Here is a 56,556-nt window from a genome sequence, read left to right on the forward strand (position 1 = left end):
ACCGGCATGCCCAGGGCCGCTTCGAGGTCCTTGGTGCCGATCTTGAGCTTCGCGTCGGGGTCTTCCAGCAACTTGACCACCGCCTTGCGCACCAGCTTGCCCAGCTGTTTCTCCAACTGGCGCACGCCCGCCTCGCGGGCGTAGCCCTCGATCACCAGGCGCAGGGCGCTGTCGCTGATGCTCAGGCTGGTCTTGGCCACGCCGGCCTTTTCCAGCTGCTTGGGCCACAGGTGGCGCTTGGCGATGGCGAGTTTTTCCTCGGTGATGTAGCCCGACAGGCGGATCACTTCCATGCGGTCGAGCAACGGGCCAGGAATCGAGTCCAGGGTGTTGGCGGTGCACACGAACAGCACCTTGGACAAGTCCAGGCGCAGGTCCAGGTAATGGTCGAGGAAGTCGACGTTCTGTTCCGGGTCCAGGGTCTCCAGCAGCGCCGAGGCCGGGTCGCCCTGGTAGCTCTGGCCCATCTTGTCGATCTCGTCGAGCATGATCACCGGGTTCATCACCTCGACGTCCTTCAGCGCCTGCACCAGCTTGCCCGGCTGGGCGCCGATGTAGGTGCGGCGGTGGCCCTTGATTTCCGCCTCGTCGCGCATGCCGCCAACGCTGAAGCGGTAGAACGGCCGGCCGAGGGATTCGGCGATGGACTTGCCGATGCTGGTCTTGCCCACGCCCGGCGGGCCCACCAGCAGCACGATCGAGCCGCTGATCTCGCCCTTCCAGGCACCGACGGCGAGGAATTCGAGGATGCGCTCCTTGATGTCGTCAAGGCCGGCATGGTGCTGGTCAAGGACCTTGCGTGCATGTTTGAGGTCGAGCTTGTCGGCGCCGTACACGCCCCACGGCAGGGCGGTGGCCCAGTCCAGGTAGTTGCGGGTGACGGCGTACTCCGGCGAGCCGGTCTCGAGGATCGCCAGCTTGCCCATTTCCTCGTCGATGCGCTTTTTCGCAGCGTCCGGCAGGGTCTTGCCTTGCAGGCGTTGCTGGAACTGCTCGACGTCGGCGCTGCGGTCGTCCTTGGTCAGGCCCAGCTCCTGCTGGATGACCTTGAGTTGCTCCTTGAGGAAAAACTCGCGCTGGTGTTCGCCGATCTGCCGGTTCACCTCGGCGGAGATCTCGTTTTGCAGGCGCGCGACCTCGACCTCCTTGCGCAGCATCGGCAGCACCTTCTCCATGCGCTTGAGCATCGGCACGCAGTCGAGCACTTCCTGCAGCGCGTTGCCGGTGGCCGAGGTCAGCGCGGCGGCGAAGTCGGTGAGTGGCGACGGGTCGTTGGGGCTGAAGCGGTTGAGGTAGTTCTTCAGCTCTTCGCTGTACAGCGGGTTGAGCGGCAGCAGTTCCTTGATCGCATTGATCAGGGCCATGCCGTAGGCCTTGACCTCGTCGGTCGGTTCGCTGGGTTGGCGTGGGTATTCGACTTCCACCAGGTACGGCGGGCGGTGGTGCTTGAGCCAGGTGCGGATGCGCACACGGGTCAGGCCCTGGGCGACGAATTGCAGCTTGCCGCCTTCGCGACTGGCGTGGTGCACCTTCACCAGGGTGCCGTATTCGGGCAGGGCCTTGGTGTCGAAGTGGCGGTGGTCTTCGGGCGGGGTGTCCATGAAGAACAGCGCGAGGGCGTGGTGCGGGGTCTTGGCGACCAGGTCGAGGGTTTCCGCCCAGGGTTCTTCGTTGACGATCACCGGCAGTACCTGGGCCGGGAAGAACGGGCGGTTGTGGATCGGGATCACGTAGACCTTGTCCGGCAGTTGCTGGCCGGGCAGGGCGAGGGCATGGCCGGTGTCGGCCTTGCTGTCGAGGTGTTCGACTTCGCGGTGTGCGTCGGGGTGTTCCGGGAAATCCTGCTGGTCGCTCATGGGGCACCTGCGTGAATGACTATGGTGCTTAGATGGGGCGGTGGGGGATGGGTTTCAATGGTAGTCGAAGTGGGTGGGGGGGGCTGTGAAGACGTCATCGCGGGGCAAGCCCGCTTTTACAGGTGCCCCGCCGTTCATGAAATCGGTGGGGGCCTGTAGAAGCGGGGCTTGACCCGCGATGGGGGCCATGAGCCCCTTAAGCTGGCGCTACTCGGCCAGTTTGTAAGCGATGATGTAGTCACCCATCTTGGTGCCCAGCGAGCCATGCCCGCCTGCGGTCACCAGTACGTACTGCTTGCCGTCCTTGCCGGTGTAGGTCATCGGCGTGGCCTGGCCGCCGGCCGGCAGGCGCGACTTCCACAGCTCCTTGCCGTTGTGCACGTCGTAGGCGCGCAGGTACTGGTCCAGGGTGCCGCTGAGGAAGCCCACGCCACCGGCGGTGACGATCGAGCCGCCCATGCTCGGCACGCCCACCGGCAGGCCGATCGGCACCGGGGTGCTGTCACGGGTGGTGCCGTTCTTGTGCTTCCACACCACCTTGTTGGTGAACAGGTCGATGGCCGCCACGTAGCCCCAGGCCGGCGCTTGGCATGGCACGCCCAGCGGCGACATGAACGGGTGCATGATCACCGCGTAGGGGGCCCCGGTGTTCGGCTGCACGCCGCTGGTCTCGCTCTCGCGCTTGCTGCCGGCGGCGACCTGCTCGCGCGGCACCATCTTGGAGACGAACGCCATGTAGTTCGGCGAGGTGAACAGCAGTTGGCGCACCGGGTCGACCGACACGCTGCCCCAGTTGAACACGCCGACGTTGCCTGGGTAGATCAGCGAACCCTGCTCGGACGGCGGGGTGTACTGGCCGTCGTAGCGCAGCTCGCGGAACTGGATGCGGCACAGCATCTGGTCGAAGGGCGTGGCCCCCCACATGGCTTGCTCGGTGAGGTCCGGGCCTAGCAGGTTCAGGTCGGAGCGGGCCTGGGTCGGCGCGGTGCGGTCGCCCTTGACCGCGCCCTGCGGCGCGGGGATCTCGCGGATCGGCACGATCGGCGTGCCGTCGCGGCGGTCGAGCACATACAGGCTGCCCTGCTTGGTCGGGGCGATCAGTGCAGGCTTGATGCCGTCATCGGTCTTCAGGTGCACCAGGGTCGGCTGGCTGCCGACGTCCATGTCCCACAGGTCGTGGTGGGTGAACTGGTAGTTCCAGCGTGCCTTGCCGGTGGCCAGGTCCAGGGCGACGATGCCGGCGCTGTACTTCTCGGCGCCGGGTGTGCGGTCGGCGCCCCACTGGTCGGGGGTCTGGTTGCCCAGGGGCAGGTAGATCATGCCCAATTCTTCATCGACGCTGGCGATCGACCACATGTTCGCCGAGTTGCGGCTGTAGGTCTTGCCGGCAGCCAGCGGCTGGGTGTCGTCGGGGGCGTTGCTGTCCCAGTTCCACACCAGGCGGCCGTCGTGCACGTCGTAGGCGCGGATCACGCCGGACGGCTCGTTGGTCGACTCGTTGTCGGTGACATGGCCGCCGATGATCACCAGGTCACGGGTGACCGCTGCCGGTGAGGTGGAGTAGTAGCCACCGGCGGTGAACGGGCCAATGCCGCGGGTCAGGTCGATCACACCCTGGTTGGCGAAGCCTTCGCAGACCTTGCCGTTGTCGGCGTTGATGGCGATCAGGCGGGCATCGGCGGTGGGCAGGTAAAGGCGTCGTGGGCAGGCCTGGGCCACGGCCTGGCCGGCGTCGGAGATCTTCGGCGCGGGGCTGCCGTCGCGGCTGACGTAGCGGTTTTCGTCGTAGTACGAGACGCCGCGGCAGGTCATGTGGGCGAAGCCCTTGAAGGTGCCGACCGGGCTCTTGACCTGCGGGTCGTAGCGCCAGATCTCGGCACCGGTGTCCGGGTCCAGGGCCAGCAGGCGGCTATGCGCGGTGCAGGCGTAGAGCATGCCGTTGACCTTCAGCGGGGTGTTCTGGTTGGTCAGCTCCACCGGGTCGTTGTCGGTCGGCAGGTCGCCGGTGCGGATACGCCAGGCCTCTTCCAGGCGGTAGGCGTTCTGCGGGGTGATCTGGCGCAGTGGCGAGTAACGGTCGCCGTGTTCGGTGCGGCCGTATGCCTGCCACTCGCCGTCCGGCATGGACGGCGCGGCGCTGGCCATTTCGCTGCTGTCGCGGCCCAGTTCGCCGAACACTTCGCCTGGGTGGGTGAACTGGCTGCCGACGGCGGTGGTGCCAGAGGCGACCACGGCCACGGCCAGCAGCGCGCCGTTGACCTTGCTCGACGGGCCGACCAGCGGCCGGCGCGCCCAGGGCAGCAGCAGGACCACGCCCAGGGCGAACCAGATGGCCAGGCGCGGCACCAGTTGCCACCAGTCCAGGCCGACTTCCCACAGCGCCCAGGCGGTGCTGCCCAGCAGCACCACGCCATACAGGCCCAGGCCGATGCGGCGCAGGGCCAGCAGCAGGATGCCGGACACGGCGAAGCCGATACCGGCGATCAGGTAGTACAGGGATCCACCCAGCTGGCTCAGCTTGATGCCGCCGGCCAACAGGGCCAGGCCCATCAGCAACAGCAGCACGCCTACGAGGCGCGGTAGCCAGCGGGTTCCAGTGTTGGCACCGTCAGTGCTCATCGCATGTTCTCCGTTAGGTTCAGAAATAGGGTTCAGAAACTGCTTTGGATCTTCACGCCGCCGACCAGCGCGTCATCGACCCGCGACACACCGCCCGGGTGGCGGATGTATTGCAGGTTCGGGCGCAGGGTGAGCCAGTCGGCGAGGTGGATGCCGTAGTTGAGTTCGGCGCTGTATTCGGTGTCCTGCACGGGCAGGAAGGCCGGGTCGTGATCGTCGTCCAGGCCCCGGGCCAGGTTGGCCAGGCGAGCGTTCTTGCGGTAGGCGGGGTTGACGTGCACGCGGGCGAGGGCGAAACCGATGTCGTCCTTGGCCCGGGCCTGGAAAGGCCCCTTGTACACCACACCCGCCTGAACGTAGTTGTCGATGGCATTGGTCTTCTTGTCGTGCAACGTGGCGTTGGCGAACAGGCTCAGGCCGCGCGAGGCGTCCGAGGCGAGCGAGGTGACCTGCTGCTGTGCGCCGAGCCAGAAACCCTGCTTGCTGGCGCTGCTTCGGTAGGCCTGGCCGCTGAGGGCCGCCGGTTGCCCGTTGCCATCCTTGTAAACGTCTTGTGCCTTGGCATTACTGTAGTAGTAGCCGGCGCGATATTCCCCTTCCAGGCCATTGACCCGCGGGCTCCACACCAGTTCGACTGGCATCAGCGCGCCTTGCGTGCCGCTGCCGCTCAGCTTGAAACCGTTGCCGCGTTCGAGGTTGGAGGGGTTCTGCTCGAACACGCCGACCTGGGCATAGAGGTCGTCGTGCAGGCGGTATCTGACACGCAGCGCCCATTGGCTGACCGGCCAGTTGTACCAGATGCCCCCGACCCAGTTGCCGACTTGCGAGCCGCAGAACGCCAGGTTCTGGAAGTCGCAGGGGAAGCTGTTGAAGTCCTCGCCTTCGCCGAAGCGGCCGAACTTCACGTCCAGGGCGTCGTCGAGGTACTTCTGCCTGACCCACAACTGGGTCAGCCGCCAGGTCTGGCCCCGGCCCCAGACTTCCTGGGCCGAGGTGAAGCCGCCGACCCTTGGGTCGTTGATGCGGTCGTTGCTGATGTTCTGGCCATGGCGCTCGGTAACCGTGAGCTGGAACTCGGCGGCGTGCCAGCCGAGGAGCTTTTCCAGGTCGAGGTGGCTGCCCACGGTGAACTGGTCGCTGTAGCGCGCGGTGCGGTCGTGGTCGAAGCCGCCGTGCAGGTTGCTGCCCATTTCGCCGACGTAGCCGAGGGTGAAGTCGTAGCCTTGTTCCTTCAGCGCGCTGCGTGTGCCGTTCCAGTCGCCAAGCATCCAGGGGGTGTCGTTGGCCAAGGGTTCGCTGGCGCTGGCGCTGGGCGAGACACTGCCGAGCAGGGTGGCGAGGGCCATAGCGGGGTAACGATGGGTGGGCAGTTGGAACATGAGATAGCGCTGTCTTTTGATTTTTAAGAAATGCCGAAAACATCGGTCAATCGGATTGATCGATGGAGATGAAGACAAGATTTATTAAGTGAAGCGTTTCAGCTTGTGGCAGGCAGGATATAGGGGAAGTTGTAAGAAAAAAAGACAAAATGTCGCAGGGGATTGTTGCGGGTGGGGTAACAGTTTGCAGAGGGGCGCCGCTATCGAGGGCACGCCCGCTCCCACAGGTACCCCGCCGTGCTGAAGGATGGCGGTGTAGGAGCGGGCTTGCCCCGCGACTGGGCCGCAAAGCGGCCCCTTTCAAGGTCAGAAGCGAGTGCGCAACCCGACCTCGACACTGCGCCCCGGTGCCGGTGCGATATCCCGCAGGATCGAACTGGCATAGCGCACCGTCTGGTCCGTCAGGTTCTCCCCGCGCACGAATGCCAGCCACTGGCTCTGGCCGATGTCGAAGCGGTAGCCCACGCTGGCGCCCAGGGTGGTGTAGCCGTCGGTGCGGGTCTCGTTCTCCGGCTTGCGGCGCTGCGAGGCGGCGTGTTGCACATCGAGACGTGCCTGCCAGCGGTCCAATTCCCATACCAGCCCGCTGTTCAGGCGCAGCGGCGCGATGCGCGGCAGTGGCTCGCCGCTGTCGAGGTTCTTGGCCCGGGTGTAGTCGCCGGATAGCTCGAGGGCGAAGCTGCCGTAGCGGTTCTCCACCAGTTGCCAGCGGTCCTGGGCCTCGATGCCGTAGAAGCGCGCGCGCACTCCCTGGTAAAGGTACTCGGGGAGGCCGTCATGATCGTGGTCGTGATCGTCCTCGTCGCCATGGTCGTGGTCATGTCCTTCGCGCAGGTTGCCGCTGCCGATCAGGCCGATGTAGTTGCGGAAGTGGCTGTAGAACACCCCGACGCTGCCCTTGTGGGTGCCGTTGTCGAAGCGCAGGGCCAGGTCGCCGGAAATCGCCTTTTCCTTGTTCAGGTTCGGGTCGCCTACCTCGTAGGCGCCGGTGGCCACGTGGGCACCGTTGGCGTACAGCTCGTAGAAGGTCGGCGCACGCTCTGTGTAGCCCAGGCTCGCGGCCAGCGCCCACACCGGGTTGAGTTGGTACACCGCACCGGAGGACAGGCTCGCGGCGTTGAAGCTGCTGGCCTTGTCGGCATCGACGAAGGTTTCGTTGCCCTTGGCGTCCGGGTCGACCCGGGTGTGCTCCAGGCGTGCGCCCAGGCTCAGGTTCAGGCGCTCGGTGGCTTGCCACTGCTCGAGCATGAACAGCGCCAGGCTGTCGGTGTCGGTGTGTGGCACGAAGGCTTCTTCGCCAAGGGCGGAGAACTCGTTGCGGCTGACCTGCGCGCCGATCACCCCCTCGACCGGGCCGAGCGGCTGGTGGCGCGCCTCGATGCGCGCCTCGTAGCCCTTGTTCTTGAAGGTGGTGTGGACCTCGCCTTCCTCGATCTCGCGGTGCTGGTAGTCGGTGTAGCCGGCATCGACTTTGACCGAGCTGAACGGGCCGTCCAGGTCGCGCAGTTCCGAGGCGAAGGCGTAGTGGTCCTGCTGCATGTCCAGGCGCACGCCGGGTTCGGCCACCGAGCCATAGTTGCTGTCGTAGCGGCTGTAGGAGAGGCCGGTGTAGCCGTGCTCCCAGTGGTAGGAACCGCCGATCGCGCCACCGTCCTGGCGGCCGTCGCTGTTCTCCAGGCGGTGCTTGCTGCCGGGCTCATCGGCGTCACGGACGTTGGCGCTACGGGCGTAACCAGGGATGCGCAGATCGTTGAACTGGCGGCTGTTGGCATCCAGGTGCAGGGCGAAGGCGCCATTGCCGGCTTCCAGCTTGCCGGCGCTGCTGCGGGTGGTGTCGGCGCCGCCGTAGCGCAGTTCGCCGGCGCCGTGAATGCCGTCGATGGGCGCGTCGGGGATGCGATTGTCGAAGGTGTTGACCACCCCGCCGATGGCATTGCCGCCGTAGAGCAACGCGGCGGGGCCGCGCACGATCTCGATGCGTTCGACGTTCACCGGGTCCAGCGGCACGGCGTGGTCGTAGGACAGCGACGAGGCGTCCAGGGCGCCGACGCCGTTGCGCAGGATGCGGATGCGGTCGCCGTCCAGGCCACGGATCACCGGGCGACTGGCGCCGGGGCCGAACCAGGTGGAGGCGACGCCGGGTTGCTTGTTCAGGGTTTCACCAAGGCTGCCGTGCTGCTGTTGCAGCAGGCCGTCGCCTTCGAGGACGGTGCTGGGGGCGGCCAGTTGGCGGTTGCCGAGGGGGTTGGCGGTGATGACCTGGGGTTCCAGTTCGACGGCCTGGCTGGGCGTGGCGGCCAGCCAGAGGGCGGCGGCGAGGGGGGAGAGGCGCAGGGGGAGCATGGGGGTGACGTTCCGTGGCAGAGGATTGGTTGTTGTTACTATATAACATATCTATTTCAGCATGGGCGGGAGGTCTCTGGCCAGGGGTTTTGTGATGGGAGGCCGGCCCTATCGCGGGGCAAGCCCGCTTCCACAGGTTCACCACTGACTGTGTGGACAGTTGTACCTGTGGGATTGGGCTTGCCCTGCGACAGGGCCGGCATGGCCAATGCAGCGGCGTGGCCCACTACACTCGTGTAAGGTGCGCATCTTTCAACGCGGGAGCACTGGCATGAGCACGGCCCAACACAACGCGCTGCACGGCAAGACGCTGGAGCAGATCCTCACCGAGCTGGTGGCCCACTACCAATGGCAGGGCCTGGCCGAGCGCATCGATATCCGCTGCTTTCGCAGCGACCCGAGCATCAAGTCGAGCCTGACCTTCCTGCGTAAGACCCCTTGGGCCCGGGAGAAGGTCGAGCAGTTGTACGTGAAGTTGCAGCGCAAGGCCTGACGGGTGCCGCGCCCCTGGCTGACCCTGGCCGCCTGCCTGGGCTGGAGCGCGCTGGCCATCCAGCTGTACCTGGTGCTGATCGCCCGTTGGCAGGAGCAGGCCAGCCTGATCGGCGGGCTGATCAACCTGTTCGGCTACTTCACCGTGCTGACCAATACCTTGGTGGCGACGGTGCTGAGCCAGGCGGCGTTTGGCCGAGAAACGCCGGCCAGGCGGTTCTTCCTCTCACCGCAGGTGAGCTCCGGGGTAGCGGTGAGCATCGTGCTGGTGGCGCTGGCCTACAGCTTGCTGCTGCGACACCTGTGGCAGCCGCAGGGCTGGCAGTGGTTGGCCGATGAACTGTTGCACGATGTGATGCCGCTGGTGTTCGTCCTGTACTGGTGGCTCGAGGTGCCCAAGGGGCAACTGCGGGCCAGGCACTTGGGGGCTTGGACCCTGTATCCGCTGGTGTATTTCTTGTTCGCGCTGTGGCGCGGGCATGAAATCGGGGTGTACCCGTACCCGTTCCTCGACGTGGCCAGCCTGGGGTATGGGCGGGTGCTGCTGAATGCGCTGGGGGTGCTGACGGGGTTCTGGGTGATTGGGTGGGTGGTGATCGGTGTGGATCGGTGGCGGCGGTGAGTCTGTGCCGGCCCTATCGCGGGGCAAGTCGGGTCGCCCCGCGATAGGGCCGGCATTGTCTCAATCCTCGTCGGCGGCGCCGTCCAGGCGCCAATAGGCGGCGGCCTTCAGCGCATCTTCCTGCGCGCCTTTCTCCAGCAACAGCGCTTTGGCCTGTCGGGTCAGGCCTTTTTCCAGGGCCACCCAGCTGTACAGCCGGCCCTGGGGCATGGCCAGGTTACCCAGCAGGGCCAGCAGGTCTTCCCCGTGTCGGCGCACCCAGATCACCTCGACCTGTGCCTTGCTCGCCAGCGGCTGGCGCTCCTGCTCGTCTTCCACCTGGATCACCGCCAGCACCTGGCGGCCCGCTGGCAGTTCCTCCAGGCGCCGGGCGATCGCGGGAATGGCGGTTTCGTCACCGACCAGCAGGTAGCTGTCGAAGATGTCCGGCACCACCATCGAGGCGCGCGGGCCGGCGATGTCGAGGGTCTGTCCGACCGTCGCCTGGGCTGCCCAGGTGGAGGCCGGGCCGTCGCCGTGCAGGACGAAGTCGATGTCAAGCTCGTTAGCCATCAGGTCGATGCGCCGTGGCGTGTATTCGCGCATCGTCGGGCGCACGCCGCCGTCACGGCCGAGGTCGCGGGCGTCGATCGCCTGGCGTTCCTCGGGGGTACGGGCGAACAGCAGCTTGACGTGGTCATCGCTGCCGACGCTGGTAAAACCGGCCAGTTCCGGCCCGCCGAGGGTGATGCGGCGCATGCGCGGGGTCAGGTCGGTGACCCGCAGCACCTGAAGGCGGCGCTGTTTGATCGCGTGGTTGACGCGGTGGATGGTGTCGCTCATGGGGTGGTCTCCTGAACGGAAGCGGCCGGCCCGGAGGCGATGGCCTTGGCGGTTTCGTTGAGCAGGTCGCGTACCCGTTCGATTTCTTCGGGGGTCCAGCGACCGTTGTGCATGTGCAGGGCGTGGCGCAGGTTGCCCACGGCCTCGTGGATTTCTGGGGGGCGTTCATGGCCGCGCAATGCGCGTTTGCTCACCTCGATGCGCATGCGTACGCCGTCGAGCGCGACCGCTTGTTCGTCCAAGGCGCTGCGACCGCTGGCGGTGATGACGTAGAGGCGTTTGCTGCCCTGGGCCTGGCCGGTGATCAGCTCGGCTTCCTCAAGGAAGTTGAGGGTGGGGTAGATCACCCCGGGGCTGGGGGTGTAGTTGCCGTCGAACAGGTTCTCGATCTGGCGGATCAGGTCGTAGCCGTGGCCGGGTTGCTCGGCCAGCAGCGACAGCATGAGCAGCTTGAGGTCGCCGGGAGCGAACACCCGTGGGCCGCGTTCGCCACGGCCAGGGCGGCGTTCGAAGGGGTCGTGGTCACGCATTCGGAAGGCTCCGTGTGTTTCGATATATCGCAAGATATTACGCCAGATATATCGAAACACAAGCCTTTAAATGCAGATGATTATCATCAACGAAATCGATAATGACGCGATCGTTGGGAGCGGGCTTGCCCCGCGTCTGCAGGAACAACGGTGTTGTCGAAGCGGGCCTTATCGTGGGGCACGCCCGCTCCTACAGGGGGTGTGCAGTGCCTGCCAGTTGCGGCGGCTTGCACTCGGTCGCGCTGCCTGGCTCCAGGTACGGCATCAGGATCGGCGCCATGCCCTTCAACACCTGCACCGGCAACGCGGAAGTGAACTTGAACGTCTCCGCGGAGCGCCCTGGCACGAAGGCGGTCAGGGTGCCGAAGTGGTGCTCACCCAGGAAGAACACGAACGTGGCGGTGCGGTTCAGCGAGCGCGACCCGATCAGCCGGCCACCGGCGCCGTAGCTTTGCAGGCGGTTGTCGCCGGTGCCGGTCTTGCCACCCATCACCAGCAACGTGCCGTCGTGCAGCTTGAAGCTGCCGGAGATGCGCCGCGCGGTACCGGCATCGACCACCTGCGACATCGCGCCCTTGAGTGCCCTGGCCACTTCCACCGGAAGGATCCGCTGGCCACGGTCCGGGTCGCTGATCAGCTGGGTCTCGTAGGGGGTGTTGGCGGCGAAGTGCAGGGTATCGATGCGCAGGGTCGGCAGGCGCACGCCGTCGTTCTGGATGATGCCGACCAGCTCCGAGAGCGCGGCGGGGCGGTCGCCGGAACTGCCGATGGCGGTGGCCAGCGACGGCACCAGGTGGTCGAACGGGTAGCCCACGCGCTTCCAGCGCTGATGGATGTCGAGGAATGCCTCGATCTCGACCATGGTGCGGATGCGGCTGTCGCGCGCGCCCTGGTGACGGCTCTTGAACAGCCAGCTGTACACTTCCTGGCGCTCGAAGCGGCTGGCGTTGACCATGTCGGTCATCGAGGCGCCGGGGTTCTTCAACAGGTAGCCGAGCAGCCACAGGTCCAGCGGGTGCACCTTGGCGATGTAGCCCTGGTCGGGCAGGTCGTACTTGCCGGGCCCGTAGGCCACGTACATCTCAGACAGGCGCCCGTCACTGAGCTTGGCCAGGGCGATCCTGTCCTTGGCGGTGTGGGCGCGGACGAAGGCGTTGAAGGTCTCCTGGCCGGCCTCGGGGAACAGGTAGCGGTGCACCGCGGCCAGGCGCTGCGGGGTCACGCGCATGCTGTCGAGGAAGGTGTCCAGGCGTTGTTGCGAGGTCTTGCGCTGGTACTTGCGCCAGAAGCGCATCAGGTAGTTGGTGCCTTCGCGGTCGGCAAAGCGCGCCAGGTACTCCTGGCGGCGCGGGTCGGCATCGTTCTTGAGGATCGGCTCGCGGTTATAGGGTTGCTGGTAGGTGACGTAGCGCACCAGGTCGCGCATCAGGCGGATGAACGGCAGGTTGATCGACTCGCGCAGGGCGTCCTTGAGGGTTGGGTTGCGGTTGTTGTCTTCCTTGCGGAAGTTGTTGAACACGTGCATGCCGCCGCCGGTGAAGAACGCCTCACCGGTGTTGGCCGAATACTTGCGCTCCAGGGCGGCGTCGAGCATGGCGTCGAGGTTCTGGTCCTTGGCGTTCTGCATCAGCCACTCCAGCGACCACTGGGTGATGCGGTCGAGGTCGGCCACTTCGACCTTCTTCAATTCCGCCACGGGCTTGCCGGCGTACTTGCCGTGCAACTCGGCGATGATCTCCAGGTAGGTGGTCAGCACCCGCAGTTTGGCGGTGGAGCCCAGCTCCAGCTTGCTGCCTTCGTTGATGTCGAACGGCTGGTCGGTGCTGTCGGTTTGCACCCGCACCCGCGAGCCATCGGCGGTGCGTTCGAACAGGGTGAAGCTGTAGCTCACCTGGTCGGTGGTCTTGGCGGTCAGCAGGCGTTCGCCGATCAACCCCATCTGCGCGGCGAACTCGGGGTCGGCGAGGTTCTTCAGGTACTGGCTGACCTGGGTCTGCAGGTCGGCCTGCAGGGTGCTGGTGGCCGACACATCTAGGCGGTCGAGGTCGTACAGCGGGCGGTTGAGCATGGCCGCCAGGCGGTTGCGGGCCAGGCTGATGCCCTTGTTGGTGATGATCGGCACGATGGTCGGTTGGGCCACCCAGTCGCGGTAGATCGCCTTGCTGGCTAGCGCGGCGTCGGCCAGCGGGCGGTCGACGATGCCGTTGGCGGCAAGCACACGGATGTGTGAGTCCGTCAGCTCGGCCAGCTCGAGGCGGCCCTTGGACAGGTAATGCGACGGCCGGCGCTGGGCGATCATCAGCGACAGCACCTGGCGCAGGGCCAGGCCGCGTTCGGCCAGGCTTTTCTCGTCGCTGGCGGTGGCGTTCAACGCTTGGTTGACCTGGTCGAAGTCGGCGCCGTACCACACCCGCAGCCCCTCGGCCATGCCATGCACCTCACCGTGCCCAGGCACCGCCGACAGGGGCACGCTATTGAGGTAGTCGCGCACGATGCGCTGGCGCGCCTCAGTGGTGTCTGGCCCGCCCTGGTAGGCGCGCACGCTGGCGGAGAACATCTGGCGCAGCTTCTCGGTGCCGGAGACGGTCAGGCCGTCGGGCGAATGGCGGTATTTCTCCAATTGCGTGGCCAGGGTGCTGCCGCCGGCCGACTGGCCGGGCAGGGCCAGGTACTTGGCGACCTGGCTATAGGCCGCCTTGGCGAAGCGCGGCCAGTCCACTGCCGGGTTGTTCTTGGGGTCCTTGCTGTCGAGCAGGTCGCGGTTCTCGATGAACAGCAGGCTGTTGACCATCACTGGCGGGATCGAAGCGAAGTCCGGGTACAGGTGCTGGGGGTAGTGGTACTGGTAGAGGGTGTCGCCACGGCAGTCGGTGATCGACAGGCCGGCCTGGATTTTCTCCACGTAGGGCACGAACAGGCCATGGTCGACGTAGCGCATCAGCGCCGGGGAGAAGCGCACCTGTTGGCTGATCAGGTAGTCGCGCTTGAGCAGGCGTGGCAGGAACTCGCCCAGGGCGCTGTAGCCCAGGCGTTTGTCGAACGGGCCTTCGCCGGGGTAGACGATGGCGTCGCTTGGGCCGGGGTGCAGGGAATACGTCAGGGTACTGGCCAGGCGGCTGAATTCGCGCGATTGCAGGTTGGAGGACTGCATCTCGTCATAGGCGGCGTAGCCGATGGCGACGATGGCCACCAGCAGGATCAGCAGGATCAGCCGCCACCAGAGCCTACGTTGACGGGGAGTCTTTGGCTGTGGGGCCTCGGCCAGAGGGGGTTCGGGTGCTTCCGTTCTGGTTGGTTCCGATTGCCACAGTGCGCCCATAGTGTTCAGTCCGGCCAGGGAAATTCGTCTTGCTTGTCTGAAGCTTAGACGTTGGCCGCAGATGGTGAAAAATTTGTGGGGAACGGCTGTTTGCGGTGCTCGTTATGGCCTTATCGCGGGGTAAGCCCGCCCCCACAGGTACAGCACAGTCCCTGAGAACGGTGGTGTACCTGTGGGCTTGCGATGAGGCCGGTCAGGCCGCCGCCTCTGCGTGCGGTTCGAAACTGTCTGCTCGCGCCAGTTGCCACATGCGCGAGTAGAACTGCCCGTTCACCTCGCCGGTGAGCAGTTCACCGGGCTTGAGGAACACGTGCATCTGCGAGAACAACTTGATCTCGGTGGCCGAGATACGCCGCACCAGGTGCTTGGCCTCTAACTGCGACGGGTGCTCCAGCCCGGCGGCGGCGAGCATCTCGGCGAGGGCGCGCAGGGTGTTGTGGTGGAAGTTCAGCACCCGCTGGGCCTTGTCCGGCACCACCAGGGCGCGCTGGCGTAGGGCGTCCTGGGTGGCGACGCCGGTCGGGCACTTGTTGGTGTGGCAGCTCTGCGACTGGATGCAGCCGATGGCGAACATGAAACCACGCGCCGAGTTGGCCCAGTCGGCGCCGATGGCCAGCACGCTGGCGATGTCGAAGGCACTGACGATCTTGCCGCTGGCGCCGAGCTTGATCTTGTCGCGCAGGTTCAGGCCAACCAGCGTGTTGTGCACGAACAGCAGGCCCTCGCGCAGCGGCACGCCGATGTGGTCGGTGAACTCCACCGGTGCGGCGCCCGTGCCGCCTTCCTTGCCGTCGACGACGATGAAGTCTGGCAGGATGCCGGTTTCCAGCATCGCCTTGGCGATCCCCATGAACTCCCATGGGTGGCCCAGGCAGAACTTGAAGCCCACTGGCTTGCCGCCGGACAGTTCACGCAACTGGGCGATGAACCGCATCATTTCGATAGGGGTGGAGAACGCGCTGTGGCGAGACGGCGAAATGCAGTCTTCGCCCATCAGCACGCCGCGGGTCTCGGCGATTTCCTGGGTTACCTTGTGCTTGGGCAGGATGCCGCCGTGGCCGGGTTTGGCGCCTTGGCTCATCTTGATCTCGATCATCCGCACCTGCGGGTTGCGGGCCTGCTCGGCGAAGCGCTCGGGGTCGAAGCGACCATCGGCGGTGCGGCAGCCAAAATAGCCGCTGCCCAGTTCCCAGGTCAGGTCGCCGCCGTGCTCGCGGTGGTAGGGGCTGATGCTGCCCTCGCCAGTGTCATGGGCGAAATTGCCCAGCTTGGCGCCCTGGTTCAGGGCCCGGATGGCGTTGGCGCTGAGCGAGCCGAAGCTCATGGCCGAGATGTTGAAGATCGACGCCGAGTAGGGTTGGCTGCACTGCGGCCCGCCTACCACGACTCGGAAACTGGCTGGGTCGGCCAGCGGCGCCGGGCGCATGGAGTGGCCGATGAACTCGAAGCCCGATTCGTAGACGTCGATCAGGGTGCCGAAGGGTTTGTCCGAGGCTTCGTTCTTGGCCCGCGCATAGACCAGCGAACGTTGCGCACGGGAGAAGGGCAGGGCGTCGCTGTCGGCTTCGAGCAGGTACTGGCGGATTTCCGGGCGGATGGCCTCGACCAGGTAGCGGATGTTGCCGAGGATCGGGTAGTTGCGGCGTACCGCATGGCGTTGTTGCAACAGGTCGAACACCCCGATCAGGCTGAGCACGGCGGTGGTCAGGGTGAACGGCCAGAGCCATTCGTGGTGGAGCAACGGCAGGCTGGCCAGGGTGAACAGCACACAGGCGGCGAAGAAGGCGTAGCGGCTGAGAAGTGACAGGCTCATACGGAATCCTTGCGAATGAATCGGTCAGGCTCAGGGCCTGGCAAACCCAGACCTTAGCCCGGTTGCGCGGCATTAGGCCAGCGTGGGGAGGCCTGGCGAGAATGAAAATTCAGGTATCAAAAATCATTCGTATTGATTATGTTATAAAGTATCAACTCGCCAATGGAGGCAGACGCTCATGAAACCCGACATCCATCCCGCGTACCGGCCAGTGCTGTTCCACGACACGGCGGCGGACGTGTATTTCCTGATCGGCTCGACGGTGGAGACCGACCGTACCCAGCCATACAGCGATGGCAAAACCTACCCCTACGTGGCCCTGGATGTGTCCAGTGCCTCGCATCCGGTGTATACCGGGCAGCAGCGCAAGACCACGGTGGAAGGGCGTGTGGCTGGGTTCAACAAGCGCTTTGCCGGGTTTGCCGGAAAGGCCAGGTAAGGGGCCGCGGTGCGGCTCAATCGCGGGGCAAGCCCGGCCCCACAGGTACCCCGCTGTATCCAAAATCAGCAGGGTAGCTGTGCGGGTTTGCCCCGCGATTGCGTCGCCATGGACGGCGTGTGATCCTTGCCCGCCCTTTTATCCAGGCCCTGCCCATGAGCAAGACAATCCGCATCGCCGCCGCCCTGTTGGTCGACCCCGCCGGCCGCACCCTGCTGGTACGCAAACGCGGCACCCAGGCCTTCATGCAGCCCGGTGGCAAGATCGACGCCGGCGAAACCCCGCTGGCAGCCCTGGTGCGTGAGCTACATGAAGAACTCGGCCTGACTGTCGCGGTGCAGCAGGCCGTGTACCTCGGCCAATTCAGCGCCCCGGCCGCCAACGAGCCAGGCTTCGAAGTGCAGTGCGAGCTGTTCCGCGTCGACAGCGCCGAGCCCGTCGCCCCCGCCGCCGAGATCGAGGAAGTGGTGTGGCTGGCCGCCGACGAGACGCCCGCCCTGACGCTGGCGCCGCTGACCCGCGACCTGATCCTGCCGCTGTACCGCCAGGGCCTCAACGCACCGCGCTGACCCCATCGAGGGTGGCGAACGAAGTGTCCTTGGCGGTCAGCAGGAAGTCGCGCATGTAAGGCGCATCGAGCATGTCGGTGCGCACCGCCGCGTAGAGCGTGGCGAACAGGCCCTTCTCGCCCAGGCGCTTGCCTTTCACGTAGCCGCGCGCGCTGTACTCGTGCAGCGCCCAGTGCGGCATGCCGCACACGCCACGGCCGCTGGCCACCAACTGCATCATCATCACCGTCAACTCCGAGGTGCGCACGGCGGCTGGCTCGATGTCCGCCGGCTCCAGGAAGCGAGTGAAGATGTCCAGGCGGTCGCGCTCCACCGGGTAGGTGATCAAGGTCTGGTCGATCAGGTCCTGGGGCACGATGTACGGCTTGCTGGCCAGCGCGTGCTGGTTGGCCACCGCCAGCATCGCTTCGTAGGTGAACAGCGGCACATAGGTGATACCGGCCAGGTCCAGCGGGTCGGAGGTCACCACCAGGTCGAGATCGCCGCGGGCCAGGGCCGGCAGCGGGGCGAAGGCGAAGCCCGAGGCCAGGTCAAGCTCGACCTCGGGCCAGGCGTCGCGGAACTGGTCGATGGTCGGCATCAGCCACTGGAAGCAGCTGTGGCATTCGATGGCCATGTGCAGGCGCCCGGCGGTGCCGCCGGCCAGACGGGCGATGTCGCGCTCGGCGCCGCGCAGCAGCGGCAGGGTAGCGTCGGCCAGTTGCAGCAGGCGCAGGCCGGCGCTGGTGAAGCGAATCGGCTTGGTCTTGCGCACGAACAGCGGCAGGCCCAGGCGTTCTTCCAGCTCCTTGAACTGGTGCGACAGCGCCGACTGGGTCAGGTGCAGGCGCTCGGCGGCCTCCACCAGGCTGTCGGCCTCGCGCAGGGCATGAAGGGTTTTCAGGTGGCGGATTTCCAGCACGACGAACTCCGGGGGAAACACTTGGTAAACAATTGATGAGGTTGAGTTTCCCTCATGTTGCAGTGTGCTGTCGACTGCGTCCTGGCAATGACCACTGGGCAGAGTTCATCAAACTGTCACGCAACTGTGGCAGCGCGCCCGAACGATTTTCATCAGACTCGCGCTCTACTGGGGATTTGCATTCTGGTGTTTTCGTTCATGCGGGTTTTTCTGATCGTTCTTTTCTTGCTGTGCGGCGCGCCGGCCGGCTTCGCCGCTGGGCGCTGCGACGCCCACGTGCCGGTGCAACGGGCCGAGCTGGGGGAGGTGAGCCTGGTCTACCAGAGCGTCGGCGCGCCCAGCGACCCGGCGCTGCTGCTGGTGATGGGCCTGGGCGGGCAGCTCATCCATTGGCCGGATGACGTGGTCGAGGCCTTGTGCCGCCAGGGTTTTCGGGTGATTCGCTACGATAACCGCGATGTCGGCCTGTCGCGCTGGAACCTGCCGCCGGCCTCGGCCAACCTCACGGTCGAGCTGCTGCGCTACAAGCTCGGCCTGCCGGTGGCGGCGCCCTACACCCTGACTGACATGGCCAGTGACGGCCTGCGCTTGATGGACGAACTGCAGGTCGAGCAATTCCACGTGTTGGGGGTGAGCATGGGCGGGATGATCGCCCAGCACCTGGCGGCGATGGCGCCACAGCGGGTCCGCAGCCTCACGCTGGTGATGAGCAGCTCAGGCGCTGCGGGCCTGCCGGCGCCGAGCCCGGCATTGGTGCAGTTGTTGGCGCGGCGTAGCGCGCCCAGCCGCGAGGTGGCCATCGAGCAGCAGGCCGACCTGTTGTCAGCGTTGGGCAGCCCCGAGGTGCATGACGACCGCACGGTGTTGCTGCAGCAGGCGGCGCTGGCCTACGACCGGGCCTTCAACCCGGAGGGGGTCAAGCGCCAGATCATGGCGATTCTCGCCGAGCCGAGCCGGGTGGCATTGCTCAACCAACTGCGCGTGCCGACGCTGGTGGTGCACGGTACGGCAGACCCGCTGCTGCCGGTGATGCATGGCGTGCACCTGGCGGCGCATATCCAGGGTAGCCAACTGCGCCTGATTCCGGGGTTGGCGCACCGTTTCCAGGAGCCGTTCAAGGCGCCGTTGCTGGCGGTGGTGCTGCCCTATCTCAAATCACATCGACAGGACATGACGCATATTGCCCGGCTTTGAAGCGGCGGCCCCGCGGCAGGTTCAACACCCACGTCAGCGTTCTTGGACTCAGCCGAGCCCGTACTTCTTCACTTTGTCGAACAGCGTGGTCTTGGCCATGCCCAGTTCCTGGCTGGCTTGGCTGAGGTTGCCACCGGTGCGCTGCAGGGCATCGCTGAGCAGGTTGCGTTCGAACGCCTCCACCGCCTCGGCGAAGCCCAGGCCCTGGTTGGCCACGGCGCCGCTCTTCTTGAACGCCGGCAGGCCAAGGGCGTAGCGTTCGGCGACGTTGCGCAGTTCGCGCACGTTGCCCGGCCAGTCGTGGGCCATCAGCCGCGACAGGGTCTGGCCATCGAGCTCCGGCACCTCGCGGTCGAAACGCAGCGCCGACTGCTGCAGGAAGTGCTCGAACAGCTGCAGCACGTCCTCGCGCCGTTCGCGCAGCGGCGGCAGTTCCAGGGTGACCACGTTGAGGCGGTAGTACAGGTCGCTGCGGAACTGCCCGGCCTGGCCCATGGCGTCAAGGTCGGATTTGGTGGCGGCGATCACCCGGCAGTCGACCGGGATGCTCTGGTTCGAGCCCAGGCGTTCCAGGGTGCGCTCCTGCAATACGCGCAGCAGCTTGATCTGCAGGTTGATCGGCATGCTCTCGACTTCGTCGAGGAACAGCGTGCCGCCATTGGCGTGTTCGATCTTGCCGATGCGCCGCTTGCCCGCGCCGGTGAAGGCATTGGCCTCGTGGCCGAAGATCTCGCTCTCGAACAGGTTCTCCGGCAGGCCGCCGCAGTTCAGCGCCACGAATGGCTGGCCCTGGCGTCGGCTGAAATCGTGCAGGCAGCGGGCGACCAGTTCCTTGCCGGTGCCGGTCTCGCCTTCGATCAGCACGTTGGCCGAGGTGTCGGCGACGTTGGCGATCAGCTCGCGCAGGTTCTGCATCGCTGGCGAGCGGCCGATGATGCGCCCCTCCAGGGTGCTCTGGCCCGCCAGTTGGCGGCGCAGGGCGAACACCTCGCGTGACAGCCCACGCTGCTCCAGGGCGCGGCGCACCACGTCGACCAGCCGTTCGGGCGAGAAGGGCTTTTCCATGAAGTCGTAGGCGCCGTTGCGCATGGCGCCGACCGCCATGTCGATGTCGCCATGGCCGGTGATCAGCACCACCGGCAGGCTGCGGTCGCGGGCCTTGAGGCGGTTGAGCAGTTCCAGGCCATCCATGCCGGGTAGGCGGATGTCGCTGACGACGATGCCGGCGAAGTCATCGCCGATGCGCTCCAGCGCCTGCTCGGCGCTGCCCACGCCTTCGCAGGCGATGTCTTCCAGGGCCAGGGCCTGTTGGCAGCCGAGCAGCACATGGGGGTCGTCTTCGACGATCAGTACGGTCAAGGGTGCTGGGGTCATGGATGCTCTGCCGTGTCGTTGGGTGGCGTGACCAGGGGCAGGGCGAGGACGAACGCGGTGCCGCCACCGGCGGGGTGTTCGACGCTCAGGGTGCCCTTGGCGGCGGTGGCGAGGCTCGCCGACAAGGTCAGGCCCAGGCCCAGGCCATGTTCGCCCGGTTTGGTGGTGAAGAAGGGTTCGAACAGGTGCTTGCGCGCCTCGGCGTCGATGCCGTGGCCATTGTCACGCACCCGCAGACGGTACTTGTCGCCCTGCGGCTCGCCCTCGAGCCACAGTTGCGGCAGCGGTTGGGTGGCCATCGCGTCGAGGGCGTTGCCGATCAGGTTGACCAGGATCTGCTCCAGGCGGGTCTGGTCGATGGCCAGTTGCTGGTCGTCGAAGTGGCTGTGCAGTTGCAAGTGACAGCCGGCGATGCGGTTGCCGAGCACCTGCAAGGTAGCCTCCACCGCCTTGGCCAGCGAGGCCTGACCGCTGTCGTCGCCGCGCCGGGCGAACGAGCGCAGGCTGGCGGTGATGCGGCCCATGCGGTCGATCAATTCGTTCATGGTGCGCAGGTTGGTGCTGGCGATTTCCAGCGCGCCGCGCTCGAGGAAGCGCACGGTGTTGCCCGACAGCGTGCGCAGGGCCGCCAGGGGTTGGTTGAGCTCATGGGCGATGCTGGTGGACATCTGCCCGATGGCCGCCAGCTTGCCGGCCTGGACCAGCTCGTCCTGGGCGTGGCGCAGGGTCTGCTCGGCATGGCGACGCTCGCGGATCTGCCCCTTGAGCCGCTCGTTGCTGGCGCGCAGGTCGGCGGTGCGTTCGGCGATGCGCCGCTCCAGCTGGCTGTTGGCTTCCTCCAGCGCCTCACGCGCGGCCAGGCGCGTGGCGATCACCTTGCGCCGCTCGTTCCAGGCGATGCCGAGGATCGCCAACAGGGCGAAGGCCACGCCCACCAGAATGCCCTGCACCATGGATTCGCGGCGCAGGTCCTGCAGCGGGGTGAGCAGGGTGAAGTGCCAGGGCGTGTCGGCCAGGCGCCGGGTCTGGGCCAGGTAGGTGACTTCGTGGGGCTTGCCCTGGACGGTTTCGGCGTTGGCGGGGAAGGTCAGCTTCTCCACGCCGTCGGCCAGGGTCTCGCGCGCCAGTGGCTCCAGCTCGTTGAGCGGCCACCAGTAGTACTGCAGGCTGCGGGCGAGGTTTTCCTTGATCTGCGGGGTCAGCGGGCGCACCGACTTGAGCCGCCGCGCCGGATCGCTGGAAAGGATGATGATGCCGTTCTCGTCGCTGACGAAGGCTTCCAGGCGGGCGCGCTGCCAGCGTTCCTCAAGGGCTTCCAGGCGGACCTTGATCACCGCCACGCCGATGATCTTGCCGTGCTCCTCCAGGCCGTGGGCCAGGTAGTAGCCGGGCTCGCCGGTGGTGCTGCCGATGCCGTAGAAGCGCCCGGGCTGGCCGCGCACGGCGTCCTGGAAGTAGGCGCGGAACGAGAGGTCTTCGCCCAGGTAGGAGTCGACGTCGCGCCAGTTGCTGGTGGCTTGAACCCGGCCGGTGGTGTCGAGCACGTAGATCGCCCGGCTGCGGCTGCGGCGGTTCAGGCCTTCGAGGTATTCGTTGACCGTCTGCCGGGCGCCGCCATCAGGGTCGGTGAGCAGTTGCGAGACGCTGTCTTCCAGCTCCAGCAGGCTCGGCAGGTAGGTGTACTTGCTGATTTCACTTTCCACCGTGCGCGCGTGCAGCTCGAGCTGGCGCTCGCCGTTCTCGCTCAAGAGACGGATGCCGTTGGTCTCGCTGACCATGTAGCCGACCAAGCCCAGGCCGACCATCAGCAGGATGATCAGCGGTGGCAGGAACAGTTGGCGGATCAGGCGGGATTTCACGGCAGGCTGGGCAGGGAGAAGTAGCGAAGGGTCGCATTTCATCACAGTGGCCTTGTCACCACCAGCGTCCGCTGCCCGGTGGGGCCGGGCAGCGGGCTGGCATTGCTCAGTGCTGCAGGATCTTGCTGAGGAAGTGCTGGGTGCGTTCGTGGCGACCTTCGGGGTTGCCGAAGAAGTCTTCTTTCTGGCAGTCCTCGATGATGTTGCCCTTGTCCATGAAGATCACCCGGTTGGCGACCTTGCGGGCGAAGCCCATCTCGTGGGTCACGCACATCATGGTCATGCCTTCGTGGGCCAGCTCGACCATCACGTCCAGTACTTCGTTGACCATCTCAGGGTCGAGCGCCGAGGTCGGTTCGTCGAACAGCATGACGATCGGGTCCATCGACAGCGCGCGGGCGATGGCCACGCGCTGCTGCTGGCCACCGGACAGTTGCCCAGGGTGCTTCTTGGCATGAGCGCCCAGGCCCACGCGATCAAGCAGGGCCAGGCCCTTCTTGGTGGCTTCCGCCTCGCTGCGGCCGAGCACCTTGCGCTGGGCGATGGTCAGGTTCTCGGTGATCGACAGGTGCGGGAACAGCTCGAAGTGCTGGAACACCATGCCCACGCGCGAGCGCAGTTTCGGCAGGTTGGTCTTGGGGTCGGCGATGGAGGTGCCGTCGACCACGATGTCGCCCTTCTGGAACGGCTCCAGCGCGTTGACGCACTTGATCAGGGTGGACTTGCCCGAGCCCGAGGGGCCGCAGACCACCACCACTTCACCTTTCTTGACCTCGGTGCTGCAGTCGGTCAGCACCTGGAAGTCCCCGTACCACTTGTTGACGTTCTTGATGGAAATCATACGGTGATCCTTTTTTGCAGGCGCTTGACCAGCCACGAAGCGGTGAAGCTGATGAGGAAATACACGACACCGGCGAAGATCAGGAACTCATGGGAGCGGCCGATGATGTCGCCGTTGGCACGTGCCGAGTTGAGGAAGTCGACCAGGCCCACGGTGTAGACCAGCGAGGTATCCTGGAACAGGATGATGCTCTGTTGCAGCAGCAGCGGGGTCATCTTGCGAAACGCCTGGGGCAGGATGATCAGGCGCATGCACTGTCCGTAGCTCATGCCCAGGGCCTGGGCGGCGCCCATCTGGCCCTTGGAGATCGACTGCACGCCGGCACGCACGATTTCGCAGAAGTAGGCCGCCTCGAACATCATGAAGGCCACGACGCAGGAGGTGAATGCCCCCACCGGGGTGTCTTCGCCGGTGATCCAGCGCAGCACGAACGGCACCGCGAGGTAGAACCAGGTGATCACCAGCAGCAGCGGGATCGAGCGGAAATAGTTGACGTAGGCGCCGGCCACGTTGGACAGCAACGTGTTCGATGACAGGCGCATCAGGGCCAGGATGGTACCCAGCACGATACCGCCGACCACGCCCATGACCATCAGTTGCAGGGTCATGACCATGCCGTCCCAGAGGGCGGGCAGGGCGGGGATGATTTCGCTGAAATCCATGTCCATTTACTTGCCCCCCACGGAAATCAGGCCAGGCACCGCGACTTTCTTCTCGACCATGCGCATGAACAGCATCAGGCCCATGTTCAGGGTGAAGTAGATCAGGGTGGCCAGGGTGAACGCCTCGAACAGGTTGGCGGAGAATTCGGCGGTCTGCTTGGTCTGGGCCAGCAGTTCCATCAGGCCGATCAGCGACGCCACCGAGGAGTTCTTGAAGACGTTCAGGAATTCGGAGGTGAGCGGCGGGATGATGATCCGGTAGGCCTGGGGCAGCAGCACGTTCAGGTAGATCTGCGACAGGCTGAAGCCCATCGCGCGCCCGGCCGATTCCTGGCCACGGGGCAGCGCCTGGATGCCGGTGCGCACCTGCTCGCAGACACGTGCGGCGGTGAACAGGCCCAGGCAGATGACCACGCTGATCAGCGCCGAGGTGGTCGGGTTGAGGTCTTGCTTGAACCACTCCTGCAGGCCTTCTGGCAGCAGGTCCGGCACCAGGAAGTACCAGATGAACAACTGCACCAGCAGTGGCACGTTGCGGAACAATTCGACGTAGGCGGTGGCAATCCCTGACACCAGGCGGTTTGGCACGGTACGCATGACGCCGAGCAGCGAGCCCAGCAGCAAGGCGATGATCCAGGCGGAGATGGCGATGGCGATGGTCCAGCCCAGGCCGGTGACATACCAGTCCAGGTAGATTTCGCTGCCCACGCCGGTGGACTTGAAGAACACGCCCCAGTCCCAGTTGTAATTCATCGGGATTTCCCCTCAGACGGTTGTTTCACGGGCACCTTCGAGCATCCGAGGGCGGCGGGCGCCCTCGGAGGTAAAGGTTAGACACTAACGGGTGGCCCGCGCGGTTAATTCATGTGCGGGCCACGATCTGGGAGATCAGGACGCTTTTTCGTCCGCGGCCTTGTCGGTTGGCTCGGCGATCAGCTTCTTCAGTTCGTCGCTCATCGGGAACTGCAGGTTCAGGCCTTTCGGTGGGATCGGCTGCTGGAACCACTTGTCGTAGATCTTGTTGATTTCGCCCGACTTGTAGAGCGAGACGATGGCGGCGTCGACGGCTTTCTTGAACGCCGGGTCATCCTTGCGAACCATGCAGCCGTAGATCTCGTAGGACTGCGGGGTGCCGGTGATGACCCAGTCGGTCGGTTTCTTGGCCTTGGCCATTTCACCGGCGAGCAGGGCGTCGTCCATCATGAAGGCCACGGCGCGGCCGCTTTCGAGCATGTTGAAGGCTTCGCCGTGATCTTTCGCGGAGATCACGTTCATCTTCATCTGCTTGTCGGCGTTCATCGCCTTGAGGATGCGCTCGGAGGTGGTGCCAGCGGTGGTCACGACGTTCTTGCCGGCCAGGTCCGGGAAGTCCTTGTAGGAGGGTTGACCGTCCTTGACCTTGGTCAGCAGGCGGGTGCCGACTTCGAAGATGCCGACGGAGAAGCTGACTTGCTGCTGGCGCTCGACGTTGTTGGTGGTGGAGCCGCATTCCACGTCGACGGTTCCGTTCTGCACCAGCGGGATGCGGGTCTGGGAGGTGACCAGGTTGTACTTGACGTTCAGGTTGGGAACGTTGAGCTCTTTCTTCAGGTGCTCGACGATGGCCTGCTGGATGTCATGGGAATAGCCGACAGGGGTGGAACCACCGGCCAGGTAGGAAAACGGAATGGAGGAGTCACGGTGGCCCAAGGTAATGGAACCGGAATCCTTGATCTTCTTCAGGGTGCCGGTCAGCTCCTCGGCCATGGCTGGGGAAGCGATGACGGCGGCTGCGATGGCGGCGCCCAACAGATGACGAACGATACGCATCAAATTTTCCTCGACGTTTGTTTTTTTTATGGAGCCGTTGGCGGACTCTTCGTTCAACGAACACAACGTGAAGCGGTGTGTGCATTCGGCTACCAAGTGTAGAGCATGACTCGTGCCAAGCCCTGGCTCAGATCATAACGCCTTGAAAATACGGCGAATTAATATTTTATGACGTATTTTTACAGAGAGTGTTCGTGCGGGTTTCCGAACGGGTGGAATGGGTCCGTTCGGAAATCCGAATGGGTTTAGGTCGGGGCGTAACACGTTTTTTCCTGACGAAAAGCATCGCGGGGCAAGCCCGCTCCTACCATCCCGGTAGGAGCGGGCTTGCCCCGCGATTGCGTCTTAGCGTTCGAACTCAGGCCGCGCGCACCCGCGCTCGATTGACTTCGGCGCTCTGCAAGTAATCCACCAGCGCTTGCTGCTCCACCGCGCTGGTGAACAGCCCCAGTTTGGTCCGGCGCCACAGGATGTCGTCGGCACCCACCGCCCACTCTTCGCCACACAGGTAGTCCACCTCACGGCTGAACAACCCGCCACCGATGGCCTGACCCAGGTCTTCCGGGCCTTGCACGCCTTCGAGCAGGCGCCACACGCGGCTGCCGTAGGTCACGGCCCAGCGCTTGGCGATCTCTACTGGCAGCCAGCCGTAACGGGCCAGTACGGCGTCCACCAGGGCTTGCACGCTGGTCATGCTCTCGCCGCCCGGCAGTGGAGCGCTTGCGGTCCAGCTGCCACGCATCTGGGTGAAGTACGGCTTGAGCTCGTCCATGGCCGACTCGGCCAGCTTGCGGTAGGTCGTCAGCTTGCCGCCGAACACCGACAGCAGCGGCGCCTGGCCCTCGCTGGCGGACAGCGCCAGGGTGTAGTCGCGGGTCACCGCCGAGGGGTTGTCGGACTCGTCGTTGCACAGCGGGCGCACGCCGGAATAGGTGTGCAGGATGTCGCTGCGGCCCAGTTGGTGGTTGAAGTGTTCGTTGACCACCTTCAGCAGGTAGTCGGTCTCGGTTTCGGTGATCGCCACCTTGGCCGGGTCGCCGCTGTATTCGCGGTCGGTGGTGCCGATCAGGGTGAAGCGGTCCAGGTAAGGGATGGCGAAGACGATGCGCTGGTCCTCGTTCTGCAGGATGTAGGCATGTTCGCCTTCGTACAGGCGCGGCACGATCAGGTGGCTGCCCTGGATCAGGCGAATACCGTAGGGCGCGTCGAGCTTGAGGTCATCCTTGATGAAGCTGGCGACCCAGGGGCCGGCGGCATTGACCAGGGCACGGGCGCGGATGGTTTGCAGGCTGCCGTCGGCATGCTGCAGTTCGACTTCCCAGGCGCCGTCGACACGCTCGGCGCGCAGGCAGCGGGTGCGGGTGTGGATGTGCGCACCTTTTTCACGGGCCGACATGGCGTTGAGCACCACCAGGCGGGCGTCGTCGACCGCGCAGTCAGCGTATTCGAAACCGCGCGTGATGGCCGGCTTGAGCGGGTTGCCCGGGCCGAAGCGCAGGCTGCGCGAGGCGCCCAGGCGCTTGCGCTTGCCCAGGTGGTCGTAGAGGAACAGGCCGGCGCGGATCATCCACGCCGGGCGCAGGTGCGGGCGGTGCGGCAGGACGAAACGCATCGGCTTGACGATGTGCGGTGCCTTGGCGAGCAGCACTTCGCGCTCGGCGAGGGCTTCGCGCACCAGGCGGAATTCGTAGTGTTCCAGGTAGCGCAAGCCGCCGTGGATCAGCTTGCTGCTGGCCGAGGAGGTGTGTTGGGCCAGGTCATCCTTTTCACAAAGGAACACCTTCAAGCCACGCCCGGCAGCGTCGGCGGCGATGCCGACGCCATTGATGCCGCCGCCAATCACGGCGAGGTCATAGCAATCGGCGAGGGGCGGCTGGGGCTGGATGGGCTGGGACACGGGCAAGGCCTCCTGGGGCGGTTCACAGCGAATGTGAACATCAATGTTCGTTTGCGAAAATGTTAGCGCAATGGAAAGGCGCTCGCCAGTCAGTCCTTATAGAAAAAGCTGATCAGATGACAAGAAAATGAACATTAACGAACATAAAGGCGTTCGCTGCAGGAGCGGGCTTGCCCCGCGATGGCGTCATTGCAGACGAGATCGGTTGGCGGTGCGGGCTTCATCGCGGTGCAAGCCCGCTCCACAGGGAGGCGGTGTTTCGGAGAGGGTCAAACCACTTCGAGACGAATCTTGTGCTGGTTCAGCAACTGGGTCAGTGCCGGTGTCGGCGCCAGGTCGGTCACCAGGCAATCGATCAGGCTGATCGACCCCAGGCGCACCATGGCATTGCGGCCGAACTTGCTGGAGTCGGCGGCGAGGATCACCTGCCGGGCATTGGCGATGATCGCCTGGGACACCCGCACTTCCTGGTAATCGAAGTCCAGCAGGCTGCCGTCTTCGTCGATGCCGCTGATGCCGACCACGGCGAAGTCCACCTTGAACTGAGTGATGAAGTCGACACTGGCCTGGCCGACCACGCCGCCATCGCGGCGCACGGTGCCGCCGGCCACCAGCACCTCGAAGTCATCCTTGGCACCGAGGATCGACGCCACGTGCAGGTTATTGGTGATGACCTTCAGGTGATTATGGTTGAGCAGGGCACGGGCGATGGATTCGGTGGTGGTGCCGATATTGATGAACAGCGAGGCATGGTCGGGAATCTGCCGCGCCACGGCTTCGGCGATGCGCTGCTTCTCGTCGCGCATCTGGTCGGCGCGCATGGCATAAGCGGTATTTTCGATGCTCGAGTCGTAAGCCGCGCCACCATGGTAGCGGCGCAGCAGGTTGACCTCCGCCAACTGGTTGATGTCGCGGCGGATGGTCTGGGGAGTGACGACGAACAGGTGCGCCATTTCTTCGATACTGACGTAACCGCGCTCGCGCACCAGTTCGAGGATTTGTTGTTGGCGGGGAGGCAGATTCATGGGCGGTCCTTCGGGGCTGCCGGACAAATGCTGCAATGATGCCGTAGGAAGGAGGTCAGGGCCAGTGTGGGGTACAGGTACAGCGCATTCCTGAACACGGCGCTGCACCCGCAGGCGCGGGCGGCCCCGTTGCAGGGCCAGCCCTGTTGCCATCAACGCTCGTGATCTTCCCAGTCTCGGGTCCGTTCGATGGCCTTTCTCCAGCCAGCGTACAGTTTTTCCTTGCTCGTCTCGTCCAATTGCGGGCTGAACTCGCGCTCGATGATCGCTTTGTCGCGCAACTCATCCAGCCCGCTCCAGAAGCCGCAGGCCAGGCCCGCCAGGTAGGCTGCGCCGAGGGCGGTGGTTTCGCGCATCTTCGGCCGCTCCACGCAGGTGCCGAGGATGTCGGCCTGGAACTGCATGAGGAAGTTGTTGGCCACCGCGCCGCCGTCGACGCGCAGCTCCGACAGGCGCTGGCCGCAGTCGTGCTGCATGGCGTCGAGCACATCGCGGGTTTGGTAGGCGATCGACTCCAGCGCCGCGCGGATGATGTGATCGACCTTGACCCCGCGGGTCAGGCCGAACAGCGCACCCCGCGCATAGGGGTCCCAATAGGGGGCTCCCAGGCCGGTGAAGGCCGGTACCAGGTACACACCATTACTGTCCTTGACCTTGTTGGCGAAGTATTCCGTGTCCAGCGCGTCGTTGACGATCTTCAGCTCGTCACGCAGCCACTGCACGGTGGAGCCGCCGTTGAACACCGCGCCCTCCAAGGCATAGGCCACTTCGCCGCGCGGGCCGCAGGCGATGGTGGTGAGCAGGCCGTGGGCGGAGGTCACCGCCTTGTCGCCGGTATTCATCAGGAGGAAGCAGCCGGTGCCGTAGGTGTTCTTCGCTTGGCCGGGCTCGACGCACATCTGGCCGAACAGAGCCGATTGCTGGTCACCGGCGATACCGGCGATGGCGATGCCGCTCTTGGTGTGGCCGTAGACCTCCGAGGAGGAGCGCACCTCGGGCAGCATCTGCCGGGGGATGTCGAGAATCTGCAGGAGCTTTTCGTCCCACTGCAGGTTGTGGATGTTGAACATCAGCGTGCGCGAGGCGTTGGTGTAGTCGGTGACGTGCACTTTGCCGCCGGAGAATTTCCAGATCAGCCAGCTGTCGACGGTGCCGAACAGCAGTTCGCCACGCTCGGCGCGCTCGCGGGCACCCTCGACGTTGTCGAGGATCCACTTGAGCTTGGTGCCGGAGAAATACGGGTCGGTGACCAGGCCAGTGGTCTCGCGGATGTAGGCCTCGTGGCCATCACGCTTGAGCTGGGCACAGATCTCGGTGCTGCGCCGGCACTGCCAGACGATGGCGTTGTACACCGGGCGTCCGGTTTCCTTGTCCCACACCACGGTGGTTTCACGCTGGTTGGTGATGCCGATGGCGGCCACCTGGGCGTGGCTGATGCCTGCCTGGGCCAGGGCCTCGACCATGGTCGCGCTTTGGGTGGCGAAGATCTCCATCGGGTCGTGCTCGACCCAGCCGGCCTGCGGGTAGTGCTGGGCGAACTCGCGCTGGGAGGTGCCGACCACGTTGGCATCGCGGTCGAAGATGATCGCGCGGGAGCTGGTGGTGCCCTGGTCCAGGGCGATGATGTAGTGCTTATCCTGGGTGTCTGTCATGGTCGTCGCCTTGCAGGAATGGGGTAGTCAGGGCCGGAGGTCAGGAGACTTGGGTGTCGCCCTGGGCATTATCGTTGCCTTGTGCCTGGGTGGTATGCGCACTCGGCAGGTTGCGGGCGATCAGCCCGCGGTACAGGGCCGCGCCCAGGCAGGCACCGAGGATCGGTGCGAACACCGGCACCAGGAAATACGGAATGTCACGTCCGCCAGTGAAGGCGATTTCGCCCCAGCCGGCCAGGAAAGTCATCAGCTTTGGCCCGAAATCGCGCGCCGGGTTCATCGCAAAGCCGGTGAGTGGGCCCATCGCGCTGCCGATCACCGCGATCAGCAGGCCGATCAGCAGCGGCGCGGTGGCGCCGCGCGGCAGGCCGTTGTCGTCGTCGGTCAGGGCCATGATCACCGCCATCAGGATGGTGGTAATGATCACCTCGACCAGGAAAGCCTGGCCGACCGACAGCGCCGGGTGCGGGTAAGTGGAGAACACCGAGGCCAGCTCCAGGCTGGCCTGGCTGCCACGGACCATCGCGTGGGCCTGTTCGAAATCGAAGAACAGCGTGCTGTACAGGGTGTAGACCAGCGCCGCGCCGCAGAACGCGCCGCACACTTGGGCGAGAATATAGAAAGGCAGCTTGCGTTTGTCGAAGCCGCCGAACAGGGTGAGGGCGATGCTCACTGCGGGGTTCAGGTGCGCCCCGGACACGCCGGCACTCAGGTAGATCGCCATGCTCACGCCGACGCCCCAGATGATGCTGATTTCCCACAGGCCGAAGCTGGCGCCTGCGACCTTGAGCGCGGCGACGCAGCCGGTGCCGAAGAAGATCAATAACGCGGTCCCGAGAAACTCGGCCATGCATTGGCCGGAAAGCGTGGGTTGTCTTGCAGCATTCGTCATGAATGACCTCGGTTCTTGTTGTTGTGAGGCGCTGGGCGCTCGGCGGCAACACGTGCTGTCCATCCCCATGAACAGCACTCGGAGTTAAGCGTCATGCACCTTTTCTGTGCATGGCTTATTCGTAAACGAAAAAATATAGACAAGAAACGCGGATGTCAAAGGTCGAAACTGAACCTTCAGCCACATTCTGACCGGCCATTTCCAGCCACGGCGATCGCCTGTTTTCCACCCCTTCGCCGCTTGCTGGCCGCCCCCTGGGATTTCCCCTAAAGTAGCGCCCGAGCCGTTATCGACCGGAGCCTTACATGACCCCCGCACTGGACTTGCTGAAGAAGGCACGCGCCGAGCACCGCGTGCACAGCTACGAACACGACCCCAAGACTGCTTCCTATGGCCTGGAGGCGGCGGAGAAACTTGGGCTCGACCCGCAGCAGGTGTTCAAGACCCTGCTGGCGAGCAGTGAGAAGGGCGAATTGCTGGTGGCGGTGGTGCCGGTGGTCGGCACCCTGGACCTCAAGGCCCTGGCCCAGGCGGCGGGGGTTAAGAAGTGCGAGATGGCCGATCCGGCGGCGGCACAGCGCGCTACGGGGTACCTGGTGGGAGGGATCAGCCCGTTGGGCCAGAAGAAGCGCCTGCGCACCTTCATCGATGAGTCGGCGCAGCAGTTCGGCAGCATTCATGTCAGCGCCGGACGGCGTGGGTTGGAGGTGGAACTGGCGGCGGCGGTATTGGCCGAGCATACCCAGGGCAAGTTCGCCAATATCGGGCGGGGTTGATGAGTCCAGGTGTCGATTGCGGGGCCGCATAGCAGCCCCGAGGGTGCGTCAGGTCGCGGAGCTGTACCGGCGCACGCCATTCTCCTGGCGCGGCAGCTGCGCCGCGATACTGCCCGGCACCGGGAACAGCACCAGGTGGTCGGCCGCCACCGCTATGCCGACGTCCTGGCCGACCAGGTGGTCGACATGGCTTGGGAAAATCGCTTCCAGTTGGCTGCCGGTCGGCAGCTCCAGGCGGTACAGGGTCGAGGCTCCCAGGAAGCTCTTGCCGACGATGCGCGCGCGCAGTTCGCTGTCTGGCGCATGGACGATGTCGTCCGGGCGCAGCAGCACGTCCACCCAACTGCCCGGCGCCATGATGTAGGCCCGGTTGCCGCGCAGTTCACCCAGTTCGGTGCTGACCGCCTCGTGGCTGCTCATCTGGCCGCGAATGAAATAACCCTGGCCGATGAAGCTGGCCACGAACGGCGTCTGCGGTTCGTGATAGAGGTTGTAGGGGGTGTCCCACTGCTCCAGGCGGCCCTCCTTGAACACGCCGACATGGTCGCTCACCGCGAAGGCCTCTTCCTGGTCATGGGTGACCAGGATGGCACTGGTGCCGCGGCTTTTGAGAATGTCGCGGACTTCATGGCTCAGGCGTCGACGCAGTTCCACATCGAGGTTGGAGAACGGCTCGTCGAGCAGCAGCAACTGCGGTTGCGGAGCCAGGGCACGGGCCAGGGCGACACGTTGCTGCTGACCGCCGGACAACTCGTGGGGATAGCGACCTCCCAAGCCGCCCAGCTTGACCAGCTCGAGCATCTCCTCGACCACCTCGGCTTGACGCGGGTGCTTGCCGATGCCGAAGGCGATGTTCTGCGCCACGGTCAGGTGCGGGAACAGCGCGTAGTCCTGGAACACCATGCCGATACGGCGCTTCTCGGGCGCCAGGGTGAAGCCGGCGCGTGAGATGACCTCGCCGGCCAGCTGGATCTCGCCCTCGTGCACCGGCTCGAAGCCGGCGATGGCGCGCAGGGTGGTGGTCTTGCCGCAGCCCGAGGAGCCCAGCAGGCAACCGATGTCGCCTGCGTTCAGGTGCAGGTTGAGGTTCTGGACGATGCGCTGCTCGCCATAGCCGCAGGCGAGGTTGCGCAGGTTGAGCAGTAAGGGTTGACTCATGCGTGGTGGTAAGCCGGTTCTACAAGGAATTCCAGAAGGGCCTTCTGCGCATGCAGGCGGTTCTCGGCCTGGTCCCAGGCGACCGAACGGGGGTCGTCGAGCAGGTCCTGGCTGATCTCCTCGCCACGGTGGGCGGGCAGGCAGTGCATGAACAGGGCGTCGTGTGCCGCCAGGTCGAGCAGTGCGCGGGTGACCTGGTAAGGCGCGAAATGCGCCAGGCGCCGTGCAGTTTCCTCCTCCTGGCCCATGGAAGTCCAGACATCCGTGGTGACCAGGTGGGCACCGCGCACGGCTTCCTTCGGGTCGCGCACGATCTGCACGCGGTCACCGCCCAGCGCCAGGAAGCGCGCATCCGGCTCGTAACCTTCGGGGCAGGCGATGCGCAGCTGGAAGTCGAACTGGCGAGCGGCCTCGATGTAGGAGTTGCACATGTTGAAGCCGTCGCCGATCCAGGCCACGGTCTTGCCCTGAATCGCGCCACGGTGTTCGACGAAGGTCTGCATGTCGGCCAGCAGTTGGCAGGGGTGCGACTCGTCGGACAGGCCGTTGATCACCGGTACCCGCGAATGGGCGGCGAACTCGGTGAGGGTGCTGTGGGCGTGGGTGCGGATCATCACCGCATCGAGCATGCTCGACATTACGATGGCGCTGTCGCCGATCGGCTCGCCACGGCCCAGTTGGGTGTCGCGCGGCGACAGGAAGATCGCCTGACCGCCCAGCTGGATCATGCCCGCCTCGAAGGATACGCGGGTACGGGTGGACGACTTTTCGAAGATCATTCCCAGTACGCGGTTTTTCAGGGGCTCGAACAGCACGCCTCGTTTGCGCAGGTCCTTCAGCTCGATGCCTCGACGGATCACGCCGAGCAATTCGTCAGCAGTGAAATCCAGCAGGGAGAGAAAGTGCCTGGTGCTCATGATTGACTACCTTATCTGCAACGTCTTGCAGGTCGACCGTATGGGTTTTCTTGACAACGGGAGTGACCTGCGGCGTAAGCCGCACGGGGCGGACGGAATAGGGAAAGGCGCAATACTATAATTAAATGTCGCCTCAAACCAAGAGGGGAAACAGCGGCCCTGTTTCAAAGGGTGTCGTAAACCCTTCTGGGCGTGCTGTTTTTTATTTTCTACAGGGGTTTTACACGGCTTGCCGGGGATTTGGCAAACCTGCTGTCGTGAATCGTGCGCCTGATGTCGTGGGATTCACGCCACGAACCTGCGTGGCGCCAGCGACGGGGCGGGTGCATAGTTCCAGGCTCCAGAACAACAAGGCAGAGGCGGCCATGACCAAGACCCTGCATCACCGTGCCTGTCACCTGTGCGAGGCGATCTGTGGCCTGAACATCGAAGTCAGCCACGACGTCGACGGTCGGGCGACGATCAGCTCGATCAAGGGCGACGCCCAGGATCCCTTCAGCCGTGGCCATATCTGCCCCAAGGCGGTGGCCTTGCAGGATATCCAGGAAGACCCCGACCGCCTGCGTCAGCCACACCGGCGCGTGGGCGAGCGCTGGGAGCCGATCGGCTGGGACGAGGCCTTCGCCCTGGCCGCAGAGCGCCTGTGGAGCATCCAGCAGGCCCACGGGCGCAACGCCGTCGCCGTATATCAAGGCAACCCGAGCGTGCACAACTATGGGCTGATGACCCACAGCAACTACTTCCTCGGCTTGCTCAAGACCCGTAACCGCTTTTCCGCCACCTCGGTGGACCAGTTGCCCCAGCACCTGACCAGCCACCTGATGTACGGCCATGGCCTTTTGCTGCCGATCCCCGACATCGACCACACCGATTTCATGCTGATCCTCGGCGGCAACCCACTGGCGTCCAACGGCAGCATCATGACCGTGCCGGACGTGGAAAAACGTCTCAAAGCCTTGCGTGCACGCGGTGGCCGCTTGGTTGTGGTCGACCCGCGGCGCAGCGAGACCGCGGCCATGGCCGACCGGCACCTGTTCATCCGACCGGGCGGCGATGCCGCGCTGCTCTGCGGTGTGCTCAACACCTTGTTCGCCGAAGGCTTGGCCAAGGGGTCGCACCTGCCGGTGAATGGCATGGAGCAGGTGCGCGAAGCGATCGCGCCGTTCAGCGCTGACAGCATGAGCGCCCGTTGCGGTATCGAGGCCGAGGACATTCGCCAGCTGGCCCGCGACTTCGCCAGCGCCGAGCGCGCGGTGTGCTACGGCCGCATGGGTGTTTCGACCCAGGCCTACGGCACCTTATGCCACTGGCTGGTGCAGGTGATCAACCTGGTCACCGGCAACCTCGACCGCGCGGGCGGCGCGCTGTGCACCGAACCTGCGGTGGACCTGGTGGCGAGCACCTCGGGCGGGCATTTCAACCAATGGCAGAGTCGCGTCTCGGGGCTTCCGGAGTACGGCGGCGAGTTGCCGGTGGCGGCCTTGGCCGAGGAAATGCTCACCCCGGGCGAAGGGCAGGTCCGCGCCCTGGTGACGGTGGCCGGTAACCCCGTGCTGTCGACGCCCAACGGGCGGCAACTGGACCAGGGGTTGGACGGGCTTGAGTTCATGCTCAGCATCGACTTGTACATCAACGAGACCACCCGTCACGCCGACCTGATACTGCCGTCCACTTCGGCCCTGGAGAACGACCACTACGACAGCACCTTCAACCTCCTGGCGGTGCGCAACGTGACGCGCTTCAACCGGGCGATCCTGGCCAAGCCCGAGGGGGCGCTGCATGACTGGGAGATCTTCGTCGGCCTGGCCCGGGCCTTTGCCGCGCGGGCGGGTGTCGAACTGAAACCGACGATGGCCCCGGCGCAGATGATCGACCTGGCGCTGCGCAAGGGGCCGCGCGGCGAGGCGTCGCCATGGGGGCTGTCGCTACAGGCGCTGGACGAGCACCCCCACGGCCTGGACTTGGGGCCGCTGCAAGCGAACCTGGCAGCACGCTTGCGCACTGCCAGCCAGGCGGTCGAGGCCGCGCCCCAGGCGCTGCTCGACGACCTGCAGCGCCTGGCCCAGGCGCTGCCGCCGCCCTCGGACCAACTGCTGCTGATCGGTCGTCGTCATGTGCGCAGCAACAATTCCTGGATGCACAACTTCCATCGCCTGGTCAAAGGCAAACCCCGCCACCAGTTGCTGATGCACCCGCAGGACCTGCTGAGCCGGCAATTGGAGGACGGGCAGTGGGTGCGCATCCGTTCGCGTACCGGCAGCCTGGAAGTGCAGGTGCAGGCCAGCGAGGAGGTGATGCCTGGGGTGGTCAGCCTGCCTCATGGCTACGGCCATGGCCGTCAGGGCGTGCGCATGCAGATCGCCCATGCCCAGCCCGGGGTGAGTGCCAATGACCTGACTGACGAGCGGTTTCGCGATGGGGTGTCGGGGAATGCGGCGTTGAATGGCGTGCCGGTTCAAGTTGAGGCAGCGTGAGCCTGTATCGGCCCTGTCGCGGGGCCCTTCACTGACCTCTACCGGCATTACCGAGCGCGCCGCTCGGCTTTCCGATACAATGCGTCACCGTGCCGACAGTTGCGTCGGAAAGTTCAGCCGAGGTGCTTCATGGATATCATCGAAACAATCAAAGAGCAGATTGCCAACAACACCATTCTGCTTTACATGAAAGGCTCGCCGAATGCCCCGCAGTGTGGCTTCTCGGCACGGGCCTCGCAGGCCGTGATGGGTTGTGGCGAGAAGTTCGCCTACGTCGACATCCTGCAGAACCCGGAAATTCGTGCCAACCTGCCCAAGTACGCCAACTGGCCGACCTTCCCGCAACTGTGGGTCGCCGGTGAGCTGGTCGGCGGCAGCGACATCGTGCTGGAAATGTTCGAGAAGGGTGAGCTGCAGACCCTGATCAAGGAAGCGGCCGCCAACGCCAAGGCTTCCGAGGCCTGATCCGGCATTCGCCGCAGGTATGAAAAAACCCGCCTAGGCGGGTTTTTTTTGTGGCTTACCTGTAGGAACGGGCTTGTCCCGCGATAGCGGCCTACAGGTTGGCCCTTACTCTTCGCCCATCTGCGACTGCAGATAGTTCTCGATGCCGATCTTGTCGATCAGACCCAGTTGGGTTTCCAGCCAGTCGATATGTTCTTCCTCGGACTCGAGGATATCTTCGAGCAGCTCGCGCGAACCGAAGTCACCGACGGTTTCGCAGTGGGCGATGGCCGCCTTCAGGTCCACCAGGCCCTTCTGCTCGATCTTCAGGTCGCACTCGAGCATTTCCTTGGTGTGCTCGCCGATCAGCAGCTTGCCCAAGTCCTGCACGTTGGGGATGCCTTCGAGGAAGAGAATACGCTTGATCAGCTTGTCAGCGTGCTTCATCTCGTCGATGGATTCCTTGTACTCGTGCTTGCCGAGCTTGTTCAGGCCCCAGTCTTCGTACATGCGCGCGTGCAGGAAATACTGGTTGATCGCGACCAGCTCGTTTCCGAGGATCTTGTTGAGATGCTGGATGACGCTTACGTCGCCTTTCATGTCGGGTTCCTGCCCTGTAGAAGTGTGCCAATACAGGGAAGTTTGAGCCCCGCAACTTCGCATGTCAAACCTAAGTTATTGAATAATAAGTGAAATTTAATAGGAATAAGAATGTTTGTGAACCGCGTTATGGCGCTAACTTATTGAATTTCAGGCATAAAAAAACCGGACACGAGGTCCGGTTCTTCGAAATGGGGTATTTCAGGCCGCATTAAATTCCACCGGGTAGGGCAGGGCGGCTTGCTGGCTGAGCTGCAGTTCGGTCAGGGTTTCCCGGACCACCTGCTTGGCCAGGCAGGCGCATTTCCCGCATTGGCTGCCCACATTGGTAGCGGCACGGACGTCCTTGTAGCTGCAGCATCCTTCATAGATCGCATCGCGGATCTGTCCATCGGTTACGCCGACACAGAGACACACATACATAAAGTCAGGCCATCGCGGGTTGAGTCGATGGGTTGGAGCTTAATGGTAATGAGAATGCTTGTCAAAACACTTCGTGTAAGCCCCATCCTTGAGCGACCGGCGGTTGGATTCGGACTGTCACGCGAACCTGTGTATGATGGTCGGCCTTTGTTGGATGCCGGGCAGGCCCGCCTGCCTGGGCAACGATTTTTCACCATCATCAGGAGATAAACGAATGAGCGTGCTCGTTGGTAAACAAGCCCCCGACTTCACCGTTCCAGCCGTGCTGGGCAATGGCGAGATCGTCGACAGCTTCAACCTGGCCTCGGCCATCAAGGGCAAGTACGGCCTGGTGTTCTTCTACCCGCTGGACTTCACCTTCGTCTGCCCGTCCGAGCTGATCGCCCTGGACAACCGCATCCCTGACTTCCAGGCGCGCAACGTGGAAGTGATCGGCGTGTCGATCGACTCGCACTTCACCCACAACGCCTGGCGTAACACCCCGGTCAACAACGGCGGTATCGGTCAGGTCAAGTACACCCTGGCTGCCGACATCACTCACGAAATCTGCAAGGCCTACGATGTCGAGTCCGAAGGCGGCGTGGCCTTCCGTGGCGCCTTCCTGATCGACACCAACGGTGTCGTTCGCTCGCAGATCGTCAACGACCTGCCACTGGGCCGCAACATGGACGAGCTGCTGCGTCTGGTGGACGCCCTGCAATTCCACGAAGAGCACGGCGAAGTCTGCCCGGCCAACTGGAAGAAAGGCGACAAGGGCATGAACGCTTCGCCGGAAGGCGTTGCCGCTTACCTGAGCGAGAACGCTGGCAAGCTGTAAGCGCCAGGCGTGACACAAAAAAACCGGCCCATGTGGCCGGTTTTTTTGTGTGCCCATCAGGGCCAAACCCGCTCCCACAGGGAGAGCGGCGGTGTTCAGTCGTTGAAGTCGCGCCAGCCGCCCATTTCCTTCCAGCGATTGACGATGCCGCAGAACAGCTCGGCGGTCTTCTCGGTGTCGTAGCGCGCCGAGTGCGCCTCGCGCCCGTCGAAGTCGATGTCGGCGCTCTGGCAGGCCCGCGCCAGCACGGTCTGGCCGTAGGCGAGCCCGGCCAGGGTGGCAGTGTCGAAGCTGGAGAAAGGGTGGAAGGGGTTGCGCTTGAGGTCGTTGCGCGCCACCGCGGCGTTAAGGAAGCCCAGGTCGAAGCTGCTGTTGTGCCCGACCAGGATCGCCCGCTTGCAGCCATTGGCCTTCAGCGCCTTGCGCACGCCACGGAAGATGTCGGTCAGCGCGGTTTCCTCGCTCACCGCCATGCGCAGCGGATGGTCCAGCTTGATGCCGGTGAACTCCAGCGCTGCCGCCTCGATGTTGGCGCCCTCGAACGGCTCCACCCGGTAGAAGTAGGTGTGCTCCGGGAACAGGAAGCCTTTCTCGTCCATGCCGATGGTCACCGCGGCGATTTCCAGCAGGGCGTCGGTGGCGCTGTTGAAACCGCCGGTCTCGACGTCCACCACCACCGGCAGGTAGCCGCGAAAACGCTCGGCCATGGGGTGGCGCGAGCCGCTGCTGACCTGGGCGTCCTGGTCGTCGTCGTAGAGGTCTTCGCTCACGCGTTGTCCTCCAGCAGGCGCCAGCGCAGTTTTTCACCGGCGCGCAGCGGGATCACGGTGTGGTCGCCGAAGGGCAGGCTGTCCGGGGCGGTCCATTCCTCGCGCACCAGGGTGATGCGGTCGGTGTTAGCCGGCAGGCCATAGAAGGCCGGGCCATGCAGGCTGGCGAAACCTTCGAGCTTGTCCAGTGCGTTGCGCTGCTCGAACGCCTCGGCGTACAGCTCGATCGCCGCATAGGCGGTGTAGCAGCCGGCGCAGCCGCAGGCGGCTTCCTTGGCGTGCTTGGCATGGGGCGCGGAGTCGGTGCCGAGGAAGAACTTCGAGTTGCCGCTGGTGGCGGCGTCCAGCAGTGCCACCTGGTGGGTGTTGCGCTTGAGGATCGGCAGGCAGTAGTAGTGCGGACGGATGCCGCCGACCAGCATGTGGTTGCGGTTGTACAGCAGGTGCTGGGCGGTGATGGTCGCGCCGACGTTGGCCGGGGCCTCGCTGACGAACTGCGCGGCGTCGCTGGTGGTGATGTGCTCGAACACCACCTTCAGGGTCGGGAAGCGTTCGACCAGACGGCGCATGTGCTCGTCGATGAAGCGCTTCTCGCGATCGAACACGTCGATCTCCGAACGCGTCACCTCGCCGTGCACCAGCAGCGGCATGCCGGTCTCGGCCAGGGCTTCGATCGCCGGGAAGATGTTGTCGATGCTGGTCACGCCGGAGTCGGAGTTGGTGGTGGCGCCGGCCGGGTACAGCTTGGCGGCGTACACCACGCCGCTGGCCTTGGCCGCGCGGATGTCCTCGGGGCTGGTACGGTCGGTGAGGTAAAGCACCATCAGCGGCTCGAAGCGGCTGCCGGTTGGCCGGGCAGCCAGGATGCGCTCACGGTAAGCGCTGGCTTCGGCGGCGTTGCGCACCGGCGGAACCAGGTTGGGCATGATGATGGCGCGGGCGAAGGTACGCGCCACGTCGCCGACAGTGTGTTGCAGGACGGCACCATCGCGCAGATGGATGTGCCAGTCGTCGGGACGCAGGAGGGTCAGGCGATCGGACATTGGGGTTTCCAGGCGGGTCGAACTCAAGCCGCCATGCTACCGGAAAACCCCGGGCCGAGCACGGCTATCAAGTTTTCCGGCAAGTGTCCGATAGCCTGCCTGTAAGCCGTCAGAATCTGTGGAGCCGCCCGTGCGCCAGCGTTACCTAGCCCTGTTGACCTTGTTTGCCAGCCTGCCGGCCGGGGCACTGACTTTCCAGACCCGCATGGAGAACATCGCCTGGAAGGTCGAAGGCGACCAGTTCGAGTGCCGGTTGATCCAGCCGATCGACGGCTTCGGCAGCGGTGAGTTCGTGCGCCGGGCTGGCGAGCAGCCGGTGTTCCAGCTGCGCTCGGACAGCAACGCCCTGGGCGCAGGCTCGGCGACCCTGCTGGCGGCCGCCGCGCCGTGGCAACCGGGGCGCGGCGATATCAACCTGGGGGCCATCCGCATGAACCGCAGCGGCGTGCTGTTCAGTTCCTCGCAGGGGCAGGCCAGCCGGTTGATCAACGGCCTGCTCGATGGTCGCAGCACGGTGGTGCGCAGTTACGCCGGCGAAGGCGGCCGACCGATGGAAGTGCATGTGCTGCCGGTGAGTTTCGCCAAGGCCTACAGCGACTACCAGGCCTGCGCCGGCAAGCTGTTGCCGATGAACTACGACCAGATCCGCCAGACCCAGGTCGGCTTCCCCGGCACGGCCCTGGAGCTGGATGCCTCGGCGCGGGCGCGCCTGGATGTGATCCTCGACTACTTGAAGGCTGATCCATCGGTCAACCATATCGAACTCGATGGCCACTCCGACAACAGCGGCAACCGCTTGACCAACCGTGACGCCTCGCGCCGTCGCGCCCTGGCGGTGGCCGACTACCTCAAGGCCCATGGCGTGCCGGACGAGCAGATCACCGTGCGCTTCCATGGCGAGCGCTACCCGCTGGCCAAGAACAACAGCGCCGCCAACCGTGCGCGCAACCGCCGGGTCAACATTCAGCTGGACCGCGTCACCCCGATCGAGAAACCCGTGGAAAAACCGCAGGAGAAACCCGCTCAACCGGCCGCTGCAGCCCCCGCGCCCGCCACCCCGGCGGCTCCGCTCACGTCCCCCGCCACGCCAGCGGCGGCGAAGAAGGCCTGAGTGCGACCGTTGGTCGCGCTCACGACATTTCCTGTCGCTTTGTCATCACAAGCTGTCGCCCCACTGTAAATTCTCCGGCGACGTCGGTAGAATCGAAGGCTTTCCGTACAACCCCGTGGAGTGATGGCATGGCGGACGTAAAAAAGGTCGTATTGGCGTATTCCGGCGGCCTTGATACTTCGGTGATTCTCAAGTGGCTGCAGGACACCTACAACTGCGAAGTGGTGACCTTCACCGCTGACCTGGGCCAGGGCGAAGAGGTCGAGCCGGCCCGCGCGAAGGCGCAGGCAATGGGCGTCAAGGAAATCTACATCGACGACCTGCGCGAAGAATTCGTGCGTGATTTCGTGTTCCCGATGTTCCGCGCCAACACCGTGTATGAAGGCGAGTACCTGCTCGGTACTTCCATCGCCCGCCCGCTGATCGCCAAGCGCCTGATCGAGATCGCCAACGAAACCGGCGCCGACGCCATTTCCCACGGCGCTACCGGCAAGGGTAATGACCAGGTGCGCTTCGAGCTGGGCGCCTATGCGCTCAAACCAGGCGTCAAGGTCATCGCGCCGTGGCGTGAGTGGGACTTGCTGTCCCGCGAGAAGCTGATGGATTACGCCGAAAAGCATGGCATCCCGATCGAGCGTCACGGCAAGAAGAAGTCGCCGTACTCGATGGACGCCAACCTGCTGCACATCTCCTACGAAGGCGGCGTCCTGGAAGACACCTGGACCGAGCACGAGGAAGACATGTGGCGCTGGAGCGTCTCCCCGGAGAACGCCCCTGACCAGGCCACCTACATCGAACTGACCTACCGCAATGGTGACATCGTCGCCATCGATGGCGTCGAGAAAAGCCCGGCTACCGTGCTGGCCGACCTGAACCGCATCGGCGGCGCCAACGGCATCGGTCGCCTGGACATCGTCGAGAACCGTTACGTCGGCATGAAGTCCCGTGGCTGCTACGAGACGCCTGGCGGCACCATCATGCTGCGCGCCCACCGTGCCATCGAGTCGATCACCCTCGACCGCGAAGTCGCTCACCTGAAAGACGAGCTGATGCCCAAGTACGCCAGCCTGATCTACACCGGCTACTGGTGGAGCCCGGAACGCCTGATGCTGCAACAGATGATCGACGCGTCGCAGGTCAATGTGAACGGTGTCGTGCGCCTGAAACTGTACAAAGGCAACGTCACTGTCGTCGGCCGCAAGTCGGACGATTCGTTGTTCGACGCCAACATCGCGACCTTCGAGGAAGACGGCGGCGCCTACAACCAGGCCGATGCCGCAGGCTTCATCAAGCTCAACGCACTGCGCATGCGCATTGCCGCCAACAAGGGCCGTTCGCCGCTCTGAACCTTGGCGCAATGACCGAAAACCCCGGCCTTGGCCGGGGTTTTTTTATGGGTGCGAAACGTCGCTCAAGGGCCGTGCAGCTCCTCGCCTTCCTCCAGCGGACGCACCGACAGATGAATGCAGGTTCGGCAGTCGAGGTTGTACAGCTGCCAGCGGCGCGGTCGCACGGGGCGATGCGTGAGGGTGCGCAGGATGTGCTGCTCGATGGTCTTGCGGGTATCCGGGCCTGACAGGGCGATGGTCATGAGGTCCTGTGGCGCGGCGTCATGTCCCGCGTGAAAGGCAGGGGCTGTCGAGGGTTCGGCCAGTTTTGAAGGGTCGGGCTTATACAGTGAGACGGCGTTGAAGTTCAGGGTCAGGAAGAACAGTACGGTGAGAAAAAACGGAAAGGCCACCAGGAACCAGGTGTAGATGGTCTGGCTTTCTGCGCTGAGGAAGGGCAGCGAAGCCAGCGCGGAAGCTTCGATGATGCCTGCGAAGATGGCAATGATGGTCAGGGGGCTGATGGGCTCTTCGCGTTTCATGAGGCTTACCTGTGTGGATGACAGGCATCTTTATCTGGATTGGGGCGGCAGGGAAATGGTGGGTCGTTTCCCTGGAGCGTGGTTTTCCTGGCTATCTGGGAAAACAGGTGGTGTGCCTCGGTGAAATAGGAGAAATGTCCCGCATCTTGCGGGGCATATATTACCTAGGATGGCGTGCGGGCACGATGCTAGCGTTCTTGTGTCTTGCGCAAACTTCCGCATAAGACTTTTGCTATTAGGGTGGAGCGTAGGAAGTTTCTCTGATTATTGTAGGTTTAATCTTTGCGTGCCTGTGCTGAGGGAATGATCGCGCCATCGAGGGTGTTGCTCGGTTATCTTGACGCGTCACAACTAGAAAAATGGTTCAATGGATTTTCCCATGAATAAAGTACTTATCGTGGATGATCACCCGGTCATTCGCTTGGCCGTACGCATGCTGATGGAACGGCATGGATACGAAGTGGTGGCAGAGAGCGACAACGGCGTGGATGCATTGCAACTGATGCGGGAATACCTGCCGGATATCGTCGTACTCGATATCGGCATCCCCAAGCTCGATGGCCTTGAAGTCATTGCCCGGATGAGCGCTGCAAGTCCCGGCAGCAAGGTACTGGTGCTGACCTCCCAGGCGCCGGGGCATTTTTCAATGCGCTGCATGCAGGCGGGGGCGGCCGGCTATGTGTGCAAACAACAGGAACTGACCGAGCTGCTCAGCGCGATCAAGGCTGTGCTATCAGGCTACAGTTACTTCCCTAACCAGGCGTTGCACAAAACCCGTGGCAGCGCTGGCAGTGGCACTGAGACGGAAATGGTCGAGCGCCTGTCGGGGCGTGAGATGATGGTGCTGCAGCAACTGGCACGGGGTCGCACCAACAAGGAAATCGCCGACAGCATGTTTCTTAGCAACAAGACAGTCAGCACCTACAAGACCCGTCTGTTACTCAAACTCAACGCCCGATCACTGGTCGATCTCATAGAACTGGCGCAGCGCCACGGCCTGGCCTGAAACGCAAAAGCCTCCTTGATGGAGGCTTTTGCGTACTTGGCTGGCAGGGTTACAGGTCGTAGTCGTAATCGGCCAATTGTCGCTGCAGGCGTCGTTCTTCCAGAAGATTGTCAATGGTGCGACGCTTGCTCAGGTTGGTTTTAGCGGGTTCCACCTGGGGTTCGACTTCGTCCTCCGCGGCGAAATCATCTTCGATCAGCTCGTCTTTATCGGTGCTCATGAGTCACTCCAAGCCAAAGGGCCGTTGGCCGTCCTTATAGCGAGAATCATGAGCCCGGTAAAAAAGATTTTTTCAATCGAAATAGGCCAATTTTCCCTATTGCTTCAATCGTCGGATGTCTTCTGCTTGTACTCGCACAAATCCTCGATTCTGCAGCTTCCGCAGCGCGGCTTGCGCGCCTGGCAGACGTAGCGGCCATGCAAGATCAGCCAATGGTGGGCGTCCAGCAGGTAGTCCTTGGGCACGAACTTCAGCAGTTTCTTTTCCACTTCCAGCACGGTCTTGCCTGGCGCGATACCGGTGCGATTGCTGACCCGGAAGATATGCGTGTCGACAGCCATGGCCAGTTGGCGGAAGGCTGTGTTGAGCACGACGTTGGCGGTCTTGCGCCCCACCCCGGGTAGTGCTTCCAAGGCCTCGCGCTCTTGGGGTACCTGACTGGCATGCCTCTCGATCAACAGGCGGCAGGTCTCGATCACGTTCTTGGCCTTGCTGTTGTAAAGGCCAATGGTCTTGATGTACTCACTCAACCCCTCCACACCCAGGGCGTAGATCGCCTCGGGGGTGTTGGCGACCGGATACAACCGGGCAGTGGCCTTGTTGACCCCGACGTCGGTGGCCTGGGCCGAGAGGATCACCGCGATCAGCAGTTCGAAGGGGGTGGTGTAGGCCAGTTCGGTCTTCGGGTCGGGATTGTCTTCGTGCAGCCTGCGAAAGATCTCCAGGCGTTTGGCGGCATTCATGGGGTCAAAGGTTTCCTTGACGACGTGTGGGGGCAGGGCCCGGACGCAGGCGATTGTACAAGGCCAGCAGCAAGCCGAGCAGTATCAATCCACCGGGCGCGAGAGTGGCCAGGTGCGCGTTGGCACCATCGGTCAATCCCTGGCGCAGGGCGCCCAGGGCCAGACACACGGCCAGCAGGGTGCCCAGGTGCGCGGCCAGGGTGCGCCAGCGTTGCTGTGCGGGCAACAGTCGATCTGCCGTGAACAGGTACAGGCACAGCAATGCCGGGTAATGGCCGAGCGCCAGGGCGACAGGCAGCGCCCAGGCGCGCAGGCCCAGTTGCAGGCAGGTGGCGAGCATCACTGCCAGGATCAGGCTCGCCGCGATGCATGCCGGGGCCTTGAGATGTCGGCGTGGCAGTGCCATCAGCACTTGGTGGCAAGCGAGCAGTGCGACCGCGCACAGTCCCATGACCAGTGCCAGCAGCAGGTTCGTGGTCGCGCCGAGCAGCGGCGCCAGGGCGGTGGGCAATATCCAGAACCTATTCATCGGCCGCCTCCTGTAGCAGGGTTGTGCGGTGTTCGTCGAAGTAGCGCAGTGCATCCTGCAGGGCATCGATGACCGCTCGCGAGGTGACGGTCGCACCGGTCAGTTGGTCGAAGTCACCTTGGTCGCGTTTCAGCGCCCAGCCAGCGTTCAGGTCGCGTTGGTCGAACTGTTCCAGCCAAGGAGGCTGCGGGACGCCGAGCTGGCCGCCGAGGCCAGGGGTTTCCTGTTGTTCCAGCACGTGGATGCCGATAAGCCGCCCGCTCGCAGCGATAGCGATCGACAGCACGAGTGAGCCGGCGTAGCCCTGGGTCTTGCTGCGCAGCAAGACGGCGGTGGGTTTGCCGGCCAGGGTCGCGCGGTAGGCGGCCAGCAGTTGGCTGTGGCGCAGGGAGGCATTGGGCAGAGAAATGGGCGTCAGCAGTGGATCGTTGTCGTAGCTGCCAGGCGGCAGGGCCGCAAGCCATTGCGTGTGTTGCAACTGGCGTTCGGCTTCGGCGAGGGTCGGTGCCGTCCAATCGCGCCAGGCCAGTGTCACCGCCAGCGCCAGGCTGGCGAGCAGTACCAGCAGCAGGCCGTCCCGCAGTCTGGCATTCATGGGGCGGCCGCCTGGTAGCGTGCCGCCACCCGGTCCAGCGTCGGCACGGCGAGGTTCATCAGCAGGACGGCGAACGCGGTGCCATCGGGGTAGCTGCCCCAGGTGCGGATCAGGTAGATCAGCAACCCGCAGCCGGTGCCGAACAGCAGCCGCGCCAGCGGCAGGCGCGGCCCGGACACCGGCTCGGTGGCGATGAAGAAGGCTGCCAGCATGGTCGAGCCGGCGAACAGGTGGAGCAACGGTGAGCCATTGGAGTCCGACCCCGAGTCGTTCCAACACAGCAGGCTGGCTACCAGCAGCGCTCCCAGCAGCCCCGCCGGCGCATGCCAGCTGATCACCTTGCGCTGCAGCAGAAGCGCGCCGCCCAGCAGGAACGCCAGGTTCACCCATTCGCTGTCGCGTCCGGCGATGGCGCCGAAGCCCGGGTGGCGGACGAACAGTTCATCGATCGTCAGGCTGCGGTTGTGGCGCAGGCCGTCGAGGACCGTGGGCTGCGCCCAGGCGTCGACCTGTGGCTGATCGCCGAACACTCGACCCAGGCTCTCGAGCAAACCGGGCGCCGCGCCGGGCCAATGGGTCATGGGTTGGGCGAAGCTCAGCAGGACGAAGGCGTAGCCGACCATGGCCGGGTTGAACAGGTTGCGCCCGACACCGCCAAAGGCCTGCTTGCCGATACCGATGGCCACCACCGAGGCGGTCACCGGCAGCCACCAGGGTGCCAGGGGTGGCAGGGCGGCGGCCAGCAGCACCGCAGTGACCAGTGCGCTGCCATCCCCCAGAAACGGCCGCAGGTGCTGCCCGCGCAGGGTCAATGCCAGGGCCTCGCAGGCCAAGGCGGCGCTGCTGCACAGCAGCAGGTTCAGCAGCACGCCCCAGCCATGCAGCCAGAATAACGCCAACAGGCCTGGCGCACAGGCCAGCAGCACCAGGCCCATGGTGGCGCGCAGGCGCGGGTCAGGCGCGGGCATGGCCTGTCCCGGCCAGCAGCGACTCAAGGTGTTGCTCGGCCCGCTTGGCCGCGGCCTCCAGGGCCTGCAATTGGATCTGCTGGGCGTCGCTGGGGCGGGTGCCGAAGGCACTGCGGGCCTTGCTCAATTGTGTCTGGCCCATGGCGGCGGCGACTATCGCCTGCTTGAGCGCCGTGTCGGCGCTGGTGGCCTTGATCGGGTCCGGGGCGCTTTCCTCCGTGGCGCTGGACCGTTGCGCTCGGGCTTGGCGCCGCGCTTCCTCACGGGCCAGGCGGGCCGCACGCTGTGCATGGCGCTGACGGGCCTGGGCGCGGCGTTGAGTGCGGTTGGCCAACTGCTCGCGGGTGTGGGCCTGGCCGCCGATGATGGGCACCGCGTTGGCGGGCAGCGGCAGCAGGTCGATGCAATCCACCGGGCAGCGCGCCAGGTACAGGTCGCAGCCGGTGTTGATTGCCTCGCCCGCTGCCAGGCCTTCGGCGTAGGGCCGATAGCCGGCATGGCCGCACTTGCCGCATTGGGTCTGCGGCAGCAGGGCGTCGATGCGTTGAATCAGGCTCATTGTGTGAAGAGTCCGTTGAAGCCGGAAAACGCCATGGCCATGAGCCCAGCACCGATCAGTTCGATAGGCAGCCCGCGCAAGGCGGGCGGTAGGTCTGGGTGGTCGCTGCGTTGGCGCAGGTCGTCGAACAATGCCAGGGCCAGCCAGAACCCCAGGCCCGCGCACAGCCCCCAGGCCAGTGCGACGCCCAGGCTGCTGGCCGTGCTCGACAGTTGCAGGAACAAGCCTAGCACCGCGCCGTTGCCCAGCAGCAATGGCGCCAGGCCATGCACTGGCCAGTCGGGACGCACGCGCGCCAGGACGCGTGGCAGGCCCCAGGCCAGGATGGCCAGCAGCGGCAGGGCGAACCACAGCTCCAGGCCTTCGACATGTGGCAGCAGCGCCGCAGCGGGCAGTGCGAGCAGCATCGTCAATGCGCTGCACAGCCCCAGCGCATGCAGGCGCGGGCGTGGCAGCGGCCCCGTGTGCAGGACCAGGTGATTGACCAGCGCGGCGCTGACCAGAACCAGGACGAAATCGCTCATGCGGATGCCGAAGGCCGGAGGCTGCCGTGATTATCCGGCAGATGGCGGGGGATGGAAAAGCCCCGGCGAAGTGGCCGGGGCATTGGGTGGGCTTACTTGATGCGCTGGCCGGGCTTGGCGCCGCTGTCAGGGCTGAGCAGGTAGATTTCCTCACCGCCTGGGCCGGCCGCCATGACCATGCCCTCGGACACGCCGAAGCGCATCTTCCGCGGCTTGAGGTTGGCCACCATCATGGTCAGGCGCCCTTCGAGCTGGGCGGGGTCCGGGTAGGCCGACTTGATGCCGGAGAATACGTTGCGGCGCTCGTCACCGATGTCCAGGGTCAGGCGCAGCAGCTTGTCGGCGCCTTCCACGGCCTCGGCCTTGACGATCAGTGCCACGCGCAGGTCGACCGCGGCGAAGGTGTCGAACTCGATCTCGGCGGACAGTGGGTCCTTGGCCAGTTCGCCGTTGCCGGCGGGCACCACGCCTTGGGTGGCGGCGAGGTCTTCCTTGCTGGCGGCGACCATCGCCTCGACCTTGGCCGGCTCGATGCGGCTCAGCAGCGCCTTGAAGGGGTTCAACTTGTGGTTTTCCAGGCGCGAGCCCAGGTCGCTCCAGGTCAGCGGCGCGACGTTGAGGAAGGCCTCGGCGTCGGCGGCCAGCACCGGCAGCACCGGCTTGAGGAAGATCACCAACTGGCGGAACAGGTTGATGCCCTGGGCGCAGATGGCTTGTACTTCAGCCTGCTTGCCATCCTGCTTGGCCAGCGCCCACGGTGCCTGGTCGGCGATCCAGGCGTTGGCGCGGTCGGCCAGTGCCATGATCTCGCGCATGGCGCGGGAGAAGTCGCGGCCTTCGTAGGCTTCGGCGATGGACGGCGCGGCGGCGGCGAAGGCTTCGGTCAGCTCCGGCGCGGCGTCGCCGGCGGCCAGCACGCCGTCGTTGCCCTTGTGCACGAAGCCTGCGCAGCGGCTGGCGATGTTGACCACCTTGCCGACCAGGTCGGAGTTGACCTTCTGCACGAAGTCGTCGAGGTTCAGGTCCAGGTCATCGACGCCACGGCCCAGCTTGGAGGCGTAGTAGTAGCGCAGGTATTCCGGTTGCAGGTGGTCCAGGTAGGTACGCGCCTTGATGAAGGTGCCGCGCGACTTGGACATCTTCGCACCGTTGACGGTCAGGTAGCCATGCACGTTGATCCCGGTCGGCTTGCGGAAGCCCGAGCCTTCGAGCATCGCAGGCCAGAACAGGGCGTGGAAATTGACGATGTCCTTGCCGATGAAGTGGTACAGCTCGGCGCTGGAGTCTTCCTTCCAGAACGCGTCGAAGTCCAGCTCGGGGCGGCGCGCGCAGAGGTTCTTGAAGCTGGCCATGTAGCCGATCGGCGCGTCCAGCCAGACGTAGAAGTACTTGCCCGGCTCGCCGGGGATCTCGAAGCCGAAGTACGGTGCGTCGCGGGAGATGTCCCACTCTTGCAGGCCCGAATCCAGCCACTCGGCGAGCTTGTTCGACACCGCTTCTTGCAGGGTGCCGCTGCGGGTCCACTGCTGCAGCATGGTCTGGAAGTCAGGCAGCTTGAAGAAGAAGTGCTGGGAGTCGCGCAGCACCGGGGTGGCGCCGGAGATCGCCGACTTGGGGTTCTTCAGTTCGGTCGGCGAATAGGTGGCGCCGCATTTCTCGCAGTTATCGCCATACTGGTCCTCGGCCGCGCACTTGGGGCAGGTGCCCTTGATGAAGCGGTCGGCCAGGAACATGCCCTTCTCGGGGTCGTAGTACTGTGTCACCGAACGGTTGGCGATGTGCCCGGCGTCGCGCAGACGGGTGTAGATCAGGCTCGACAGCTCGCGGTTTTCCTCGGCGTGGGTCGAGTGGAAATTGTCGAAATCGACCAGGAAGTCGGCGAAGTCGCCCGCGTGCTCGGCCTGGACCTTGGCGATCAACTGCTCGGGCGTGATGCCTTCCTTTTCGGCACGCAGCATGATGGCCGAGCCGTGGGCGTCGTCGGCACAGACGTAGATGCACTGGTGGCCACGCATCTTCTGGAAACGAACCCACATGTCAGTCTGGACGTACTCGAGCATATGGCCAAGGTGAATGGAACCGTTGGCATAGGGGAGGGCGCTGGTGACGAGAATCTGACGTGGCTCGGACATGGTGGCTCGGCTATCTGCTCAGGTGTGCATGAAAACGAAGGGTGATCGGCCACTATAAAGCCCTGGGAAATATATTTCACCCCACGGGCGCGCTCGCCGATGGCTGACGGGTTAGCATAGGCGCCTGTTCCACTTTCAGTTCGTCAACGGGAGCCTCCATGAGTGCCGTCACACATGCCGCCATCGAAGGCGTGCTTCGCCAGTACACCGACCCCTACCTGAACCTGGACCCGGTCAGCGCCGGTTGCGTGCGCGCCATCGACATCCAGGGCAGCCAGGTCAGCGTCCGCCTGCAGCTCGGCTATGCCGCCGGGCTGTTCAAGAATGGCTGGGCGCAGGTGCTGCAGACGGCCATCGAGAACCTCGAGGGCGTCGGTTCGGCGCAGGTGAGCATCGATTGCGTGGTCGCCGCGCACAAGGCCCAGGCCCAGGTGCCGGCGTTGGCCAACGTGAAGAACGTCATCGCCGTGGCCTCGGGCAAGGGCGGTGTGGGCAAGTCGACCACCGCGGCCAACCTGGCCCTGGCCTTGGCCCGCGAAGGCGCGCGGGTCGGCATCCTCGACGCGGATATTTACGGCCCGAGCCAGGGTGTGATGTTCGGCATTCCGGAGGGCACCCGCCCGCAGGTCCGCGAGCAGAAGTGGTTCGTGCCGCTCAAGGCGCATGGCGTGGAGGTGATGTCCATGGCCTTCCTCACCGACGACAACACGCCGATGGTCTGGCGCGGGCCGATGGTTTCCGGCGCGCTGCTGCAACTGGTGACCCAGACCGCCTGGGACGACCTCGACTACTTGGTGATCGACATGCCGCCTGGCACTGGCGATATCCAATTGACCTTGGCGCAGAAGGTGCCGGTGGCCGGCTCGGTGATCGTCACCACGCCCCAGGACCTGGCGCTGCTGGATGCGAAGAAGGGCGTGGAGATGTTCCGCAAGGTCAACATTCCGGTGCTGGGCGTGGTGGAGAACATGGCCGTGCACATCTGCTCGAACTGTGGCCACGCCGAGCACCTGTTTGGCGAAGGTGGCGGTGAGAAGCTGGCGACGCAGTATGGCGTCGAGCTGCTGGCCTCGCTGCCCCTGTCGATGCTGATCCGCGAGCAGGCCGACAGCGGCAAGCCGACCGCCATCGCCGAGCCGGAAAGCCAGGTCGCCATGGTCTACCAGGAGCTGGCGCGTCAGGTCGGCGCGCGGATCGTGTTGCAGGAAGCGGCGGCGCCGGCGATGCCGAGCATCACCATCAGCGAAGACTGAGGCGAGTTTCTTCCTGTTGGCGCGGGCTTGTCCCGCGATAGCGCCGGTGCAGGCCACGTTGCTGAACCTGCCGGCGCCATCGCGGCAAGCCCGACCCAACAGGTACCGCGCTGCATTCATAAATGGCGCTGCGACCTGTTTCTTCAGGCACAAAAAAACCCGCCAAAAGGCGGGTTTTTTCTGAAGCGAGGAAGCTAAATCGACTTAGGCGATTTGAACTTCTTCAGCCTGCATGCCTTTCTGGCCGCGGGTAGCGACGAAAGTAACAGCCTGGCCTTCTTTCAGGGTTTTGAAGCCGTCAGCCTGGATGGCTTTGAAGTGTACGAACAGGTCGTCACCCGACTGAGGGGTGATGAAGCCGTAGCCCTTCTCATCGTTGAACCACTTAACAACACCGGATTGGCGATTGGACATGTGTCTGTCTCCTTGGACAAAGTAGATTTCGGCTCAGGAAAGACCCTGGCCGGGACTGAGTGCAAAGAGAGCGGAAAATTCAGCGATGGGCCGATCAGGATCGTGCATCAAACAGATTCTCGGTGTCACGTGCAGCACAGTGGCGCCACCTTAACCCACTTTCCACGACCTGCCAATGGTCTGAAGGCCGTTTGTCGAAATTCGGATCGGCGGCGCCGCAGGCCCCGTATGGCGTGGGGTGTGGCAGGGGAACTTTGCCGCGAGCGCCGGGACCGGTAATATGCGCGTCTCGTTTTTCACCTTGTACTCTTCAGGACACCCCGCCATGAGCATCAAATCGGACAAGTGGATTCGCCGCATGGCGCAGGAACACGGCATGATCGAACCGTTCGTCGAGCGCCAGGTGCGCGGCGAGCACGACAGCCGGGTGATCTCCTTCGGCGTCTCCAGCTACGGCTACGATGTGCGTTGCGCCGACGAATTCAAGGTGTTCACCAACATCAACTCGGCCACCGTCGACCCGAAGAACTTCGACGCTGGCAGCTTCGTCGACGTCAAGAGCGACGTGTGCATCATCCCGCCGAACTCCTTCGCCCTGGCCCGTACCGTCGAATACTTCCGCATTCCGCGCAACGTGCTGACCATCTGCCTGGGCAAGAGCACCTACGCCCGTTGCGGCATCATCGTCAACGTCACCCCGCTGGAACCCGAGTGGGAAGGCCATGTGACCCTGGAGTTCTCCAACACCACCACGCTGCCGGCGAAGATCTACGCCAATGAAGGCGTGGCGCAGATGCTGTTCCTGGAGTCCGATGAGGAATGCGAAGTGTCCTACAAGGACCGTGGCGGCAAGTACCAGGGCCAGCGCGGCGTGACCCTGCCGCGCACCTGAACCGACGAAAAGCGGGAATTCCTGCCCCGCCAGGCACTCCAACGAAGTAACCGCCGGTGCGCATGACGTGTGCCGGCCTTCGTCAGGAGCCGCCCATGAAACTCCATCCCGCCATCAGCGAGACGCTGGCCATCCTCCAGCCGAACCAGATCGGTTTGCTGGCGTGGTCGCTGCTCGCACACCCGCCTATGCCGATGCAGGCTGGCGGTGTGCCCCATCAGCCTGACCCCGACACCCCGCAGCCGCCGCAACCTGGTGACACCCCGCCCATGGAGCCGGGCGAGCCTACCCTGCCCGACGAGCCGCCTCCCGCGCCCGTGGCCTGATCAGCCCGGCACTGCCCACACCTGGCCATCACCCGCCACGAACAGGCGGGTGCCTGGCCGTGGTTCGACCTGCCATCCCCCCGTGAACTCGCCGAATGCCGGCAGCAGGCTGACGGTGTCGGCGATCAGAAAGCACCGCAGGCGCAGGCGCTGGCGCGCCTTGCCGCGCAACAGGTAGATCGGGTGCACATGGCCGGCCAGCACCGGGTAGCTGGGGTTGGGTGTGGGTTCGTGTTGCAGGGCGAAGGGTGGCAGCAACCAGGGTTCGTCTTGGCTGTCGATGCCCAGTTCCGCAGGGGGATCACCGGCATGGCGGTCGTGGTTGCCGCGTATCAAGGTGATGCGCAGGGCCGCGTGGCGTTCGCGCCAGGTGCTCAGTTGGGCGAGGGTAGCGGCCGCACGGGCGCTGCGGGCGTGGAGGAAGTCACCGAGGATGATCAGCTGTTCGCAGCAATAGTCGGCCAGCAAGGTATCCAGGCGGGCGAGGGTGGCGCTGGTGGTGCCACGGGGAACCGGTTGGTGCAGCGCTCGGTAGCTGGCTGCCTTGCCCAGGTGCACATCGGCCACCAGCAAGGCGCGGCGGGCCGGCCAGTAGATGGCTCGGTCCGGCAGGAGCCATAGGGTTTCGCCGCAGTGGTCGATGGCCAGGTGGTTCATTGTGCTTTCCTTATGGCAGTTGGGGCCCTATCGCGGGGGGCAAGCCCTCACGAATCACCCGCCGCTTTCTCCAGGTCCGCGACCATGCGGGCAATGCGATCAGCCAGCTTCTCCGTGCTCAACGTCTCCCGCATACCCTCCACCAACAGCGCAAACGCCAGCGGTCCAGGCCTTCGCAGTGCATGCAGGTCCAGCCGCAACCCTGCCATCTTGCTCAACTGCCGGTGCAGTCGCCCGATCTCCAGTTCCTCGCGCAGCACCTCTTCACGCGCCTGCCCCAGCAGCAGGTTGCCAGCATCGTGCTTGCGAAACACCTCGAAGAACAGCCCGCTGGAGGCCTGTATCTGCCGTGTGCTCTTCTGCGCCGCCGGGTAGCCGCCGAACACCAGCCCGGCGATCTGGGCGATCTCGCGGAACCGCCGCTGGGCCATCTCGCCGGCGTTGAGGCTGGCCAGCACATCCTCCAGCAACTGTTCGGTGCCCAACGCAGCGGGCAGATGCGTGGCCCAGTCCACCGGGGTGGCGCTGAGCAACTCGAAGCCATAGTCGTTGACCGCGATCGACACCGACAGTGGCTGCACGCGGCTCACGCGCCAGGCGACCAGGCTGGCCAGGCCCAGGTTGGCCATGCGGCCGGCGAAAGGGTAGAGGAACAGGTGCGCGCCCTGGCGCGAGGTGAGCGTCTCGGCCAACAGCGTGCGTTGGGTGGGCAACGCCGACCAGGCCGCCTGCAAGGCCAGCAAGGGGCGCACCGCACGCATTTCCGGCCCCTCGAAGCGGCCGTGTGCGGCGGCGTCCAGGCGTTCGACCAAGGCGTCGGCCAGCTCGCTCGACAGTGGCATGCGCCCGCCATTCCAGCGCGCTATTGCCGCTTTGCGCGCCGTGCTGCGGCGCACGTAGGCGGTCATGTTGTCGACTCGCACCAATTCGAGCGCGCGGCCGGCGAAGAGCAAGCTATCGCCCGGGCGCAAGCGGGCGATGAAGGCCTCTTCGACGCTGCCCAGGCTTTTGCCGCCGCCGCCCTTGCTCCAGTACCGCAAGTGGATGCTCGCATCGCTGACGATGGTGCCGATGCTCGACCGATGGCGCCGTGCCAGACGTTCGCTGGCCACCCGCCAGACGCCGTCGGCGTGCGCTTCGACGCGCTGGTAGTCAGGGTAGGCGCTCAACGAGCCGCCGCCATGGCGAACGAAATCCAGCGCCCATTGCCACTGGTGCTCGCACAGGTCATGGAAGGCCCAGGTGGCGCGCACTTCCTGCAGCAGCTCGGCTGGCCGGAAGCCGCTGCCCAGGGCCATGCTGACCAAATGCTGTACCAAGACGTCCATGCACAGGCGCGGTGACTCGCGCGCCTCGATACGCCTGGCGGCCAGCGCCTGGCGCGCTGCGGCGGCCTCCACCAGCTCCAGGCTGTGGGTCGGCACCAGGGTGATGCGCGACGTGCGCCCTGGCGCATGGCCCGAGCGCCCGGCGCGTTGCAGCAGGCGGGCGATGCCTTTCGCCGAGCCGATTTGCAACACCCGCTCCACCGGCAGGAAGTCCACCCCCAGGTCCAGGCTGGAGGTGCACACCACCGCCTTGAGCGCACCCTGCTTGAGGCTGCGCTCGACCCAGTCGCGCGTCTCGCGGGCCAATGAGGCGTGATGCAGGGCGATCAACCCGGCCCAATCGGGGCGGGCATCGAGCAGGGCCTGGTACCAGAGTTCGGCCTGGGCGCGGGTGTTGGTGAACACCAGGCAACTAGCACTGGCCTCGATCTCGGCACTGACCTGCGCGAGCAATGTGAGCCCCATGTGGCCGGCCCAGGGAAAACGCTCGATCCGCGTCGGCAGTAGGGTGTCGACCCGAAGCGGCTTGTCCTGGCGCCCTTGCACCAGGCGCCCGCCCTCGGGCAACAGCACGTCGCGGGCGTGGGCGAGGTTGCCGAGGGTCGCCGACAGCCCCCACACCACCAGCCGCTGCTGCCAGCGGCGCAAGCGCGCCAGGGCCAGTTGCAGTTGCACGCCGCGTTTGTTGCCGAGCAACTCGTGCCACTCGTCGACCACTATCAGGCGTAGGCTGGCGAAGTCTTCGGCGGCGCGCTCGCGGGTCAGCAGCAGGGTCAGGCTTTCAGGGGTGGTGATCAAGGCGCTGGGCAGGCGTCGGGCTTGCCGCGCACGCTCGGCGCTGGAGGTATCGCCACTGCGCACGCCGATGCTCCAGCCGAGTCCCAGTTCGTCCACCGGTCGTTGCAGGGCGCGGGCGGTGTCGCTGGCCAAGGCGCGCATCGGGGTGATCCAGAGCACCTGCAACGGCGCGGGTTGGCCGGGCGCCGTGGCGCTGGCGAAAGCCCGCAGGGCGCCGAGCCAGACGGCATAGGTCTTGCCGCTGCCGGTGCTGGCGTGCAGCAGGCCCGACTCGCCGCGCCCGATCGCCGCCCACAGCGT

The 56,556-nt window shown here is 64.8% G+C and carries 50 protein-coding genes and 2 pseudogenes (2 of these 52 only partly in view); 15 read left to right on the forward strand and 37 right to left on the reverse strand.

All coding sequences use genetic code 11. The features are described from left to right. The 4 genes from lon to P0Y43_RS10525 all read right to left on the reverse strand — a co-directional run. Positions 1-1,856, reverse strand: partial view of an endopeptidase La gene (lon, locus tag P0Y43_RS10510; protein ID WP_275637229.1) — the 5' portion only. Its footprint begins 565 nt before the window's first position; only the first 1,856 of its 2,421 coding nucleotides appear in the window; its start codon is at positions 1,854-1,856; its stop codon lies off the left edge, out of view. A 207-nt stretch (positions 1,857-2,063) separates the two neighbouring features. Then, positions 2,064-4,475 carry a glucose/quinate/shikimate family membrane-bound PQQ-dependent dehydrogenase gene (locus tag P0Y43_RS10515; protein WP_275637230.1) on the reverse strand — a complete coding sequence of 804 codons (2,412 nt, stop codon included), beginning with the start codon at positions 4,473-4,475 and terminating at the stop codon, positions 2,064-2,066. 32 nt (positions 4,476-4,507) lie between these two features. Beyond that, positions 4,508-5,854 carry a carbohydrate porin gene (locus tag P0Y43_RS10520; RefSeq protein WP_275637231.1) on the reverse strand — a complete coding sequence of 449 codons (1,347 nt, stop codon included), beginning with the start codon at positions 5,852-5,854 and terminating at the stop codon, positions 4,508-4,510. Positions 5,855-6,160: 306 nt separating this feature from the next. Then, a complete protein-coding gene (locus tag P0Y43_RS10525; RefSeq protein WP_275637232.1) occupies positions 6,161-8,197 on the reverse strand; it encodes a TonB-dependent receptor in 2,037 nt (678 codons plus the stop codon). A 271-nt stretch (positions 8,198-8,468) separates the two neighbouring features. Here P0Y43_RS10525 and P0Y43_RS10530 point away from each other — a divergent pair, with 271 nt between their 5' ends. Then, positions 8,469-8,690 (forward strand): VF530 family protein, encoded by a 222-nt coding sequence (locus P0Y43_RS10530; protein ID WP_275637233.1) that lies wholly within the window; start codon positions 8,469-8,471, stop codon positions 8,688-8,690. A gap of 3 nt (positions 8,691-8,693) precedes the next feature. Next, a complete protein-coding gene (locus P0Y43_RS10535) occupies positions 8,694-9,311 on the forward strand; it encodes a Pr6Pr family membrane protein (RefSeq protein ID WP_275637235.1) in 618 nt (205 codons plus the stop codon). A gap of 60 nt (positions 9,312-9,371) precedes the next feature. Here the strand turns inward: P0Y43_RS10535 and P0Y43_RS10540 are convergent, their stop codons facing one another. From P0Y43_RS10540 to P0Y43_RS10555, 4 genes and pseudogenes are all read right to left on the reverse strand, one after another. Continuing rightward, positions 9,372-10,133 carry a siderophore-interacting protein gene (locus P0Y43_RS10540; protein WP_275637236.1) on the reverse strand — a complete coding sequence of 254 codons (762 nt, stop codon included), beginning with the start codon at positions 10,131-10,133 and terminating at the stop codon, positions 9,372-9,374. Next, on the reverse strand, positions 10,130-10,663 hold the full coding sequence (locus tag P0Y43_RS10545; RefSeq protein ID WP_275637237.1) for a PadR family transcriptional regulator: 534 nt from the start codon (positions 10,661-10,663) through the stop codon (positions 10,130-10,132). Before P0Y43_RS10545 ends, P0Y43_RS10540 begins: the two co-directional genes overlap by 4 nt. Before the next feature lie 188 nt (positions 10,664-10,851). Next, positions 10,852-13,982, reverse strand: a pseudogene (locus tag P0Y43_RS10550) (transglycosylase domain-containing protein); the annotation flags it as partial. 193 nt (positions 13,983-14,175) lie between these two features. Beyond that, complete coding sequence (locus P0Y43_RS10555; protein WP_275637239.1) at positions 14,176-15,795, reverse strand: FMN-binding glutamate synthase family protein; 1,620 nt, start codon at positions 15,793-15,795, stop codon at positions 14,176-14,178. A 178-nt stretch (positions 15,796-15,973) separates the two neighbouring features. On the opposite strand from P0Y43_RS10555, the gene P0Y43_RS10560 reads away from it, so the two are divergent. Together P0Y43_RS10560 and P0Y43_RS10565 are read left to right on the forward strand one after the other, a co-directional pair. Continuing rightward, entirely contained in the window at positions 15,974-16,234 is a 261-nt protein-coding gene (locus tag P0Y43_RS10560; protein ID WP_275637240.1) for a type B 50S ribosomal protein L31, read from the forward strand. 155 nt (positions 16,235-16,389) lie between these two features. After that, complete coding sequence (locus P0Y43_RS10565) at positions 16,390-16,803, forward strand: NUDIX hydrolase (RefSeq protein WP_275637241.1); 414 nt, start codon at positions 16,390-16,392, stop codon at positions 16,801-16,803. On the opposite strand, the gene metR is transcribed toward P0Y43_RS10565, so the two are convergent. Continuing rightward, positions 16,787-17,704, reverse strand: coding sequence for a transcriptional regulator MetR (metR, locus tag P0Y43_RS10570; RefSeq protein ID WP_275637242.1), 918 nt, complete (start codon positions 17,702-17,704; stop codon positions 16,787-16,789). The two genes, P0Y43_RS10565 and metR, sit on opposite strands and share 17 nt — an antisense overlap. A gap of 198 nt (positions 17,705-17,902) precedes the next feature. Here metR and P0Y43_RS10575 point away from each other — a divergent pair, with 198 nt between their 5' ends. Then, the gene (locus P0Y43_RS10575; RefSeq protein WP_275637243.1) at positions 17,903-18,898 is read left to right on the forward strand and encodes an alpha/beta fold hydrolase; all 996 of its coding nucleotides are present in this window, start codon (positions 17,903-17,905) and stop codon (positions 18,896-18,898) included. 48 nt (positions 18,899-18,946) lie between these two features. Here the strand turns inward: P0Y43_RS10575 and P0Y43_RS10580 are convergent, their stop codons facing one another. The 10 genes from P0Y43_RS10580 to P0Y43_RS10625 all read right to left on the reverse strand — a co-directional run bounded on the left by P0Y43_RS10580 (position 18,947) and on the right by P0Y43_RS10625 (position 30,909). After that, positions 18,947-20,272, reverse strand: a complete 1,326-nt coding sequence (locus P0Y43_RS10580) for a sigma-54-dependent transcriptional regulator (protein WP_430540239.1) — start codon at positions 20,270-20,272, stop codon at positions 18,947-18,949. Beyond that, positions 20,269-22,173, reverse strand: coding sequence for a sensor histidine kinase (locus P0Y43_RS10585; protein WP_275637244.1), 1,905 nt, complete (start codon positions 22,171-22,173; stop codon positions 20,269-20,271). Before P0Y43_RS10585 ends, P0Y43_RS10580 begins: the two co-directional genes overlap by 4 nt. 64 nt (positions 22,174-22,237) lie before the next feature. Continuing rightward, positions 22,238-22,972 (reverse strand): amino acid ABC transporter ATP-binding protein, encoded by a 735-nt coding sequence (locus P0Y43_RS10590; protein WP_038706667.1) that lies wholly within the window; start codon positions 22,970-22,972, stop codon positions 22,238-22,240. Continuing rightward, the gene (locus P0Y43_RS10595) at positions 22,969-23,640 is read right to left on the reverse strand and encodes an amino acid ABC transporter permease (RefSeq protein ID WP_275637245.1); all 672 of its coding nucleotides are present in this window, start codon (positions 23,638-23,640) and stop codon (positions 22,969-22,971) included. The genes P0Y43_RS10590 and P0Y43_RS10595 overlap by 4 nt, the downstream gene beginning before the upstream one ends. Continuing rightward, the gene (locus P0Y43_RS10600) at positions 23,641-24,387 is read right to left on the reverse strand and encodes an amino acid ABC transporter permease (protein ID WP_275637246.1); all 747 of its coding nucleotides are present in this window, start codon (positions 24,385-24,387) and stop codon (positions 23,641-23,643) included. 135 nt (positions 24,388-24,522) lie between these two features. Next, positions 24,523-25,443, reverse strand: coding sequence for a glutamate/aspartate ABC transporter substrate-binding protein (locus P0Y43_RS10605; RefSeq protein ID WP_275637247.1), 921 nt, complete (start codon positions 25,441-25,443; stop codon positions 24,523-24,525). Between the two features lie 358 nt (positions 25,444-25,801). Continuing rightward, on the reverse strand, positions 25,802-27,340 hold the full coding sequence (gene glpD / locus P0Y43_RS10610) for a glycerol-3-phosphate dehydrogenase (RefSeq protein ID WP_275637248.1): 1,539 nt from the start codon (positions 27,338-27,340) through the stop codon (positions 25,802-25,804). A 269-nt stretch (positions 27,341-27,609) separates the two neighbouring features. Then, the gene (gene glpR, locus P0Y43_RS10615) at positions 27,610-28,365 is read right to left on the reverse strand and encodes a DNA-binding transcriptional repressor GlpR (protein ID WP_275637249.1); all 756 of its coding nucleotides are present in this window, start codon (positions 28,363-28,365) and stop codon (positions 27,610-27,612) included. 152 nt (positions 28,366-28,517) lie between these two features. Continuing rightward, a complete protein-coding gene (gene glpK, locus P0Y43_RS10620) occupies positions 28,518-30,017 on the reverse strand; it encodes a glycerol kinase GlpK (protein WP_275637250.1) in 1,500 nt (499 codons plus the stop codon). Between the two features lie 40 nt (positions 30,018-30,057). Then, positions 30,058-30,909, reverse strand: coding sequence for an MIP/aquaporin family protein (locus P0Y43_RS10625; protein WP_275637251.1), 852 nt, complete (start codon positions 30,907-30,909; stop codon positions 30,058-30,060). Between the two features lie 305 nt (positions 30,910-31,214). Here P0Y43_RS10625 and ybaK point away from each other — a divergent pair, with 305 nt between their 5' ends. Then, positions 31,215-31,685, forward strand: a complete 471-nt coding sequence (gene ybaK, locus P0Y43_RS10630) for a Cys-tRNA(Pro) deacylase (RefSeq protein ID WP_275637252.1) — start codon at positions 31,215-31,217, stop codon at positions 31,683-31,685. Positions 31,686-31,733: 48 nt separating this feature from the next. Here the strand turns inward: ybaK and P0Y43_RS10635 are convergent, their stop codons facing one another. Together P0Y43_RS10635 and argF are read right to left on the reverse strand one after the other, a co-directional pair. Then, positions 31,734-32,843 carry an ABC transporter ATP-binding protein gene (locus P0Y43_RS10635; protein WP_275637253.1) on the reverse strand — a complete coding sequence of 370 codons (1,110 nt, stop codon included), beginning with the start codon at positions 32,841-32,843 and terminating at the stop codon, positions 31,734-31,736. Beyond that, the gene (gene argF, locus P0Y43_RS10640) at positions 32,840-33,760 is read right to left on the reverse strand and encodes an ornithine carbamoyltransferase (protein WP_275637254.1); all 921 of its coding nucleotides are present in this window, start codon (positions 33,758-33,760) and stop codon (positions 32,840-32,842) included. Before argF ends, P0Y43_RS10635 begins: the two co-directional genes overlap by 4 nt. Positions 33,761-34,125: 365 nt before the next feature. Between argF and P0Y43_RS10645 the strand changes: the two genes are divergently transcribed. Continuing rightward, positions 34,126-36,234: a molybdopterin-dependent oxidoreductase gene (locus P0Y43_RS10645; protein ID WP_275637255.1), complete on the forward strand. Its 2,109-nt coding sequence runs from the start codon at positions 34,126-34,128 to the stop codon at positions 36,232-36,234. 129 nt (positions 36,235-36,363) lie between these two features. Next, complete coding sequence (grxD, locus tag P0Y43_RS10650; protein WP_275637256.1) at positions 36,364-36,699, forward strand: Grx4 family monothiol glutaredoxin; 336 nt, start codon at positions 36,364-36,366, stop codon at positions 36,697-36,699. Positions 36,700-36,804: 105 nt separating this feature from the next. On the opposite strand, the gene bfr is transcribed toward grxD, so the two are convergent. Further along, positions 36,805-37,278, reverse strand: coding sequence for a bacterioferritin (bfr, locus tag P0Y43_RS10655; RefSeq protein WP_054891795.1), 474 nt, complete (start codon positions 37,276-37,278; stop codon positions 36,805-36,807). A 201-nt stretch (positions 37,279-37,479) separates the two neighbouring features. Next, positions 37,480-37,701 (reverse strand): bacterioferritin-associated ferredoxin, encoded by a 222-nt coding sequence (locus tag P0Y43_RS10660; protein ID WP_275637257.1) that lies wholly within the window; start codon positions 37,699-37,701, stop codon positions 37,480-37,482. A gap of 214 nt (positions 37,702-37,915) precedes the next feature. On the opposite strand from P0Y43_RS10660, the gene P0Y43_RS10665 reads away from it, so the two are divergent. Continuing rightward, positions 37,916-38,518 (forward strand): peroxiredoxin, encoded by a 603-nt coding sequence (locus P0Y43_RS10665; RefSeq protein ID WP_033702669.1) that lies wholly within the window; start codon positions 37,916-37,918, stop codon positions 38,516-38,518. A 95-nt stretch (positions 38,519-38,613) separates the two neighbouring features. On the opposite strand, the gene rnt is transcribed toward P0Y43_RS10665, so the two are convergent. Next, positions 38,614-39,288, reverse strand: a complete 675-nt coding sequence (gene rnt, locus P0Y43_RS10670) for a ribonuclease T (RefSeq protein WP_275637258.1) — start codon at positions 39,286-39,288, stop codon at positions 38,614-38,616. Beyond that, positions 39,285-40,331: a dihydroorotase gene (gene pyrC / locus P0Y43_RS10675; RefSeq protein WP_275637259.1), complete on the reverse strand. Its 1,047-nt coding sequence runs from the start codon at positions 40,329-40,331 to the stop codon at positions 39,285-39,287. Before pyrC ends, rnt begins: the two co-directional genes overlap by 4 nt. Before the next feature lie 130 nt (positions 40,332-40,461). Here pyrC and P0Y43_RS10680 point away from each other — a divergent pair, with 130 nt between their 5' ends. Together P0Y43_RS10680 and P0Y43_RS10685 are read left to right on the forward strand one after the other, a co-directional pair. Then, positions 40,462-41,442, forward strand: a complete 981-nt coding sequence (locus tag P0Y43_RS10680; protein WP_275637260.1) for a flagellar protein MotY — start codon at positions 40,462-40,464, stop codon at positions 41,440-41,442. A gap of 128 nt (positions 41,443-41,570) precedes the next feature. Further along, positions 41,571-42,788: an argininosuccinate synthase gene (locus P0Y43_RS10685; RefSeq protein ID WP_275637261.1), complete on the forward strand. Its 1,218-nt coding sequence runs from the start codon at positions 41,571-41,573 to the stop codon at positions 42,786-42,788. Positions 42,789-42,853: 65 nt separating this feature from the next. Here the strand turns inward: P0Y43_RS10685 and P0Y43_RS10690 are convergent, their stop codons facing one another. Next, positions 42,854-43,312 carry a hypothetical protein gene (locus tag P0Y43_RS10690; protein WP_275637262.1) on the reverse strand — a complete coding sequence of 153 codons (459 nt, stop codon included), beginning with the start codon at positions 43,310-43,312 and terminating at the stop codon, positions 42,854-42,856. 379 nt (positions 43,313-43,691) lie between these two features. On the opposite strand from P0Y43_RS10690, the gene P0Y43_RS10695 reads away from it, so the two are divergent. Then, a complete protein-coding gene (locus P0Y43_RS10695; protein WP_275637263.1) occupies positions 43,692-44,318 on the forward strand; it encodes a response regulator transcription factor in 627 nt (208 codons plus the stop codon). A 49-nt stretch (positions 44,319-44,367) separates the two neighbouring features. On the opposite strand, the gene P0Y43_RS10700 is transcribed toward P0Y43_RS10695, so the two are convergent. The 8 genes and pseudogenes from P0Y43_RS10700 to metG form a co-directional block, all read right to left on the reverse strand. After that, the gene (locus P0Y43_RS10700; RefSeq protein ID WP_275637264.1) at positions 44,368-44,538 is read right to left on the reverse strand and encodes a PA3496 family putative envelope integrity protein; all 171 of its coding nucleotides are present in this window, start codon (positions 44,536-44,538) and stop codon (positions 44,368-44,370) included. Positions 44,539-44,642: 104 nt separating this feature from the next. Beyond that, positions 44,643-45,281: an endonuclease III gene (gene nth / locus P0Y43_RS10705; protein WP_275637265.1), complete on the reverse strand. Its 639-nt coding sequence runs from the start codon at positions 45,279-45,281 to the stop codon at positions 44,643-44,645. Between the two features lie 4 nt (positions 45,282-45,285). Then, the gene (locus tag P0Y43_RS10710; RefSeq protein ID WP_275637266.1) at positions 45,286-45,810 is read right to left on the reverse strand and encodes an Rnf-Nqr domain containing protein; all 525 of its coding nucleotides are present in this window, start codon (positions 45,808-45,810) and stop codon (positions 45,286-45,288) included. Next, entirely contained in the window at positions 45,803-46,405 is a 603-nt protein-coding gene (locus P0Y43_RS10715) for an RnfABCDGE type electron transport complex subunit G (RefSeq protein ID WP_275637267.1), read from the reverse strand. The genes P0Y43_RS10710 and P0Y43_RS10715 overlap by 8 nt, the downstream gene beginning before the upstream one ends. Continuing rightward, positions 46,402-47,373 carry an RnfABCDGE type electron transport complex subunit D gene (locus P0Y43_RS10720; RefSeq protein ID WP_275637268.1) on the reverse strand — a complete coding sequence of 324 codons (972 nt, stop codon included), beginning with the start codon at positions 47,371-47,373 and terminating at the stop codon, positions 46,402-46,404. Before P0Y43_RS10720 ends, P0Y43_RS10715 begins: the two co-directional genes overlap by 4 nt. A 196-nt stretch (positions 47,374-47,569) precedes the next feature. After that, a pseudogene (locus P0Y43_RS27065) lies at positions 47,570-47,932 on the reverse strand ((Fe-S)-binding protein); the annotation flags it as partial. Next, complete coding sequence (locus P0Y43_RS10730; protein WP_275637270.1) at positions 47,929-48,456, reverse strand: Rnf-Nqr domain containing protein; 528 nt, start codon at positions 48,454-48,456, stop codon at positions 47,929-47,931. The pseudogene P0Y43_RS27065 and the gene P0Y43_RS10730, both read right to left, overlap by 4 nt. 92 nt (positions 48,457-48,548) lie before the next feature. Further along, complete coding sequence (gene metG / locus P0Y43_RS10735) at positions 48,549-50,588, reverse strand: methionine--tRNA ligase (protein ID WP_275637271.1); 2,040 nt, start codon at positions 50,586-50,588, stop codon at positions 48,549-48,551. A gap of 158 nt (positions 50,589-50,746) precedes the next feature. Here metG and apbC point away from each other — a divergent pair, with 158 nt between their 5' ends. Then, a complete protein-coding gene (gene apbC, locus P0Y43_RS10740) occupies positions 50,747-51,841 on the forward strand; it encodes an iron-sulfur cluster carrier protein ApbC (protein WP_275637272.1) in 1,095 nt (364 codons plus the stop codon). 204 nt (positions 51,842-52,045) lie between these two features. Here the strand turns inward: apbC and P0Y43_RS10745 are convergent, their stop codons facing one another. Then, positions 52,046-52,255, reverse strand: a complete 210-nt coding sequence (locus tag P0Y43_RS10745) for a cold-shock protein (RefSeq protein WP_003254922.1) — start codon at positions 52,253-52,255, stop codon at positions 52,046-52,048. Between the two features lie 325 nt (positions 52,256-52,580). On the opposite strand from P0Y43_RS10745, the gene dcd reads away from it, so the two are divergent. Then, the gene (gene dcd, locus P0Y43_RS10750) at positions 52,581-53,147 is read left to right on the forward strand and encodes a dCTP deaminase (protein WP_012313046.1); all 567 of its coding nucleotides are present in this window, start codon (positions 52,581-52,583) and stop codon (positions 53,145-53,147) included. 95 nt (positions 53,148-53,242) lie between these two features. Continuing rightward, entirely contained in the window at positions 53,243-53,473 is a 231-nt protein-coding gene (locus tag P0Y43_RS10755; RefSeq protein WP_275637273.1) for a hypothetical protein, read from the forward strand. Here P0Y43_RS10755 and pdeM read toward each other — a convergent pair whose 3' ends face one another. Both pdeM and P0Y43_RS10765 read right to left on the reverse strand, forming a co-directional pair. Beyond that, positions 53,474-54,130 carry a ligase-associated DNA damage response endonuclease PdeM gene (gene pdeM / locus P0Y43_RS10760; protein WP_275637274.1) on the reverse strand — a complete coding sequence of 219 codons (657 nt, stop codon included), beginning with the start codon at positions 54,128-54,130 and terminating at the stop codon, positions 53,474-53,476. Between the two features lie 47 nt (positions 54,131-54,177). Further along, positions 54,178-56,556 carry the 3' portion of a ligase-associated DNA damage response DEXH box helicase gene (locus tag P0Y43_RS10765; RefSeq protein ID WP_275637275.1) on the reverse strand. Its footprint extends 72 nt past the window's final position, so the window shows 2,379 of its 2,451 coding nt (coding positions 73-2,451); its start codon lies off the right edge, out of view; its stop codon occupies positions 54,178-54,180.

This window comes from Pseudomonas entomophila (assembly GCF_029193575.1).
Taxonomy (GTDB): Bacteria; Pseudomonadota; Gammaproteobacteria; order Pseudomonadales; family Pseudomonadaceae; genus Aquipseudomonas; species Aquipseudomonas entomophila_G.

Coding starts and splice junctions, on each gene's coding strand:
- grxD (WP_275637256.1), top strand. CDS start 36,364: ATGGATATCATCGAAACAATCAAAGAGCAGATTGCCAACAACACCATT.
- P0Y43_RS10710 (WP_275637266.1), bottom strand. CDS start 45,810: ATGAATAGGTTCTGGATATTGCCCACCGCCCTGGCGCCGCTGCTCGGC.
- P0Y43_RS10585 (WP_275637244.1), bottom strand. CDS start 22,173: ATGAAATGCGACCCTTCGCTACTTCTCCCTGCCCAGCCTGCCGTGAAA.
- P0Y43_RS10515 (WP_275637230.1), bottom strand. CDS start 4,475: ATGAGCACTGACGGTGCCAACACTGGAACCCGCTGGCTACCGCGCCTC.
- metG (WP_275637271.1), bottom strand. CDS start 50,588: ATGTCCGAGCCACGTCAGATTCTCGTCACCAGCGCCCTCCCCTATGCC.
- P0Y43_RS10520 (WP_275637231.1), bottom strand. CDS start 5,854: ATGTTCCAACTGCCCACCCATCGTTACCCCGCTATGGCCCTCGCCACC.
- P0Y43_RS10625 (WP_275637251.1), bottom strand. CDS start 30,909: ATGACGAATGCTGCAAGACAACCCACGCTTTCCGGCCAATGCATGGCC.
- P0Y43_RS10715 (WP_275637267.1), bottom strand. CDS start 46,405: ATGAATGCCAGACTGCGGGACGGCCTGCTGCTGGTACTGCTCGCCAGC.
- P0Y43_RS10635 (WP_275637253.1), bottom strand. CDS start 32,843: ATGAGTCAACCCTTACTGCTCAACCTGCGCAACCTCGCCTGCGGCTAT.
- P0Y43_RS10525 (WP_275637232.1), bottom strand. CDS start 8,197: ATGCTCCCCCTGCGCCTCTCCCCCCTCGCCGCCGCCCTCTGGCTGGCC.
- apbC (WP_275637272.1), top strand. CDS start 50,747: ATGAGTGCCGTCACACATGCCGCCATCGAAGGCGTGCTTCGCCAGTAC.
- P0Y43_RS10540 (WP_275637236.1), bottom strand. CDS start 10,133: ATGAGCGACACCATCCACCGCGTCAACCACGCGATCAAACAGCGCCGC.
- P0Y43_RS10590 (WP_038706667.1), bottom strand. CDS start 22,972: ATGATTTCCATCAAGAACGTCAACAAGTGGTACGGGGACTTCCAGGTG.
- P0Y43_RS10690 (WP_275637262.1), bottom strand. CDS start 43,312: ATGAAACGCGAAGAGCCCATCAGCCCCCTGACCATCATTGCCATCTTC.
- P0Y43_RS10530 (WP_275637233.1), top strand. CDS start 8,469: ATGAGCACGGCCCAACACAACGCGCTGCACGGCAAGACGCTGGAGCAG.
- pyrC (WP_275637259.1), bottom strand. CDS start 40,331: ATGTCCGATCGCCTGACCCTCCTGCGTCCCGACGACTGGCACATCCAT.
- P0Y43_RS10695 (WP_275637263.1), top strand. CDS start 43,692: ATGAATAAAGTACTTATCGTGGATGATCACCCGGTCATTCGCTTGGCC.
- P0Y43_RS10555 (WP_275637239.1), bottom strand. CDS start 15,795: ATGAGCCTGTCACTTCTCAGCCGCTACGCCTTCTTCGCCGCCTGTGTG.
- argF (WP_275637254.1), bottom strand. CDS start 33,760: ATGAGCACCAGGCACTTTCTCTCCCTGCTGGATTTCACTGCTGACGAA.
- P0Y43_RS10755 (WP_275637273.1), top strand. CDS start 53,243: ATGAAACTCCATCCCGCCATCAGCGAGACGCTGGCCATCCTCCAGCCG.
- P0Y43_RS10700 (WP_275637264.1), bottom strand. CDS start 44,538: ATGAGCACCGATAAAGACGAGCTGATCGAAGATGATTTCGCCGCGGAG.
- P0Y43_RS10730 (WP_275637270.1), bottom strand. CDS start 48,456: ATGAGCGATTTCGTCCTGGTTCTGGTCAGCGCCGCGCTGGTCAATCAC.
- P0Y43_RS10580 (WP_430540239.1), bottom strand. CDS start 20,272: ATGACCCCAGCACCCTTGACCGTACTGATCGTCGAAGACGACCCCCAT.
- nth (WP_275637265.1), bottom strand. CDS start 45,281: ATGAATGCCGCCAAACGCCTGGAGATCTTTCGCAGGCTGCACGAAGAC.
- P0Y43_RS10600 (WP_275637246.1), bottom strand. CDS start 24,387: ATGAATTACAACTGGGACTGGGGCGTGTTCTTCAAGTCCACCGGCGTG.
- P0Y43_RS10560 (WP_275637240.1), top strand. CDS start 15,974: ATGAAACCCGACATCCATCCCGCGTACCGGCCAGTGCTGTTCCACGAC.
- P0Y43_RS10565 (WP_275637241.1), top strand. CDS start 16,390: ATGAGCAAGACAATCCGCATCGCCGCCGCCCTGTTGGTCGACCCCGCC.
- P0Y43_RS10660 (WP_275637257.1), bottom strand. CDS start 37,701: ATGTATGTGTGTCTCTGTGTCGGCGTAACCGATGGACAGATCCGCGAT.
- P0Y43_RS10545 (WP_275637237.1), bottom strand. CDS start 10,663: ATGCGTGACCACGACCCCTTCGAACGCCGCCCTGGCCGTGGCGAACGC.
- P0Y43_RS10720 (WP_275637268.1), bottom strand. CDS start 47,373: ATGCCCGCGCCTGACCCGCGCCTGCGCGCCACCATGGGCCTGGTGCTG.
- ybaK (WP_275637252.1), top strand. CDS start 31,215: ATGACCCCCGCACTGGACTTGCTGAAGAAGGCACGCGCCGAGCACCGC.
- P0Y43_RS10595 (WP_275637245.1), bottom strand. CDS start 23,640: ATGGACATGGATTTCAGCGAAATCATCCCCGCCCTGCCCGCCCTCTGG.
- P0Y43_RS10575 (WP_275637243.1), top strand. CDS start 17,903: ATGCGGGTTTTTCTGATCGTTCTTTTCTTGCTGTGCGGCGCGCCGGCC.
- P0Y43_RS10685 (WP_275637261.1), top strand. CDS start 41,571: ATGGCGGACGTAAAAAAGGTCGTATTGGCGTATTCCGGCGGCCTTGAT.
- glpK (WP_275637250.1), bottom strand. CDS start 30,017: ATGACAGACACCCAGGATAAGCACTACATCATCGCCCTGGACCAGGGC.
- bfr (WP_054891795.1), bottom strand. CDS start 37,278: ATGAAAGGCGACGTAAGCGTCATCCAGCATCTCAACAAGATCCTCGGA.
- P0Y43_RS10665 (WP_033702669.1), top strand. CDS start 37,916: ATGAGCGTGCTCGTTGGTAAACAAGCCCCCGACTTCACCGTTCCAGCC.
- P0Y43_RS10745 (WP_003254922.1), bottom strand. CDS start 52,255: ATGTCCAATCGCCAATCCGGTGTTGTTAAGTGGTTCAACGATGAGAAG.
- P0Y43_RS10645 (WP_275637255.1), top strand. CDS start 34,126: ATGACCAAGACCCTGCATCACCGTGCCTGTCACCTGTGCGAGGCGATC.
- pdeM (WP_275637274.1), bottom strand. CDS start 54,130: ATGAACCACCTGGCCATCGACCACTGCGGCGAAACCCTATGGCTCCTG.
- glpR (WP_275637249.1), bottom strand. CDS start 28,365: ATGAATCTGCCTCCCCGCCAACAACAAATCCTCGAACTGGTGCGCGAG.
- dcd (WP_012313046.1), top strand. CDS start 52,581: ATGAGCATCAAATCGGACAAGTGGATTCGCCGCATGGCGCAGGAACAC.
- P0Y43_RS10605 (WP_275637247.1), bottom strand. CDS start 25,443: ATGCGTATCGTTCGTCATCTGTTGGGCGCCGCCATCGCAGCCGCCGTC.